This is a genomic window from Aliifodinibius sp. S!AR15-10 (genome assembly GCF_031569985.1).
Taxonomy (GTDB): Bacteria; Bacteroidota; Rhodothermia; order Balneolales; family Balneolaceae; genus JAMQKA01.
This window is the reverse complement of record NZ_JAMQKA010000003.1, coordinates 115,343-173,013: the sequence shown is the minus strand read 5'-3', so window position 1 is coordinate 173,013 and position 57,671 is coordinate 115,343. Positions and strand designations below refer to the sequence as shown.

46 protein-coding genes (2 of these 46 running past the window's edge) are annotated in these 57,671 nt (G+C 46.5%); 16 read left to right on the top strand and 30 right to left on the bottom strand.

Features of this window, described 5'->3' with window-relative positions; genetic code table 11:
• The 17 genes from NC796_RS03600 to NC796_RS03520 all read right to left on the bottom strand — a co-directional run.
• Positions 1–730, bottom strand: partial view of a glycoside hydrolase family 2 TIM barrel-domain containing protein gene (locus NC796_RS03600; protein WP_310682212.1) — the 5' portion only. It extends 476 nt beyond the left edge of the window; 730 of the gene's 1,206 nt are visible here — the first part of the coding sequence; its start codon is at positions 728–730; its stop codon lies off the left edge, out of view.
• Between the two features lie 16 nt (positions 731–746).
• Positions 747–908: a hypothetical protein gene (locus NC796_RS03595; protein ID WP_310682210.1), complete on the bottom strand. Its 162-nt coding sequence runs from the start codon at positions 906–908 to the stop codon at positions 747–749.
• A gap of 14 nt (positions 909–922) precedes the next feature.
• Positions 923–1,192 (bottom strand): sugar-binding domain-containing protein, encoded by a 270-nt coding sequence (locus NC796_RS03590; RefSeq protein ID WP_310682208.1) that lies wholly within the window; start codon positions 1,190–1,192, stop codon positions 923–925.
• A gap of 362 nt (positions 1,193–1,554) precedes the next feature.
• Positions 1,555–2,721 carry a cellulase family glycosylhydrolase gene (locus tag NC796_RS03585; protein ID WP_310682206.1) on the bottom strand — a complete coding sequence of 389 codons (1,167 nt, stop codon included), beginning with the start codon at positions 2,719–2,721 and terminating at the stop codon, positions 1,555–1,557.
• A 50-nt stretch (positions 2,722–2,771) separates the two neighbouring features.
• Positions 2,772–3,824, bottom strand: coding sequence for a glycoside hydrolase family 43 protein (locus tag NC796_RS03580; RefSeq protein ID WP_310682204.1), 1,053 nt, complete (start codon positions 3,822–3,824; stop codon positions 2,772–2,774).
• A gap of 11 nt (positions 3,825–3,835) precedes the next feature.
• Positions 3,836–4,924 (bottom strand): glycoside hydrolase family 43 protein, encoded by a 1,089-nt coding sequence (locus NC796_RS03575; RefSeq protein ID WP_310682203.1) that lies wholly within the window; start codon positions 4,922–4,924, stop codon positions 3,836–3,838.
• A 62-nt stretch (positions 4,925–4,986) separates the two neighbouring features.
• Positions 4,987–8,115, bottom strand: a complete 3,129-nt coding sequence (locus NC796_RS03570; RefSeq protein WP_310682202.1) for a PVC-type heme-binding CxxCH protein — start codon at positions 8,113–8,115, stop codon at positions 4,987–4,989.
• A 66-nt stretch (positions 8,116–8,181) separates the two neighbouring features.
• Positions 8,182–9,018: a phosphoenolpyruvate hydrolase family protein gene (locus NC796_RS03565; RefSeq protein ID WP_310682201.1), complete on the bottom strand. Its 837-nt coding sequence runs from the start codon at positions 9,016–9,018 to the stop codon at positions 8,182–8,184.
• A 38-nt stretch (positions 9,019–9,056) separates the two neighbouring features.
• Complete coding sequence (locus tag NC796_RS03560; protein ID WP_310682200.1) at positions 9,057–10,262, bottom strand: Tm-1-like ATP-binding domain-containing protein; 1,206 nt, start codon at positions 10,260–10,262, stop codon at positions 9,057–9,059.
• 101 nt (positions 10,263–10,363) lie between these two features.
• Entirely contained in the window at positions 10,364–10,771 is a 408-nt protein-coding gene (locus NC796_RS03555) for a cupin domain-containing protein (RefSeq protein WP_310682199.1), read from the bottom strand.
• 42 nt (positions 10,772–10,813) lie between these two features.
• Complete coding sequence (locus NC796_RS03550; protein WP_310682198.1) at positions 10,814–12,406, bottom strand: MFS transporter; 1,593 nt, start codon at positions 12,404–12,406, stop codon at positions 10,814–10,816.
• Between the two features lie 47 nt (positions 12,407–12,453).
• Complete coding sequence (locus NC796_RS03545) at positions 12,454–13,194, bottom strand: ThuA domain-containing protein (protein WP_310682197.1); 741 nt, start codon at positions 13,192–13,194, stop codon at positions 12,454–12,456.
• A gap of 273 nt (positions 13,195–13,467) precedes the next feature.
• Positions 13,468–14,175 carry a DUF3823 domain-containing protein gene (locus NC796_RS03540; protein WP_310682195.1) on the bottom strand — a complete coding sequence of 236 codons (708 nt, stop codon included), beginning with the start codon at positions 14,173–14,175 and terminating at the stop codon, positions 13,468–13,470.
• 32 nt (positions 14,176–14,207) lie between these two features.
• Positions 14,208–16,091: a RagB/SusD family nutrient uptake outer membrane protein gene (locus NC796_RS03535; protein ID WP_310682193.1), complete on the bottom strand. Its 1,884-nt coding sequence runs from the start codon at positions 16,089–16,091 to the stop codon at positions 14,208–14,210.
• A gap of 36 nt (positions 16,092–16,127) precedes the next feature.
• Positions 16,128–19,562: a SusC/RagA family TonB-linked outer membrane protein gene (locus NC796_RS03530; protein WP_310682192.1), complete on the bottom strand. Its 3,435-nt coding sequence runs from the start codon at positions 19,560–19,562 to the stop codon at positions 16,128–16,130.
• Positions 19,563–19,602: 40 nt separating this feature from the next.
• Entirely contained in the window at positions 19,603–20,682 is a 1,080-nt protein-coding gene (locus tag NC796_RS03525) for a FecR domain-containing protein (protein ID WP_310682191.1), read from the bottom strand.
• 353 nt (positions 20,683–21,035) lie between these two features.
• Positions 21,036–21,668, bottom strand: coding sequence for a sigma-70 family RNA polymerase sigma factor (locus tag NC796_RS03520; protein ID WP_310682189.1), 633 nt, complete (start codon positions 21,666–21,668; stop codon positions 21,036–21,038).
• Between the two features lie 477 nt (positions 21,669–22,145).
• Between NC796_RS03520 and NC796_RS03515 the strand changes: the two genes are divergently transcribed.
• The 4 genes from NC796_RS03515 to NC796_RS03505 all read left to right on the top strand — a co-directional run bounded on the left by NC796_RS03515 (position 22,146) and on the right by NC796_RS03505 (position 28,074).
• Positions 22,146–23,270, top strand: coding sequence for a glycoside hydrolase family 76 protein (locus NC796_RS03515; RefSeq protein ID WP_310682187.1), 1,125 nt, complete (start codon positions 22,146–22,148; stop codon positions 23,268–23,270).
• A 134-nt stretch (positions 23,271–23,404) separates the two neighbouring features.
• Positions 23,405–23,578, top strand: coding sequence for a hypothetical protein (locus tag NC796_RS26770; RefSeq protein WP_409070348.1), 174 nt, complete (start codon positions 23,405–23,407; stop codon positions 23,576–23,578).
• Positions 23,579–23,898: 320 nt separating this feature from the next.
• Positions 23,899–25,224 (top strand): 16S rRNA (cytosine(967)-C(5))-methyltransferase RsmB, encoded by a 1,326-nt coding sequence (gene rsmB, locus NC796_RS03510; protein WP_310682185.1) that lies wholly within the window; start codon positions 23,899–23,901, stop codon positions 25,222–25,224.
• A gap of 162 nt (positions 25,225–25,386) precedes the next feature.
• Positions 25,387–28,074 carry a valine--tRNA ligase gene (locus NC796_RS03505; protein WP_310682184.1) on the top strand — a complete coding sequence of 896 codons (2,688 nt, stop codon included), beginning with the start codon at positions 25,387–25,389 and terminating at the stop codon, positions 28,072–28,074.
• A 142-nt stretch (positions 28,075–28,216) separates the two neighbouring features.
• Here the strand turns inward: NC796_RS03505 and NC796_RS03500 are convergent, their stop codons facing one another.
• Together NC796_RS03500 and NC796_RS03495 are read right to left on the bottom strand one after the other, a co-directional pair.
• Entirely contained in the window at positions 28,217–29,746 is a 1,530-nt protein-coding gene (locus NC796_RS03500; RefSeq protein ID WP_310682183.1) for a sulfatase, read from the bottom strand.
• A 221-nt stretch (positions 29,747–29,967) separates the two neighbouring features.
• Entirely contained in the window at positions 29,968–31,383 is a 1,416-nt protein-coding gene (locus NC796_RS03495; RefSeq protein ID WP_310682182.1) for a glycosyl hydrolase family 28 protein, read from the bottom strand.
• Positions 31,384–31,702: 319 nt separating this feature from the next.
• On the opposite strand from NC796_RS03495, the gene NC796_RS03490 reads away from it, so the two are divergent.
• The 4 genes from NC796_RS03490 (at position 31,703) to NC796_RS03475 (ending at position 35,261) form a co-directional block, all read left to right on the top strand.
• On the top strand, positions 31,703–32,869 hold the full coding sequence (locus NC796_RS03490; protein ID WP_310682181.1) for a 5-(carboxyamino)imidazole ribonucleotide synthase: 1,167 nt from the start codon (positions 31,703–31,705) through the stop codon (positions 32,867–32,869).
• Positions 32,870–32,988: 119 nt separating this feature from the next.
• On the top strand, positions 32,989–33,483 hold the full coding sequence (gene purE / locus NC796_RS03485; protein WP_310682180.1) for a 5-(carboxyamino)imidazole ribonucleotide mutase: 495 nt from the start codon (positions 32,989–32,991) through the stop codon (positions 33,481–33,483).
• 27 nt (positions 33,484–33,510) lie between these two features.
• Complete coding sequence (locus tag NC796_RS03480) at positions 33,511–34,245, top strand: class I SAM-dependent methyltransferase (RefSeq protein WP_310682179.1); 735 nt, start codon at positions 33,511–33,513, stop codon at positions 34,243–34,245.
• Positions 34,246–34,331: 86 nt separating this feature from the next.
• A complete protein-coding gene (locus NC796_RS03475) occupies positions 34,332–35,261 on the top strand; it encodes a matrixin family metalloprotease (RefSeq protein WP_310682177.1) in 930 nt (309 codons plus the stop codon).
• Positions 35,262–35,351: 90 nt separating this feature from the next.
• On the opposite strand, the gene NC796_RS03470 is transcribed toward NC796_RS03475, so the two are convergent.
• Both NC796_RS03470 and NC796_RS03465 read right to left on the bottom strand, forming a co-directional pair.
• Positions 35,352–36,476, bottom strand: a complete 1,125-nt coding sequence (locus NC796_RS03470; RefSeq protein ID WP_310682175.1) for a glycoside hydrolase family 43 protein — start codon at positions 36,474–36,476, stop codon at positions 35,352–35,354.
• Between the two features lie 372 nt (positions 36,477–36,848).
• Positions 36,849–37,082: a hypothetical protein gene (locus NC796_RS03465; protein ID WP_310682173.1), complete on the bottom strand. Its 234-nt coding sequence runs from the start codon at positions 37,080–37,082 to the stop codon at positions 36,849–36,851.
• Positions 37,083–37,184: 102 nt separating this feature from the next.
• Here NC796_RS03465 and mgrA point away from each other — a divergent pair, with 102 nt between their 5' ends.
• Positions 37,185–38,180 (top strand): L-glyceraldehyde 3-phosphate reductase, encoded by a 996-nt coding sequence (mgrA, locus tag NC796_RS03460; RefSeq protein ID WP_310682172.1) that lies wholly within the window; start codon positions 37,185–37,187, stop codon positions 38,178–38,180.
• Positions 38,181–38,347: 167 nt separating this feature from the next.
• Positions 38,348–39,382: a hypothetical protein gene (locus NC796_RS03455; protein WP_310682171.1), complete on the top strand. Its 1,035-nt coding sequence runs from the start codon at positions 38,348–38,350 to the stop codon at positions 39,380–39,382.
• Positions 39,383–39,416: 34 nt separating this feature from the next.
• Here the strand turns inward: NC796_RS03455 and NC796_RS03450 are convergent, their stop codons facing one another.
• Positions 39,417–41,747, bottom strand: coding sequence for a TonB-dependent receptor (locus NC796_RS03450; RefSeq protein ID WP_310682170.1), 2,331 nt, complete (start codon positions 41,745–41,747; stop codon positions 39,417–39,419).
• Between the two features lie 219 nt (positions 41,748–41,966).
• On the opposite strand from NC796_RS03450, the gene NC796_RS03445 reads away from it, so the two are divergent.
• Entirely contained in the window at positions 41,967–42,209 is a 243-nt protein-coding gene (locus NC796_RS03445; RefSeq protein ID WP_310682169.1) for a hypothetical protein, read from the top strand.
• Between the two features lie 230 nt (positions 42,210–42,439).
• Positions 42,440–42,796, top strand: a complete 357-nt coding sequence (locus tag NC796_RS03440) for a hypothetical protein (protein ID WP_310682168.1) — start codon at positions 42,440–42,442, stop codon at positions 42,794–42,796.
• Positions 42,797–42,934: 138 nt separating this feature from the next.
• On the opposite strand, the gene NC796_RS03435 is transcribed toward NC796_RS03440, so the two are convergent.
• Together NC796_RS03435 and NC796_RS03430 are read right to left on the bottom strand one after the other, a co-directional pair.
• On the bottom strand, positions 42,935–44,473 hold the full coding sequence (locus NC796_RS03435; protein WP_310682167.1) for a SulP family inorganic anion transporter: 1,539 nt from the start codon (positions 44,471–44,473) through the stop codon (positions 42,935–42,937).
• 259 nt (positions 44,474–44,732) lie between these two features.
• Positions 44,733–45,107 carry a transmembrane 220 family protein gene (locus tag NC796_RS03430; RefSeq protein ID WP_310682166.1) on the bottom strand — a complete coding sequence of 125 codons (375 nt, stop codon included), beginning with the start codon at positions 45,105–45,107 and terminating at the stop codon, positions 44,733–44,735.
• 249 nt (positions 45,108–45,356) lie between these two features.
• Here NC796_RS03430 and NC796_RS03425 point away from each other — a divergent pair, with 249 nt between their 5' ends.
• The 3 genes from NC796_RS03425 to NC796_RS03415 all read left to right on the top strand — a co-directional run bounded on the left by NC796_RS03425 (position 45,357) and on the right by NC796_RS03415 (position 48,592).
• Positions 45,357–45,803: a DUF1801 domain-containing protein gene (locus tag NC796_RS03425; RefSeq protein ID WP_310682164.1), complete on the top strand. Its 447-nt coding sequence runs from the start codon at positions 45,357–45,359 to the stop codon at positions 45,801–45,803.
• 16 nt (positions 45,804–45,819) lie between these two features.
• Positions 45,820–48,057 carry a CRTAC1 family protein gene (locus NC796_RS03420; protein ID WP_310682162.1) on the top strand — a complete coding sequence of 746 codons (2,238 nt, stop codon included), beginning with the start codon at positions 45,820–45,822 and terminating at the stop codon, positions 48,055–48,057.
• 133 nt (positions 48,058–48,190) lie between these two features.
• A complete protein-coding gene (locus NC796_RS03415; RefSeq protein WP_310682160.1) occupies positions 48,191–48,592 on the top strand; it encodes a DUF2914 domain-containing protein in 402 nt (133 codons plus the stop codon).
• Between the two features lie 21 nt (positions 48,593–48,613).
• Here NC796_RS03415 and polA read toward each other — a convergent pair whose 3' ends face one another.
• A complete protein-coding gene (polA, locus tag NC796_RS03410; RefSeq protein WP_310682158.1) occupies positions 48,614–51,397 on the bottom strand; it encodes a DNA polymerase I in 2,784 nt (927 codons plus the stop codon).
• A gap of 209 nt (positions 51,398–51,606) precedes the next feature.
• Between polA and NC796_RS03405 the strand changes: the two genes are divergently transcribed.
• Positions 51,607–52,755, top strand: coding sequence for a PP2C family protein-serine/threonine phosphatase (locus tag NC796_RS03405; protein ID WP_310682156.1), 1,149 nt, complete (start codon positions 51,607–51,609; stop codon positions 52,753–52,755).
• A gap of 19 nt (positions 52,756–52,774) precedes the next feature.
• Here the strand turns inward: NC796_RS03405 and tkt are convergent, their stop codons facing one another.
• The 5 genes from tkt to NC796_RS03380 all read right to left on the bottom strand — a co-directional run.
• On the bottom strand, positions 52,775–54,787 hold the full coding sequence (gene tkt / locus NC796_RS03400; RefSeq protein WP_310682154.1) for a transketolase: 2,013 nt from the start codon (positions 54,785–54,787) through the stop codon (positions 52,775–52,777).
• 147 nt (positions 54,788–54,934) lie between these two features.
• The gene (locus NC796_RS03395; RefSeq protein WP_310682152.1) at positions 54,935–55,969 is read right to left on the bottom strand and encodes a tetratricopeptide repeat protein; all 1,035 of its coding nucleotides are present in this window, start codon (positions 55,967–55,969) and stop codon (positions 54,935–54,937) included.
• A gap of 194 nt (positions 55,970–56,163) precedes the next feature.
• Positions 56,164–56,877: a TIGR00730 family Rossman fold protein gene (locus NC796_RS03390; protein WP_310682151.1), complete on the bottom strand. Its 714-nt coding sequence runs from the start codon at positions 56,875–56,877 to the stop codon at positions 56,164–56,166.
• A gap of 11 nt (positions 56,878–56,888) precedes the next feature.
• Positions 56,889–57,632: a DUF5683 domain-containing protein gene (locus tag NC796_RS03385; protein ID WP_310682149.1), complete on the bottom strand. Its 744-nt coding sequence runs from the start codon at positions 57,630–57,632 to the stop codon at positions 56,889–56,891.
• On the bottom strand, positions 57,556–57,671 hold the final stretch of the coding sequence (locus NC796_RS03380) for a ParB/RepB/Spo0J family partition protein (protein ID WP_310682147.1). 823 nt of this gene lie beyond the right edge of the window; only the last 116 of its 939 coding nucleotides appear in the window; its start codon lies beyond the right edge, outside the window; its stop codon occupies positions 57,556–57,558. Before NC796_RS03380 ends, NC796_RS03385 begins: the two co-directional genes overlap by 77 nt.

Genomic DNA, 57,671 nt, shown 5'->3' with positions numbered 1-57,671 from the left:
ATTCTCCAACAGCCTTGGCCTGGGTATCCGTGTCTGGACTGGCGGGCGCAGGGTAACTGTGGATGTCCAGCACATCTCCTTGCCCAACATGATCCCACCCGCTGGCCTCATAGACTAGGCGCGATGAATCAAGCTGCTCAACCTCCTGTACGAGTTCTGCTGTCTTATGCTGTCCCTGTCCTTCATTAAAAATAACCCACATTATAATTGAAGGAGAATTCCAGTGGGTTCTGACCATTCGCTTCAATTCCCTTTCAAATGCCTCGGTTTCAACTGGTGGAGTGTTCGGAGTGTATGAATTGGGAGAAGGCATATCCTGCCACACCAGCAGCCCCAGCTTATCGGCCCAGTAGTACCATCGCTGTGGTTCAACTTTTAGATGCTTTCGCACCATGTTGAATCCCAGCTGCTTGGTGACTTCCAGGTCATACTTCAGGGCTTCATCCGTGGTAGCGGTATAAATCCCGTCGGGCCAATACCCCTGATCCAAAGGCCCCATCTGGAACAGGAATTCATTGTTCAGGAACAGCTTTTTCTGGCCATCTTCCTCCTCAACTGATATTTTTCGCATTCCAAAATAACTGGATACCTGATCTACCGTGGTGCCATTTTGCATCAATGAAATCTCTAGATCATAGAGGAACGGGTTATCCGGCGACCAAAGCTTTTGGTTGGGGATAGGGATCCTGAGTTCCGCGTTAGGCTCTCCCGAGGCACTCTGTATAGCCATATCTCCATCCTTAACCTCAGCCTGCACCGAATATCCTCCAGAAGGCCCTGAAGTATTTACTTGTAAGCTTGACCTCCGAGTTATCGATGTCCGGTGTTATATTAACGTCATCAATACTGGTTTGGGGAACCGGTTCCAGCCAGACTGTTTGCCAGATTCCTGTGGCCGGGGTATACATGATTCCGCCCGGGTTCAAGCTCTGTTTACCGCGTGGAAATCCCGCGTGGTCAGTGGGATCAAGACCCGAACCGTCACCTGCTGCTCACCACTGCCGGATAACTCGGATGTAATATCAAAGCTAAACGGGTTGTATCCCCCTTGGTGCGTACCTACATATTCTCCATTGATAAAGACTTCTGCTTCATAATCCACGGCGCCGAAATTCAACAACACCCTATCGCCCGCCCAATCATTGGGAACTGTGAATGTACGGCGATATAGAATGCACTCGTGATGCTCCATAATCCCTGAAACTGCCAAAGGCCGTTTAAATTAAGCCACTTTTCCCGCACCATCTGTGGGCGGGGATATTCGGGCAGTACATTTTCATGGTCCAGATCATCCGCAAAGACACTCATTAAGGGTGCCTGTTTAGGCTCCCATGTTTGTGAAAAAACTACGAGTGGTAGAAATAAAAAATAGGCTAAAAAGAGTAGTCTTTTGAAAGGTGTCATTGGTGATAGGGATAAATATTGATGCTTGATGAGACCCAAAGGATCAGGTCTTCAGGTCTCATGCAAGACTTCTTACATCATCGAAAATGAGGTTATTCTTATGCAAGCCTTCCTAATGAATTCTGAAATTGGCTTGTCTAATCAGATGACTTAGTTCTCTTCGTTAATTCTTTTTATCAGTTCAATTTCAGTGGTATCGAAGGCAGACCCGTCGCGACGAAAGATATCATGAAACCAAACATCCGGTTCTGAAGCTTTAAGATGATCTTCCCAAGGGTATACTTCTCGCACCTCTTCTCTCCACCGTTGATAAAATCCTTCACCGTAGCCTCTGGGAGAATCCCACGAATAGATGGTTTGCGTTTTCCCGCTAACCAGGCCCCAGTTGATGGCACCGATGTTCTGCTCGGCAAAATACGGGAAGTGCGTCTGGAACTTGCTGCCATTGGTGCGAGCCATGTACTCGGTACAGATCATCGGGCGATTATGCTCGCTTTGGAGGCGTTCAACGACCTCTTTGGTTTGATCGATCGGATTGTAGTCATGGAATGTGATGATATCGGAATTGGCGGCTGAAAATTCGTTGAGTTCATCAAAACTGTCATTCCAAATCCACATGCCAATCGTTAACGGTTGGGTAGGATTTACATCACGGGCCCACTGCGTGACATTCTTCAGCAACGGAAGTGAGCTTGCCGGTGGATTCTTTCCGTTCCCTGGTTCGTTATACAGATCCCACATCAGCACGCGATCATCACCGTCAAAGTGGCTGATCAGATCCTGTGTATATGCTTTAAGCACTGGATAGAGTGCCTCATCTAGCCGCTGATCATGCCCCGGGCTTTCTACCCATGCACTGTTATGCACCCCGGGAATAGGGTCAGGCTGTTCCCCCAGGTTTGGGTCGTTTCCCCATACGTCATCAAACAGCACAAACATAATTTTGATGCCGTGACTGTCGGCGATCTCCAGGAACTGCTCCATCCGGTTTTTAAGGCCCTCCGGGCTACGTGCCCACACCAGGTAATGCAGGTATACCCGCATAGTGTTGAAACCGATATCTTCTGCCCACCCTAGCTCACGGTCAATGGTTTCAGGATCAAAACTGAAATCCTGCCACATCTCAATCTGGTTGATCGAAGTACTGGGATTAAAATTGGCCCCGGAGATCCAGTCGTGTTGGGCATACCAATCATTGGCTTTCTCCACTGACCATACATCACCGATCACCTCTTGGGCCGAGGCTGTATTCAGTGAGTAAAACACCGGCACCATTAACAACAAGAATCCAATTTTCTTCATCTTTTGATAAAACATAGTGATTTGATAATGATTTGAGATTGATACCTTTGTTTATCCAGAAAATCTTATAGATCAGTAGCGGTAAATTCGCGATTCAGTGAGGCTGGAACTCCAAAATCCGGGAGCCCCTCCTTTGTCCAGGTAAATGGTTGAATCCGGGTACTTCTTCCCCTGCAGGCACCGTTTGCTTCCTTCTTCGCATGATACACAATCCAATCTGTACCCTTATCATTGGTCACAAAGCTGCAGTGGCCCGGACCATAAACGCTATTCTCTTCTGATGTCTGCAACACCGGCTCTGGAAGTTTACTCCATGAGGTAGGATCCATTAAATCGGAATCGCTGGAAGCCACCAACATTCCCAAAGCGTAGTAATCATCCCAGCAGGCGCTGGCAGAATATACAATCCCAAGTTTGCCCTGTTTTAATTCCAGGAACTGGGGAGCTTCACAGATCGCACGATCTTCATATTTTTCCCACTCATAGGTTGGACTTGCAATGATAGACTCTTCCCCTTCCAGGGTCCATGGATTTTTCATTTTAGATATATTCAGCACACTTTCTCCATCCTTATAAGCGGAATACAGGTAGTACCGAGTTCCTCCAAATTCAAATACCGATCCATCCAGCCCGCTGTATTCAGTTTCAATAGCACCTCTATCAATCCAATCGCCGGTCAGAGGGTTTGAGGAGTTGTTCTCTAGCACAAACACTTGCCTATTGGCATCGGTGGGAGCTTCTTTGTCCACTGCGGTGTAGTAGATATACCACTTGCCATCCAGGAAATGGATTTCTGGCGCCCAGATGTTACTGCTGTTTGGGCCGCTATCCGGCGGTGTCCAAACCGTTTTTTGCTCGCCGTCAGAAATCCCAGGCAGCGATTTTGAACGCCAAAGCGTCAACCGATCCCCACGCGTTGCCATATAGTAATAATAGCCGTCGGTGTGCTTGTATACCCATGGATCAGCCCCATTTTCCATAATCGGATTAGTAAAAGTGCTTTCGCTTTGGGTAGTGGCTGCGGATTTAGTTTCTTCCCGGGTAGACTTGCCACAACCGCCCATTGCCAGCCATAAACAAGCCAACGCCACGTAAAAAAGAATTTTCGGTTTATACATATCTGTCGAAATTATTCACACTGTCCTGATGGGACGGGAATAGGCGTGCCCGGCCTCACCGGTGTACCAAAATCAGGCGACCCGTCTTCATTCCACCCAAAAGGTTGCATGCGGATATCGCGATCCCATCCAGGTTCGGTCGATTTCTTAGAGTGGTATAATATCCAGTGTTCGGTGCCGTCAGGTGATGTTGTAAAACTGGCATGGCCGACTCCGTGGATATTCTCATTCCCTTGGAAGACCGGGCCTTTCTTAGTCCAGTTTTCAGGATTCATTGGGTCGGCATCCGGACCGCTAAGCCGCAACTGCCCCAGCCGGTAATACTCCAGCCATGATTCTCGCGTAGAATAGATCACAAATATAACATCTCCATTTTTCAACACTTCCGCCCCCTCGTTTATCCCGAACTCAACCTCATTACCAGTCTCCCACGGTTCCTCAGGTGATGAGATAAGTACACGGTTTGAGCTGACCGTCCAGGGATTTTCCATCTCAGCGATGTAGAGGTGCTGAGTTGTGGCGTCGTCATTTCGATTCTGCTTCCAGCCCGACCAAATCCCATATAATTGATCTCCCACTTGTAAAGGAGTCAAGTCAATCGACCAGGTATTATTAGCTTTTGATGTGATACGGTCGCCGGTATAAAGCTGCCCTTTATCAACGAAGGAATCTTGTGGATCCTGGCTCGTTCCCTGTAAAACACCCGAACGCTGATCAATAAAGGGTGGGCCGGTTTCTCCTGCGGTGTAATAGACATACCAATTGCCATTGAGGTAATGAAGCTCCGGGGCCCACAGGTGCGAGCTATTCCATCCCTCAGTAGGCTGTTGCCATACCAGCTGCCAGTTTTTGGGATCCGTGAGCTTCTCGGTCTTTGCAATATGAATTCCTCCATTGCGTGATTCGCAAAAGTAGTAGTACCCATCTTTTTTAATCACCCAGGGATCAGCCCCGTCCATAACGGGATTGGTAAAGGTGGAGTCACAAGTGACAAAAGCTTCCGTTTGTGTGTTATCGGACTCTCCTTCCTGTTTGGCCCCTGTACAACTACTTAGCAATAAAACTATGCTCGCAAAGAAGATTGAGAATAGTGAACTCATAAAATCATCTTTCAAAAATTGAAATACTTTCATAGACCTCCGTCCTGCACTTTCCATTTTGACTATGGCTCCACTATAAGCGTACCCTGCATGCTTCTCCAGTGACCCGGAATGGTGCAGACAAAACGATATTCTCCTGGTTCAGAAGGCACTTCGAAGACCAACTCTGCCGATTCACCAGGCTGAATGATCGCTGTACTTGCCACTACATCAGGGGAGTCAGGAACGTAGTTTTGATCTCGTCCCTGCGAGGAGGTCGTCATTTTATCGGCCATCGTTCCGATCTCCTGGAGCGAGCCCGGTGTGATGAACAACAGGTTGTGTTCCATATTCCCGGTATTGTTGAACGTGACCCGGATGGTCTGCCCCGCCTTGGCCCGCAACTCTTCTTTATCAAACTTAAGCACATTTGGAGTTACGCCGAGCTCCAACACCGCATCCACATCTTCTTCCGGCAATTCTTCTGATTGGCCGGAGCTGGCACTGGCCTGGAATCCGGGATTATCTTCAGCAACCAACTTGATGATGTTATTCAAGGTACTGGCCGGATCGACTTCTGCGTTATCTGACATAGCCTCAGAAAGCGTGCCTGCTTCATTTGCCGAGTTTAAAAAGCCATCACTATGGACCGATGCCGCCAAGGCTCCTGCTTCTCGCACCCAGCGGTCAGTTATATTGTCTTCTGAGCTCAACAGGTCATATATAGCTTCTCCTACTAATTCACTTTCCGGCATTTCGGAAAGAGCAATCAGGGCATCGCGCCGTACCTTTAGATCCTCATCGTCTAATACGCCACTATCCAGTATAACTTGCAGTGAAGACCCATTGGTTGGTAACACTTTAACAGCATTTTTACGAACACCGGCGGAGGGATGCGCCAGGGCATTTTCTATCGCGGAGAGTGCGTCCTGGTTACTGCCATCAAGTGCTCCCAGACCGTGCAACGTCCACATGGCGTGGATTGCACCGGGGCTCATCCCAATCCCATCCACAGATTCATCATTCACCAGTTCAATCAGTTGCGGGATAGCAGATGAATGATCACCATCAACCAGCAGGCGCTGGGCATGTTTGCGCCACAGCATGTTGTCATGACTCAGCGTCTGAACCAGCTTCTCTGGTGAAGCGTTGGCAAGGTTCAGGTTACCATCCGGAGCGCCCTCTTTATAAACGACCCGGTAAATTCGACCGTGTGTGCGATCTCGCAGCGGGTTCGCGTATGCGTTCCCCGGCGTAGGCTCCTGCCGGTCACTCTCGGCATTGTGCTGATTTATATAGTTGTACCAGTCAGCAATCCACACATTGCCATCCGGACCGACCTCGGCGGCTACCGGTGAAAACCATTCGTCATCACTGGCCACCAGGTTCCGTGGATTGCTGGCGGTGTAGCTGGATCCATTCTCTTCAAAAATAAATTCACCGACGGCCTGCATAGTTGCTTCAGTCACGAACGCCCGCTTATTCCAGTATTTTTGGGGATAGTTCCTAGCGGTATAAAATTCGTGGCCTGCTCCGGCGGTGTAGGCTCCAACCCAATCCACTTGACGGAAAAGGTTCGTCAATGTTACTATCCTTGCCGTATTCGTCAGGCGCTCAGTAAGAGGGTCATCGAGGCCTGAGAGTTTATCATAATGAACCTGCGAAAACGGGCTGTAGGTACTCGGGTTTCCATTTGCCGTAGAAGTAAATGCTTCACCCGATTCGGTAAAGCCAAAGCCCCAGGTATTGTTGTTGGTGCGATGTACAAAATCCAGTTCGGAGCCATCCTTTTTAAAACGGTAGGTGCCCATTCTGAATTCGTGCTTTTCTCCTCCGACCGTACCTTCAAAACCCGAGTATCCAAGTGTGCCCCAGATCCAGTTGTCGAGTCCGTAACTTAAATTGTTGGGCCCGGCATGCGTGTCGTACTGGCTCCAGCCTTCGAATAGCACTTTCCGCACATCGGCTTTGTCGTCGCCATCAGTATCTTTCAAGAAGAGGGTTTGCGGAGCCTGTTGTACAATGACGCCACCATTGGCAAACGTAAGGCTGGTAGGGATATTCATACTGTCGGCGAACTCAGTAAATTTATCCGCCTTGCCGTCATCATCAGTATCTTCGAGAATCATGATACGATCTTTACCACCACCATCAGGCCAAAAATCCCGTGGATACGGATACTCAATCGATTCAATCAGCCACAGGCGCCCCTGCTCATCCCAGTTCATGGCAATCGGGTTCACAATTTCAGGTTCCGAAGCGAACAGCTCTACATGGAAGCCGGGCGGTGTAATCATTCGCTTAATGACCGTATCAGGATGCACGGCTTTCTGCTGCTTGTAATACATCGGGTAGTTTGAGCCTCGATCCATGGGACCGACCTCCTCTTCGTATCGCACACGCTCCTCATGTGGAGGAGGAAACGGAACATCCAGCACCACATATTCGAACGGATTTTGGATCTTTCGCGAAGCCAATGCCTGTTGTACATCTTGCCCTGCAGCCCAGCGAATGCCGCGCTCCAACAGGTCGTGGAAGCCTTCATTGCGCCAAGTTCTGTTGTCATGTCCCCATGCGGTATAAAAGACCCGTCCCTCGCCCTGGGTTCGTACCCAGGTCCACGGCTCGTCATCCCGATAACTCAACACCGTCCTGTTTTCGGGATTATGCTTTTGATGGACATAGGTCTCATCCCAGCTTTCAAACCCTTCAAAACCCTGCATGACCGGGTGATCGGGCTCGGCAATGCGGGTGGTGAAAGTTCCAGTACCGTGACTCTCAAACGCGGCGCCGACCAGGTTTATAAAAGCTTCGGAGTTCCGGAAATTGCCGGAAGCCGAGTGAATGGGAATAAAGCCTCCGCCCTGTTCCACGTAGTTTACCAGCGCCTGTTCTTTATCTTTGGGGAGCTCTTGGTATGAAGGCGGATGGTAGTTGGCATACAGGAGAACGGCGTCGTACTTCTTCAGGTTTTCCAGCTCGAGCTCGTTGATATCTCCCGAATAAAAGATGTCGATGCCGCGATCAAGCATCGGCCGGGCGATATCCCGAAGCCGCTCGACCGGGTTGTGATGACCGTCATCCCCTAGAAATAGCACTTTGAGATGCGGGTCTCGTTCTGAAGTGTTCTCCTCTGTGGGTCCACACGCCGATAACACCAAAAGAAGTGCAACAAGCATACTGAGACCACTGCCTATTTTATGCTTCAACATATCTACCTGTGATTAATTGAGTTATAAACCTTCTGAAATTTTTAATACCAAGAGCCCCAAAAAAGACTACAGGCTCAACTCTTTAAATGTTCGGGCTTGTTTCTCGATAGCCGCTTCTGCCGCAAGCCGCTCAATACTAGATGCGCCAAAAAAGCCGGCAGTTCCTTCTGTGTGATCAAAGATATACTGGGCATCCTCCGGTTCAGCAATCGGTCCACCGTGGCAAAGGACAATAACGTCGTCGCGTACCTCTTTGGCGGCATCATGCATCTCCTGGATCCGTTTGGCTGACTCCTCGAGCGACGGCGCCACATCGGAACTCACCCCGATTGAACCTTTGACCGTAGTATTCATGTGAGTTACGATCATATCGGCCCCGGCTTCAGTCATTTTTACGGCCTGTTCCACATCAAAAACATAGGGACAGGTCAGCATTTCCATCTCGTGTGCAGTGCGTACCATCTCGATTTCCAGGTCAAAGCTCATCCCGGTTTCCTCCAATATCTGACGGAAATTGCCATCAATGACTCCAACGGTGGGGAAGTTCTGGATCCCGTCAAAGCCCATCTCTTTGAGCTCTTTCAGAAATACCGGCATCATGCGGAAGGGATCGGTTCCGTTTACACCGGCAAGTACGGGCGTATCTTCCACCACGGGAAGAACTTCGCCCGCCATGTCAACAACTATTTCATTGGCGTCGCCGTATGCAAGGATTCCGGCAGCACTTCCCCGGCCCGCCATGCGATAGCGACCAGAGTTGTAAATGATGATAATGTCAACGCCGCCTTTTTCAGCAAATTTGGCGGAGATTCCGGTTCCGGCTCCGGCACCGATGATCGGCTTATTCTGCTCTACCTGTGAGTGAAGGCGATTCAAACATTCTTCGTAAGGAATAAAGGGCATAATGTATGTGGATTTAGTGTAGTATTTCTTGGTTCAGTTTATTCTAAATATTTTAGTACCTGTTGTGCAACTGCGGCAGCAAAGTCCGTATCATTTATGTGCAGATCAAATTCTTTGATTGTGACGTTGGGTCCCGCATGCTTCTTAAGTGACTCAAACAACGCCTGGTCAGCTTCCAGATCATAAAACGGTTCACCTTCCTTGTCGATCTTGCTTACTCCTCTCAAAGGAAGCATCAACGCCGTTGGAGAGGAAGAAAGATTTAACTTTTCGGCAATCCGTTTTCCAATCTCCTTACATTCAGCGGGGTTCGTCCGCATTAACGTTACATTTGAAGTGTGATGGTGTAAATTCCGAGATCTGAACTTTTCCGGGACGGTATCGAGCGCGTGAAAATTGACCATATCGAGAGCGCCGCATGACACCACTTGCGGAATACCCATATCGGCCGCAGCTTCCAACCGATCGTCGCCTGCCGACAGGACGCCCCCCACAACTTCATCACACCATTCCGTTGTAGTTATATCAACCACACCACTAATATGTCCCTCTCGCACCATCGCTTCCAGGGTACGTCCACCGGTACCTGTCGCATGGAAAACAACAACTTCATACCCGGCCTTTTCCAACTGCTCACGAACCGCTGTGACACAGGGCGTGGTAACACCAAACATGGAGGCCGCAAGCAGAGGTTTATCCTCATCTGCGACTTTCTCCTGGTTTACCATTCCACAAACAGCACCGGCTGCATTGTTCAAAATCTTCCTTGAAATACGATTCAATCCCGAGATATCAGCCACTGAGTACATAAACGTGATGTCGCTGATATCCACATAGGAGCTGACGTCGCCTGAGGCTACCGATGAAACCATCACTTTGGGGACCCCAAGTGGGAGTTCCCGCATCGCTGCCGTAGCCATGGCCGTTCCGCTGCCGCCGCCGAGGCTCAGAACGCCATCAAATGCGCCCTCTTCATAAAGCCGGGGCGTCAGTTTTTGGATGCCGTTGCTCATCACCTCGAAACTTTCGGTGCGGTCGGCTGAAGCCCGGAGTTTTGAAAGGGAACTGCCGCCCGCTTTAGCCACTTCTTCAGCACCAATCTCAGGATCAAACGGGGGATCACCTAAAATGCCGATATCCATCATCAAAACGTCATGACCATTCGCCTCAATCAAATCGCGAACAAAGGCGAACTCCTCCGCCTTGGTGTCGAAAGTGCCAATAAGAAGAATTGTTGCCGACATTTTAAATCGGTTAAATTATTAAAATTATGTGCCTCATTTTTATAAGCTTGCGTTACGCAAAGAATACACAAAGGGTCTCAAAGTCCGTATCAACCAATCAGCTACCTCAGTTTGCACCATGGTTCTTCGTCGCTCACATCTACCATTCCTGATCCTTCCAGGTCTTTGGCCGGAGAAAGAATAGCAAGGAAAACCAGTGGCTCGTCCCCCGCATTAAAGGTCGCATGTACCATCTTTTTAGGAATAAAAACGGCCTCGTCCTTTTCAAGTATTTTCGATTCCTCTTCCAGCCACTGTTCCGCTTTTCCCGATAGGACATATATGATTTCATCCATATTCGGGTGGTGATGAAACGGGTGCCCGTTCCCTGCTTCCACCTCTACCCTGACGGTGAGGAGTTGGTCGCTGCCGGTGGTTTCCGGCGATGATAACCAGTGATGAATGCCCCTTGGTAGATTTTCAGTGGGCACTGTCTCCTTAGTCAAAAAGTGCTTTTCATTTTCTGCCATTTCTTTATCGCTATTTTAAACTATCCGATGTTTCTGATTTCGTTATTTAGTTTCTAATGGCTCTTCCACCTCTTGTTTTTCGAGTCGCACGGCTTGGTATCCACCTTTCTTTTTGTCATTGATAAATAAAATGAGGAATACAATCGCCACTAAAAAACCGACCGGTCCGATCCAGTAGAAAGACATCCTTCCGCCGTAATTATCAGCCGGACGCAAAACAGCTGAGGCGGTGGTAATCAGCTCTTCTTCCTGGCTGACGCCGCTGTCAACAATGGCCCGAAGCGCATTACCGGTACTAGTGCCGTCAAAAGCATTATTTCCGCGGTAATATTCTAACGCATTTTGCGTATGATTCAGGGCATTTTGTACATCAACAGCCCGGTATCCCAGATCTGCGAGAGCTTCCATATTCCCGGAAACTGCTTCCGCCTGTTCAACATAAGACGGATACCGCTGCTCAACCTGTTCCAATACTGAAATTGTTTGCTGCTTGTCAAGTCCATCGGGAAGATAGCTGTCGGCAATTTCCCCCATAATAGCGTTGGATCCACCCGCAGCCAGAAACCCCATCCCGATCATCAGCACGATTCCAAGCGAACCCGCTTTGGGGAAACGTTCGCTCATCAGGCCAACCATGGTGGGGAAATAAAACGCCACGCCACAGGCAAAGACGGTACCGGCCAGCATGAGTGGTACCAGTCCACTTTCGATGAAGGCAAACATGAGCAGTCCACTGCCTGTAAGGACAGAGGCACCGAGCAGCATGCCGGTAGGTGAAAATTTTTCGACAAACGGGGCTGCAAACATGCGGAGCACCATCATTAGTCCACTAATCCAAACAAATACCAGCATTCCGTGTACACCGGCCGCCTGGAGCACTTCCGGAATCCAGCGGCTTGGGCCCATTTCAATAGACAAAGTAACCATTTTAAGCAGAATTAAACCAATAACGAGCGGATGGGTGAATGTATATTTTACAACCTCCATAAATGGAATTCCAGCTTCCTCGGTCTCAGATTTGGGAAACTTTTCCGGTAAAATCATGGCCCCATAAGCGAAAATGGGTATATAGATGATCGCAATTTGCAGGGTCCAGTGCCCGATATTAACCGGTCCGATAACACCGATTTGCGTCATTACCCAGCCCAGGAGCCCACCAAACACCATACCGCCCGGGAAAAATGCGTGGAAGTGGTTTAGTTTTGTCGTTTTATTCTTGGGATACAGGGAAGTAACCATCGGATTTCCAGCAACTTCGATCATGCCATTTCCGGCACCGAAACCGATGGCTCCCAGGAACAGGATCCAAAATGCGTATGGCTCTCCGGCAAATGGATAGGCCGCCAGGAACAGGGTGACTCCTGCCAGGTGTCCCACAAACGCACCCTGTGTAGCTCGTTTAAATCCAATTTTTTCCAGGAATGGTCCGACTGTTAGTAGTGAGACCGCCATCCCCCAAAGTGCCGCACCACCAATGTAACCAACCTGGCCATTGGTAAGAATAAACTCTGTTTTAAGCTGATTTAGAATATTGCTAACCAATACAAAAGAAAAAGCCGTGGGAAGCAACGCCAGGCAGATTCCCCAAAAGAGACGTTCCCGGTTTACAGTGTTGGATGCATTACCTTCAGTCATTTATAGTTTCTACCCCCAATTTAATACTCAGTGAATTATCCCTGTGATTAGTTGTTGGCGTTGAGCCATTCAATGCTATTTTTCAAAATGGTACGATAAGCGTAGTGATAGTGCGCTTTTGCATCATGTCCCAGCGTAATCGCTACAATTCGCCCATCTCCATGCTTTAGTGTCCAGGCAATGGGATATTCTTCCCCATTTCCAGGCACAATACCCTTCGCCAGCACATTGATCTCTTTGGCGGAATCATCAGGCTGGAAATGGTACAGCTCATCTACAATGCTAAATGAACTAGGTACCGATTTCATGATGGGATGGTCAGTTGCTACGACCTCAACTTCAAATTCACCATATTCTTCATGACTCCTCGTACCACCTCCGACCAATTCCCGGTTGTATTCCGGCCAGTCGCTCCAATTGTACCAAGTAGGGGCGTGAACCAGCAACAATCCGTTACCCGATTCCACAAAATTAAACATCGAATTCCTAAATTCTTTCGTATTAGGAAGAGGTTGGTTGTTGCTCAAATAAAGTATATCGAGCTGAGGCAACAGCGGCCCGACATTCTCCGGTTGATCTGTATAGCGTACAAAAGCCCCTGTTTCTGCAATAATCTTGGAATCCTCGAGGTTAAACCAGCGGTCAAAATCGTGAGCACTGCCTCCTCCAACAATTAGCACATTACTTGTGGAGCTCGTTTGTCCCATTACTGGAATTGCTATAAATCCAATTATTACAATGGGCAGAACATATCTTTGAATCGGTTTGAGTATAGAATTAAATGACATTGTTACCCTTTTTTATAGTTGTATCATTGAAATATTGCACCCTTGAAATGTGTGGGTATCTATTTTATACATCATTTTTTATTGAAAGCCCAAATCGAAGTTGTAAATAACTGTTGGGCAAGAATAATAGTGGGGAATGATCATTCCCCACTATAGAAGGGGGAGGGTTCTATGCTTGGAGTCTATGTGACTCCAGCAAGCTCGTTAATAACTCGGAAAATCGTAATTCGATTGTAAATCTTGAATCTATCATTTCACCCGCCCCCAGGTATATTAATTTATCTGCATTTTCTGTATCTGTGAAAAGATCATGTCCTCCACGGCAGTGGTTTTTACCCCTACCCGAGCAAAAACATAATCCTGTGTCGGCGTCATAGCGGGCACATCCACACTCAGGTTGATGTCGCTCATATCGTTGATGTCTCCACTGTTCATGGTCGTTGTGCCGATACTGGTGCGCGTATCTACATAGTTTGTTTTGCTTACATAAAGTTGTACAAACTCAACATTTTGCGCATTTGCACCGGTTACGATTTGCTCGACGGCAAAGTTCGCTGACACAGTTCGACCCGAAGTAGAAAATTCTGGATTTCGAATCATAAAATAGGGTGTAATCTGGATATCCAGCTTTTGATCACCCTTCAATTGAACTTGCAGGGTATCGGACCCACCTTCTCCTATGCCACTACCGATGAAGGGACCCTGCCCCGGTGGAATCACCAGCCGGTATTCCCCATCGAACAGCACAGCTGAATAGGAACCGTTTTGGTCAACTGTAACGTTGATCGGCGATTCCGCGCCAAAGCCTCCCTGCCACAATTCAAATGTTACGTTGTTATAGCTCACCCGCACAGAATCTCCGTTATGGAGAAAAGCGCCTTCCAGTGTGGATTCCGGCTCGTCGTAGTTGTCGTAGTTATTGAGGCTACATGCCGTAAACAGAACCACCGGCAGTAACCATACTATGTGTTGAATCTTCATTGTTATCACCTTTGAGTTTTGCATGGAAATTCTTACTGATTAGGATTCTGGACTAATTCAGGATTGCTGGACAAAACACCGGCATTAATCCGCGAGTAGTAATTGCCCAATCTGAATGTGACCGGGTTTGTCACAACGCTGGGAACCCGTTCCACGAATACCCAATGGCCGTCGTCTGCTCCCCCGGGATCATGAATTTTGTACGGCCAGAGTCCAATAGGGCCAGCACTGGGTGCAGTGGCATCACCAGGAGTGTCAGCATCTATGTCAAGAGGAGCTCCATTCCATACCTGGTGGGCGATGCGCCAGCGTTTGTAGTCCCACAGCTGGTGACCTTCGAACGCGAGCTCTACCTTGCGTTCGTGCACAATCCTGTCAAAGGTGATTTCGCCGGGGTCCAGGTCGTCGGTAAATCCAGCTCGCTGGCGAACCTCATTGATGTAGTCGGCCGCCAGGTCGTTATCACCAAGCTCAAAGGCCGCTTCAGCAGCATTGAGGTAAATTTCACCGAGACGATAGTGAATCCACCATACATCGCTACCGGTACCGATACGTCCGGCTGCCGGTGCGGGATCGAGATACTTGCGAATATAGAAACCGGTCTGCGTACCCAGCTCCAGCTGATCAATAGGACCATCAAAGCCTACGACCTGCTCAGGTTCGGATTCGCCCGGCAGCATTTTCTGCTGGCCGAATTGGTCACCTGTGGTGATGGTTCCATCCGACTCCATGACACCAGCCCAGATGTCCAGGTCCTGGCCCTTGAACTGAGAACCGGGCAGCATCACCGTGCCGGCCAGACGCGCATCCCGGTTGGCAAATATTTCACTCTTGTCTTCGTACGCAATAAGATCACCATTGGAATCCCGGTTTGGCAAGGGAGCAAAAGTGTTATCGAGCAGTTCAAATTCTTGTACCAGGTTTAACGTCGGGTTAATGAAACCGGCAACAGCGCCCTCCTCGGTTAACGATTTGGGCTGACTGTTAACCGTGAACTGGTGAGTTTCACTTTGCAGCAAATAATCCTGGGCCCAGATCACTTCCGGGTTGTCCTGTTTGTCTTGGAACAGGTCGTTGAAATTAGCGGAAAGGTCATTGGGATTTCTCATATACAATGAATACCGGCCGCTTTCGATCAGTTCGGTTGCCGCATCCAGGGCCGTTTGGTAATATCCCTCTGCACGGCCTTCAGGAATGCCCACTACGCCATTGGATAAGGAAACCGACGGAGTGTTTGCACCATAACGGGCAATAGACCCGGCATAAAGTGCAGCCCGGGATTTAATAGCCAGTGCAGCTCCCCAAGTAGCCGTGGACTTAATCGTGGGATCTGTCGGCAGATCAGAAGCTATCGCATCTATTTCAGAGATAATGAAGTCGTAGACTTCTGCTTCTGCAGCCCTTGGGGTGTACAATGGTGCAGGATCTTCACCGACCTCGTAACTGAGCGTATCAGTTAAAAGCGGCACCCCACCCATACGTTTTACCATCTCAAAATAGACGTTGGCACGTAAAAACCTGGCCTCAGCAATGAATTGGCTCTTGTCCGCTGGATCCAGCTCATCGGCGTTCTCGGCACGTGTTAGGAAGAGATTGATGTTATGGACATAGCCATAATCCCAATATTCCCAGGCACCATAATCGTAGTTTTGTCTCCGCACTCTCCAGTAGTCTCCATTCCTGGAAGGGAATGCTTCATCAAAATCGGTAAAGTTCCAGTACTGCTCCAGCTCCTGATAATCAGGTTTGTTGTCATACAGGCTGGCAAGGTTCGACCGCACAAGGTCGGGATTGGACCATACCTGATCTTCAAGCAGTACATCTTGCGGGCTACGGCTCAAAAAGTTGTCATGATCACAACTGATGAGGCTCACAGCCAGTATCACACTCAATATTAAAATATTATACGTTTTCATGATCAGAAATCTTTAAGAATTACAAATTACGGTTGATCAAAAGGTCAGGTTGACACCGATGTTCAATGTTTTCATCTGTGGATATTGCAGACCGTTTTCATCGGCTACCTCGGGATCAAGGAAACTGGCCTTATTCTTCAGGTTATCAATGGAGAACAGGTTATAGGTATTGACATAGACCCTGGCCCGCTTCATGGCAAGTTTGTTGGCCCACTCTGTCGGCAAGTTGTATCCCAGTTGCAGCGTTCTCAGGCGAAGGTATCGTATATTGATCAACCAGTACGTAGAATTCTTGTTATAATTACTGTGGCCGGGTTGATTGTAGCGGAGTGCAGGATATTTACCTGAAATCCACTCACTGTTAGGATCAAACACATCGGCCCGGTGCCACGCGTCCTGGAAAGATTTCAGGAGGTTCCCGTTGTTCTGGAATGGCCAGCGGGCTTCCCAGTTTCGGTTGTAAGAGTACATACCGCCAAAGGAGAAGTTGGCTGTCAGGTCGAAGCCTTTCCAATTCGCTGAGAAACCAAACCCACCATACAATGAAGGAGGTTGACCTGTATTGTACCCTATCGGGCGTTCGTCGTATCCGTTAATTACGCCGTCTCCGTTGACATCTTTGTAGATAAAATCGCCGGGCAGCAGCGTAGTATTACCCTCTCCATCAATGTTAACATCGTAATTGTTAATCTGTTCTTGCGACTGGAACTGTCCCGTCACTTGATAGCCCCAGAATATGCCGCTCCACCGGTTTTCGCTGGCAGAACGATATTTATCCCAGGAGTTACCATAGCGGGGCCGGTATCGCTCCAGGGTCTTGTGCCGGGAGTAGTTTACATTCCCAAATATGCTGTAGTTTACTTCTCCGCTATTGCCATTGTATGTGAGTGCTAACTCGCCTCCCATTTGGGCATCGCTTTCAAGGTTTTCCGGGGGAATACCGTAGCCCAGCTCGGCGGGTAATAGCACATCATTTCGTGCGGCAAGCAATCCATCACGCTTGCGATAGAAATAATCCAAACTACCCTCAATGGTGCCGCCGAGAAATTCAAAATCAGCCCCGATATCGGTCATTTCACTTGTAAACCAAGTGATATTGGTAATAGGGAGTCCCCGGTCAGCGGAAGTGGTCACAGCTGAACCATCATTAATAAAGGTACCTGTAGCGTAATTATACCCTGCTACATAAGCATAATTACCGATAGCCACCTCGTCATCACCCAGCACCCCATAAGAGGCTCTGAACTTAAGATTGGTTAAGATATCCTCACCGACCAGATCCTGGAAGAATGGCTCTTCGGTAATTCTCCATCCCACTGAACCTGAAGGGAAAAAGCCCCATCGCTTATTGGGCGGCCATTTCCATGAGGCGTCATATCGACCGGCAAACTCCAGGTAATACTTATTATCATAATTATAGTTCAGGCGACCTACATACCCGATACGGGCCTCTTCATTTATCGAGTGGTCATATGTATCCATATCTTCATACTGGATGATATCCAGCTCATTAACGGGTGGGACGTTGTGTTCCCACGTAAGACTTTCATCCCGCTGGAACCACTCCGAGACTGCGGTAGCAGCAACATTATGATCTCCAAACGAATTATTATAATTCAGCTGAACCTGGACGTTATCCTCTGTAATCAGGTCCTGTCCGCGTTCCTGCCACGGGTTGGTACTTCCACCGGTACGATTATAGGTATCAGTACTGGGGTCATAAGTATATGCATCATAGGTGAACTCGTGATTGTTCAACAGGTTGGTAGCATAGTAGTACGAATAGTTTACGCGACCTTCCAACCCTTCAATCGGGAAATCATAATCGGCATGAACGTTGGCCTGCACCGCACGCCAGTCGTTCGACCATTTTCCGGAGGTCTCATAGTTCCAAAGACCAGCATTGGTCTGCGTGTGACCTATATCATTCAGGTAGTTCGGGTTGTCGTTCGCATAGGGTCCATAGGTGGGACGGTTGCGCATAACGGAAAACCGGGGCAACCAGTAATCATCAAAACCAGGGATCCCGGGTCGCCTCCGTGATTCAACCCGGCCGTTAATATCGAAACCAACTTGTAACCCCGCTCCTACACGTGTATCCACATTCGCCTGTAGGTTGGTGCGGTTGAAGTTGTATTGCTTGCAGACCGCATCCTGGTCAAAACGAGTGACAGAGAAATAGTAGTTGGTGTTTTCACTACCACCTGAAACATTGACATTGGCTTGGTACTTCGGGGCATAATCCCGGTAAATAATATCTGCCCAGTCATAGCTCTGGTAGCCATATTCCGTTCCCGCTTGCCACTTGTCGAGCTCTTCCTGGGTGATACTGGTATTGCCATAGCTGTTAATTTCGGCACGAGCTCTGGCACGATTATACTCAAATCCACTATCCAGCACATCATTCGGGAAACGCGTCATCCGCTGGAATCCGTAGTAGGTGTCCACACCTACCGTAGGAGCTGAGTTGAGGCTTCCCCGCTTTGTTTCCACTACAACCACGCCGTTTGCAGCACGTGACCCGTAGATAGCTGAAGCGGAGGCATCTTTTAATACGGAGATACTTTCAATATCGCTTGAAGAGAGGTTGTTGAACTGACCTTCATCCTTTACGATACCATCAATTACATAGAGCGGTGTCCCCATATTACGAATCTCGATATTAGCGCTTGACCCCGGGCGACCTTCCGCCTGCCGAAACGATAATCCTGAAACTTTGCCGGCCAGGGTAGTACTTACGGTTGCTCCCCCCTTTACCTTGCCAAGTTCTTCTGAACCCACACTTGAAATTGAACCGGTGATAGACCCTTTTTCCTGCGTACCGTATCCTACCACAACAAGCTCCTCACCAGCTATGGTCTGGGGTTGCAATGCAATATTCAGTTGTGTACGCCCATTGATCGGAACTTCTTGCGTCTGGAACCCAATAAAGGAGAAGACCAGCGTGTCCTGAAGCGAAGGAGCATTAATTTGGTAGGAACCATCGGCATTTGTGGATGTACCGGTAGTGGTCCCCTTAACGGCAATATTAACCCCAGGTAACGGTTCATCGCTACTCGCATCTGTCACCTGTCCAGAAACCTGTTCAATGGTAATCTTTTCCTTTTGAGGTGCTTGATTCTGTTCCCGGAAAATTCCATATGTTTTCGGATTCAGGTATTTGAACTTTAACCCCTGCCCTTCCAGCAACATGGTTAAAGCTTCTTCTATATTATTCTTTGGCAACTCTTGCCTGGCCGAAACCTTGTGGCCCTGCATGGCATCGGTTCTATACAAGAACACAACATTGAACCGCTGTTCCAGTAGCTTAAGTGCGTTGCTGAGTTCCGTTCCCTGCTCAATACTCAGCGTATTTTTCTCAGACGGGGTGTAAAGCGATCCCAATGTCTGTGCCTGCCCTACCCTGCTAAGCAGACAAATTCCGACAATGAGAAAGACATATTTAAGGTGATGCATTCTGAAGCTAATCATGATCGTATCCCTTTGTTCATTGGTTAATTTTATCCTGTTTTTAGTTCGTATTATGCATGTTACCGATATATACCGTCTCCCCATCCCCCGATTGATAGACTGGTATATTCGTGATGTCTGACACAGATCGTACCAGACCTTCCAACGACTTGAAATAAACTGCACCCTCAAGTGTTATCTCGGCCACCTCTTGATTTGAAATTTCTACATTCACCGAAAAACGGTTCTCAACATACTCGGCGAATGTGCTTATTTTGGTTTGATCAAATTCCATAGAACCTGTAGCCCACGAGGTATAAAAGGTGGAATTAACCGTTTCCTGGCGCACAATCCCTGTCTTACGAAACGCTACCATTTCATTCTTTTTAACCTGAAACTCTTTGCTCTTATCCCCCTCAACCGATTGGACCCTTACAATACCTTCCTGCAGAACAACGCGTGATTCTTCTGGCTGAACAGTGACAAGAAACTCAGTTCCCAGGTCTTCAATAACCCCATCCGGCGTAGTCACTGAAAAGGCAGGTTGCTCGCTCGAAAATCCTTTTTCCACATCGAAGAAAGCCTCTCCCTTTAGCGTAACCTGAATCGGTTGGTCATGAATCAATCCCATACTATAGGTGATGGAAGAATTGCTGTTGAGCACAATCTTGGCCACCCGGGAATTACTGGTAAAGGTGAGTGCTTTCTGTTGGTCCGGGCCGGTTTTGACCGTTTCCTTTTGGGTGATCTGCTCCAACTGGGTACCAGTAGAACTATTACCCGACTGCAAGTAAAGGGACCATACTACAGTTCCAGCTAATAAAATCATTGCTGCAATCCTGTAGACCCATCGAATGGTGGAATCTTTGCGATCTGTTCTTAACGTATCGCCTTTACTCTTTCCCATCGTTTTGTGAAACAACTTCTCCCACTCCTCATCAGAATCAGGTACATCAGCCTGGCGAAAACCAAATCCTGCAATTTCAGACAATGCTTTTTTTGCCTTCTCCCTGTTTTGGTCAGATGCCTCCATCCACTGCGACCACACCTCGATCTCATCAGGTTTTGCCGTGCCATTTGCCATTCTCCTGAATGATGGATTGTGTATCAGTTCTTCAACTGTATAGTTTCGTTGTTCCACTAGTTCACTGCTTTATTCTTGGGTGAAATCTTAAAAATTCACTGAAGGAGAGTGGCGATCACATCGAGCGTACTCAATTTTTTTTGGAAAAAATCAGACGATGTACTTGACAGGCAATAAAATGTGAAAATATGGAGCCATACGGTGATAAGAACACTTATCCCATTAGTAAACAGGTAGTACGGGATTTGGCAGGCGATCTATTGACAGTAATACAAAGAAAGCAAGTATTTTACTGGGAGACGATTCAGCAGGAGAATAGCATTGAGCTAATATTACAGTGGGTATTAAAAATTATCTCAAAGTATTCTGTTGTTGGTTTTGAGGGGTAGATTCTCAAAGCCAATCTACAACTATAGGAAGAGGGATATTGAAAACTGGAACGTAACCAAGAGAGAAATGACCAACTTCATAATTTCATTATCCAACAACTCACGGAGCGTTTGCATCCCCCGGTACATATGGTTTCTGACTGATTGCCGTTTTATGGAAAGTATGTCCTGTATTTCACCGTAGCTCATACCATTGTAGTAGTGGAGATAGATCACCTCTTTTTGCCGATCCGATAACCGGTTGAGGGCCTCCTTCAATTCTCTCTTATTACTATGTTTAACCTCATCGGTGATTATTATTTCTTCAATACTAAAACTGGTAAAAGAGTCTTCATTGACTTCAGATAGGTCTCCATTAGCTTTATTTTCTCGCTTGACTGCTTTTAAAATTTTTCGGCGAAGCGAGACAAACAGGTATACATTCGGGGAGTCGATATGGTCAAGATCATCTCGCCGTTCCCACACCGCTTTAAAGAGGTCCTGAATAGCATCTTTTACAATGGAGGGCCTGTTGCACAGCTTAATCCCATACCCGTACATCTCTTCAAAATAGCTTTCGAAAAGTGGTTTAAAACAGTGATAATTTCCGTTAACAAATTCATCCCAAATATCCTCCCTGTCCAAGGATACCCATTCATCGTTTTTTCTGTGCATAAACCATTTGTGATTAACCAGGCCTTCAACCCGGATATTTCCCTATGCTAATTCCCCTCAAGTAACGAAAAGTGATAAATGTGCAACCCATTTTTAGAGCAACAATATAACTCACGAATGTTAACGATAACATATAGAAAGATAATAATCAACCCTTTTATTGCAATAATTAAACCCCACAGGCGATTGACTTCTAATTCAAAGAATTGTTATATAAAAGTTGTTTTTAAAAAAAGGGTAAATTACTAGTATTTACTTTAGGATTAGCCAGCTGTTTTTACAGAAAATACATCTAAAAAATTTGGACAGAAAATCGAATACAATCATGGGCTTTGCACACTGGCTAATAAAAAAACAGAGCCATATTTTTTTATGACGGAATGTTAACGATAACAGGTTTAGTTGCAGCTCAGCCTGATGCCAGCCCTATTCAAAGTCGGTCAACCCTGAACAAATTGAGACACATAATCAGACAAAATGAATTATAAACTCTCTTCCCTGCTATTAGCTTTCATTGGAATCGTACTCTTTGTCGGTGCTCACAGCCCCGATAACAATCCCTTTCCCGATTCAGAATTGAAACCAAATGTCACATACACCTCATCCGATGCAACCAAAGCATTTGAAGCCTTTAATGAACATTTCTACAGTCAGGAGGCCAACCTTTATTACAGCACTACTGAGCACAAAGAGCTGGGTTCCATATGGACACAGGCCATTTTCTGGGATATTGTCATGGATGCCTACCAGCGAACTGGTGACCCCGGGTACGAGGAAATGATCCACGATATTCACAAGGGTGGATTCAATGAATATGCCGGTTACAACTGGGAGAACAAGGAGGAATGGTTCATCTACGATGACATCATGTGGTGGGTTATCGCCCTGGCCCGGGCACACACCATTACAGGCAAAGATAAATATCTCAAGCAATCCATATCAGGATTTGCCAGGGTTTGGCGCGATTCCTATGATCCCAAAAATGGTGGCATGTACTGGTCGCTCGATCATAATGGCAAAAATGCCTGCATCAACTACCCGACTGTTATTGCGGCTATGCGCCTCCATCATATCACCGGCGATAAGTCCTATCTTGAAAAGGCGAAAAAGATCTACGGCTGGGCTCGGGCTAATCTATTTAATACCGATAACGGCAGAGTGGCAGATCACAAGGTTGGTGATGATCCTCCCGGCTATGAAGACTACACCTACAACCAGGGAACAGCCATCGGTGCCGCAGTAATGCTTTACAAGGAAACCGGCAACAAGAAATACCTGGATGACGCACTCGCATCTGCCAGCTATACCAAAAATGTAATGTCTGACGAGAACGGTATTCTCCCGGCCGAAGGTGACTGGAATGAACAGGGGGTTTTAAAAGTAATTTTTGTGCGCTACATGGATATGCTTATCGAAGAAACCGGCCAGGATCAATACCTCCCCTGGCTACAGAAAAATGCTGAATCAGCCTGGCAAAACAGGGATCGAGAACGAAACATCATGTTCCGGGATTACTCGATTCCAGCTCCAAAAGGCAAAATTCAATCCTATGAGGCCAGCAGCGCGGTTGGTTTTATGCAGGTGCTACCGCCAACTAACTAACTGAGGTTATTCTACAGATGAACCCGACCAAGACCTAACTAATTAAACAGATGCTGGCGAAATGTCGGCCTGCTACGTGTTTTATTGCGATGGAATTCTGGGCCCCGAGGACCTCGATCTAACAGAAGTACAACTTGATATGGGACAATATGCTTGGATTGAACGTGCTACTTGACGAGATAAATCAAACTGAGGTGGAATACTATCCGGCTCAGCAAAATGGAACAACCCCGTTAAGTCATCTTAACGAATACTGTCTCGGCAGACCTCGTAACTGGACATGGCTGCATGAGATTTCACTGAGATAAGCGCTGGTGACAATATTCGGGGTCGCGCTACGTACATTAACTTTACGAACACCGGTATCTATATGCTTTGTAAAATTTGGGAAAGTTATCCCTTGCGTTCGAACTCTCGTAAATTTTAAAATTCAATGCTAATTAGTCCCATATCGATTAGCAACTCCACCAGCAATGCTGTATTTTCGATTGTCGATATTACCCGATAGATTCAATTAGCAAATTGAATCATTTTGCAGTATCAGGTGGAACCATGAATGCCGAACTAAACAAGCGGCATTTTCTTTTGTAATAGATGATAAAGTTAACCCTTAAAATCAGCGACTATCTTGGAAACTGAAGCAACTGCACGATCTGTCAGCATTGATATACTAAATGAATTTGATGAAACTGATTACCTGGATTACTCTTCTGCTGATGATCTTGATCAGCGCGACCGTGCCGAAGTACGTGAATATGTGCAAAACATCCTGCGCAGACGCTCCTATCTCGACTTTTTGATTAGCCAATTTGCCAATGTTAGTCTTGATGAAATGAAGACGCAACTGAAGAACATCCTGCGTCTCGGGGTCTATGATATGGTCTTCATGGACAGTACCCCGGATTATGCTGCCATTAATGAATCTGTTGAAATTGCCAAATATTCACTTGGATCACGCACAGGAGACTTGGTAAACGCCATCCTGAGAAACCTGCAGCGAGAGAAAGAGAAAGATCAGCTACCCAAACCAAACTTTAAAGACCGTACCAAGCTGATTGCCACCACCTTTTCGCATCCCAAATGGATGGTAGAACGATGGGTGAAACGGTTCGGCGAACGAGAAGCTTTTCAGCTGATGCAGGCCAATAACAAGCCCCCGGCCAACTATGTTCGCGTAAATACACTGCGAACCAAAGCCGAATATTTTAAGCTCAGGATGGAAAAGAATGATGTCGCTTTCAGGGAGAGTGACTGGCTGCCGGGATATTACGAAGTTGACAGTGTAGCACCGTTCATTAATAAAGGGTGGATTAAAAAAGGTTTTTGCTGGATTCAGGACATTGCAGCTGGATTTGCACCGACTGCTTTAAATCCAAACCCCAATGAGTCGGTATACGACTTTTGTGCTGCCCCGGGTACCAAAACCGTCCTCCTGTCTGGACTGATGAATGGTGAAGGTGAAATTCTGGCTGTTGATATCTCTGGTGACCGGCTGGAAAAACTGGCAGAGAATGCCCTCGCATTCCAGGCTGAAAACATCAAAGTACGACGCGCCGACGTACGAGAACTCGAGCTCCCGGAAACCGATGCCATTCTGCTGGACGCTCCCTGTACCGGAACGGGTGTACTCAGCAAAAGAGCCGATCTTCGCTGGCGCCGCGATCTCGAGGGATTGCAAAACGCCGTTGAACTGCAAAAAGAACTGCTGGATTCCTCTGCAAAAATGGTTAAACCGGGCGGGCGACTGGTATACAGCACCTGTTCCCTGGAAGAAGAGGAGAACTGGGGGCAGGTAACCAACTTCCTCGAACGACATGATAATTTTGAACTCGAAAGCCTGGAAGGATACCTGCCGGACGAGGTTCTTGTTGAAGAAACCAAAGCTTATCAAACGTTCCCGCACAAGCACAATTGCGATGGGCATTTTGGCGTGCGATTAAAAAGAGTAAACTAATTCCGAGCCACAGATTTACACACTTTAAATAGCAGTGTAAATCTGTGGCCTTTTATTACACCCTTCTCTCCTTTTTGTTATCTTTTCCGTTTTGAAATAAGGAAAATCAACCGGGGAATTACCGGTTTTCCAATTAATCAGTAAATAGAAAACGAACAAATTTTGAGTACTTCACCAGCATTGCAGGACATTCCCAAAAAATATGATCCTTCGAAAGCGGAGGACAAATGGTATAAATTTTGGAATGACTCGGGTTTTTTCCATTCCGAGCCCGACGAACGCGAATCCTACACCATCGTGATTCCCCCGCCCAATGTGACGGGTGTCCTGCACATGGGCCACATGCTTAACAATACGATCCAGGATGTGCTGGTACGGCGGGCCCGTATGCAGGGCTACAACGCCTGCTGGGTGCCCGGGACTGATCACGCTTCAATAGCAACTGAGGCCAAGGTGGTGAATAAACTCCGGGAAGAAGGCATCACCAAAGCCGACCTGACCCGCGAGGAATTTCTTGAGCACGCCTGGGACTGGACCCATGAGCATGGGGGTATCATCTTGGAACAACTGAAAAAGCTGGGCGCTTCCTGTGACTGGGAACGAACCCGGTTTACACTTGAAGATGACCTGTATGAGTCGGTCATTGATTGTTTTATTGAACTGTATGAACGCGGCTATATCTACCGCGGGAAACGGATGATTAACTGGGATCCCGAGGCTCAGACCGCGCTCTCGGATGAAGAGGTCATTCACCGTGAGAAGCAGTCCAAGCTCTATCACGTCAAATACGATATTGCGGGTGAGGATGCGAACGTCGTAATTGCCACAACCCGTCCAGAAACGATCCTGGCTGATACCGCAGTCTGTGTAAATCCAGATGATGAGCGATACCAGGATCTGATTGGAAAACAGGCGATCATTCCCATGGTAGAGCGAAAAGTGCCTATTATAGCCGATGAATACGTCGACCCGGAATATGGAACCGGCTGCCTGAAAATTACGCCTGCCCACGACGAAAATGACTATCAGATCGGACAAAAGCATGAGCTGGAGATCATTGACATGCTGAACAGGGACGGCACACTAAACGAAGATGCCCGGTTTTACGTGGGGCAAGATCGCTTCGAAGCCCGTAAGAGCATCCTGAAGGATCTCGAACAGCAGGAGCGGATCGTCAAGGTTGAGGAGATGAGCAACAAAATCGGGTATTCTGAGCGGACTGATACCGTTATTGAACCGCGGCTCTCCCTGCAGTGGTTCTGTAGCATGGACAAGATGGCCAAACCTGCGCTCGAAAATGTAATGAATGATAATGTCCAGTTTCACCCGGCCAAGTTTAAGAACTCCTACCGCCACTGGATGGAGAATATCCGCGACTGGTGCATCTCTCGACAGCTCTGGTGGGGCCAGCGGATACCCGCTTGGTATTTTGGGGAAGGCGCTGAAGAATATGTCATTGCCAAAACTGAGGATGAAGCTCTCGAAAAGGCTCGCGAAAAATCAGGGCGAGATCTTACTAAAGAAGATATCCACCAAGATGTAGATGTGCTGGATACCTGGTTTTCCTCCTGGCTCTGGCCTATCACCGTGTTTGATGGCATTCGGAATCCCGACAATGAAGAAATAAACTACTACTACCCGACCAACGATCTTGTCACCGCGCCGGAAATCATGTTTTTCTGGGTGGCTCGGATGATTATGTCGGGATATGAATTTCGCGGAGAAAAGCCGTTTAGCAATGTCTACTACACCGGCATCGTTCGCGACAGCCAGCGACGCAAGATGTCCAAATCGCTCGGCAATTCCCCTGATCCACTGGATCTGATCGACCAATATGGTGCCGATGGGGTCCGGGTGGGTATGCTGTTCACCTCTCCTGCGGGGAACGACCTCTTGTTCGAGGAAAATCTGTGTGAGCAGGGGCGAAATTTTGCCAATAAAATCTGGAACGCCTTCCGGTTTCTGGCGATGAATATGGAGGAAAGTCAAGATTACAGCACAAAGCTTAAGATTGATGAAGACAACCTGGTTGACCGCTGGATGCTGGCCAAAGTTCACAGCACGATAAAAGGTATTGAGGAGGACTTCAGAAAATTCCGGATAAACGAGGCTCTCAAAAAGATCTACTCCCTGATCTGGGATGACTTTTGCGACTGGTACATCGAGCTGATAAAATCTGATGAACAGGGAGCAAACATACCTAAAGAACGACTGGAACGTGGGCTCAGCATCTTTGAGGTCCTCCTCAAGCTGCTGCATCCTTTTATGCCATTTCTCACCGAAGAGATCTGGCAGCTAATGCGAGAACGCAAACAGGACGAGGCGATCATCGTTGCTCAGTGGCCGGCAGCTAATGAAGAGCTTATCAAGGATGAGGATATCGCCCTTTTCGCTAGCATTCAGAGCATGATTTCATCAATTCGTAACATTCGTGCCGAATTTAATGTGCCTCAACGGGCCGACATTGCCCTGCTCATCAAAGCCAAGAATGAAGATTTGGTTGACAGTTTTCAACAGAATGAGTGGATCTTCCGAAAGCTACAGGATATTGGGTCATTTGAAGTGGCTGTTGACCTGGAGCAGCCGGAAGCATCGGCTTCTGCCGTCGTTGAAGGATCCGAAATCTTCGTGCCGCTTGAAGGCTTGATTGACCTGGAAAAAGAACGCGAGCGTATTGAGAAGGAGATCAACCGACTGGAAGGATTCCTGAAATCGGTTAATGGAAAGCTGAATAATGAGCAATTTGTTGAGAATGCACCGGAAGATGTGGTTCAGCGTGAAAGGGACAAAAAGGAGGATACGGAAACTAATCTCGACAAACTTCGGGGTATTTTGGGTGAGCTGAGTTAGGGCTTGGGAGTCCTTTTTAAATCCCGCGTAAGGTTTGAGCTGTGAGTGCAATAAGCTCTTCTGTTTGAATTGGTTTTGAATATATCTTAACGGGCTGAAAAGCAAGGCAAGGAGAAGTTTCCCAATCGATATCCATCTTAACTCAAAAGTCAAAATTATACGCCCCCCGCTCATTAAACCCGGGAAAATTACGCATCGGACTGTATCGGGGGTAGCTTTCGAAAATCTGGAAGCCGAATGCGCGGGGATCATTTTGGGCGGTCAGAATACTGTCCAGCTTAGTACTTAGCTCGGTTTGAACCGCAGCATGTCTCGGTAGACCAGCTAAATTATTCAGGCAGGCCGAATCCTTTTGAATGTTGTACAGCTCTTCAGCAGGACGTTTTTCAAATGCCAAATGAAAAAGTCGTTTTGCATCCGGCTCTTCCCGGTTTTCAAGCATCCAGGTTTTGGTGGGAGACCCATCGATATCGGCATAACCCCGGCCAAACGATTTGAAGTCACCTGTTGTCATATCGTCCCTGTTTTCCGGCCTTGGGTTCCCGGCGGGCCAGCGATCGGGCCTGAAATTCCTGATATACAGGTATTCCTGGGTACGGATTGAACGGGATGGATATCCCAGGTTATCGGGTCTTGCGTGTGTGTGGCGCTCTCTTCCAGTCAGCACTACATCTCTTTTACTGTCAACAATACCTTCCTCGTCCGATAAAAGTATCTGCAGCAGACTTCTACCCGATACTTGCTTTGGTATCTCTGTGCCAACGATGTCCATGAATGTTGGGAAAAAATCTATGGAACTTACGAGGTCTTCCACTACACGTCCGCCTGGAATTTGGGAGGGCCATCGGATAGCCAGCGGTATGTGGGTACCAAACTCATATAGATTTGCTTTGGCTCTCGGGAACGGCATGCCATTATCTGAAGTGACGACCACAAGGGTGTGATCCAGTTGACTATTTTTTTCCAGCAGACTTAACATCCGTCCCAACTGTTCATCGAACCACTCAATTTCCAAATAATAATCCAACAGGTCACTTCGGATGCCGGGAGTATCCGGGAGAAATGGTGGCACCTCTACATTCCCGGGATTTTTCCCGGCTGCAATACCCGCTCCCTCCTCATAAGTTCTATGGGGCTCATAGGCACCAACCCAGAAAAAGAACGGCTTTCCTTTGTCTCGATTCGCCAGGAAATCCTGGAAATTAGCGGAATAGTCTACATCGCTCACTGATGAAAAGGGCTTTCGACTTATTGTTTTATCACTGTATTCGTTTCCCACGGGATTACGTTGCCAGCCATTAAACTCCCAGTTACCCGGTCCCCATCCCTTGCCTGTATATCCTACTTGGTACCCTGCCTTTTCCAGAAGATCAGGGAAAACCTGGAACTTTTTGGGGAAATTGCTGGCATGGGTTCCCGCCTCCTCCAACTGCCAAATATTTCTTCCAGTGAGGATCGCCGCCCTGTTGGGACTACATTGTGGGGCCGCAGCGAATGCATTGGAAAACAAAACCCCGTCTTTGGCGACACGGTCAAAGGCAGGCGTGGCTATTTCTCTGGGCCCGTAAGCCCCCGCGTGAGGCCAGGATTGGTCATCAGAAATGACGAAAAGAATGTTGGGCCGTGTTTCAAGAGCTTCTACCTGGCCACTACCGGTAGTTGGATTCAACATCAATAAACATACGAAAAGACAACAAATTGACACTTGGACAGGCTGATCAAAACATTCCTTAAAAAACATGCACTTTCTTATTGTTTGATTACTTGATTTAGCACAGAAGTTATTTTCCAGCTGAGGATAACTTTAACCAGATTCAAAACCCGGCAAACACGTTTACAAGTAAAAGATATTGCAGCTAAATCTCAGGAATATATCCATCCGGGAGGAATTCTTTATTTCAAAACCACCGGGTCATAGTGTTGGGGATGTGCGGCATCACCTTCAAAACCGGAAACTTTGAGCCCGGTAACACTTTCTGCCAGGATAGCATGTGTGTAATACTTGCGTGGATTTTGAGCCCATTGAATACTGCAATCGCTCAATGTAATATTATCGACATATCGAAGACTGTAGCCGGGGATATCACACGTCTCTATTTCATCATACAGCTGTGTCGGACGATTATCAAATCTGCCCCCCTTGTATTTGGTATGCCGTTTCATCTGGATATCAACGTCATTCAGCAGAATATCCTTAATCCTGCTATCAGGGCAGCCATTCACTCGTATACTGTTTTCTGCCAAACCTTTTATGTTTATCAACCTGACGTTTTGTATACCGCCCACATCACTGCTATAAGACCGTGGAAATGAGGTTATCGATATCCCCTCACCCAATCCCCACCAACTGGAAGGGACTTGCCTAATGGTAAAATCTATATCTCTGAATTCAATGTTATAAACTGCTCCCTCATCTCGCGATTGAATGGTACAAGCGCGATTGCTGTCTCGAATCTGGCAGCGCTCAAACAGGATGTCATAGATATCATCGGTCGTTTCGGTCCCAATTTTTATACCGGAGGATTGTGACTGAAGACGACAGTCATAAACATGGATATGTGCAGACGGTCCATAGTCCACCCGCTGCCGGGTTGTTTTAATGACAATGTTATCATCCCCTGCCCGAATGTCACAGTTTTTTATCTCTACATTCCGGCAGTGATCGGGATTGATGCCGTCGGAGTTTGGCACTTCCAGGTGATTTCGTATCGTTAAATTATCAATTAGCACATCTTCACACCCCACCATGTGCAGTCCCCAGAATGGAGCATTACCAAACGATATATTTTCTATTTCCAGTCCTCGGCAAGTGTTTAACTGGAACATGCGAGGACGCCACTTTCCCGGTTTCCATCGCCGGGCTTCTTCTTCATAATTGGCCATAAACTTTAGCGCCCGCCCATTGATATTCCCGGTACCGGAAATTTTAAGGTTTCGGGTGTTCTGGCAGGTAAGGACAGCGTCTCTTTCATAATCATTTTCATCGGTACTTATCACAATCTCCGCATCATCAGCAAGGTGAAAATCGATATTGCTTTTCAACATTATCGTGCCCGTGGTAAAGCGATATCCTCCGGGAAATATCACTCGTGCTCCGCCCCCTGTAGCAGCTGCTTTATCTATCGCCATCTGTATCGCCCGGGTATCCAGCGTTGTCCCATCGCCAGCCGCCCCGAAATCTATCACACAAAATTCCTGCCTCGATCGCCGTAACGCGTTGGCGGATATAATTGAGGGGAAGAACGGAAAGCCCAAGGCAACTTTCGCACCTACTCCCAAGACCTCTCGTCGGGTTAACTTTTTCTTCATAGAATTCGTTGTGTTTACCAATTTACGCTTAAAGGAGAAAGGGTAGGATGATGAAATACCATAATAATCGAAACGCAAGGGTTCTACCGGTTATGTTGCGATATTTCAGTATAAATAACAAGCTATAATTAAATTTATAACAAGCACTTATCCCTAATATTATCTAATCACCCTTCTAGTCATTGCGTATTGGTCCAGCTTTTTTGTAATTCGTTTAAACTTTGCTGCTTATCTGCCCGCTTGATTATTACTTTTGTAAACTATATCTGAAACTTCTTATACTCATCTCGAAATAAAACCGCTAATCAATTGCTCTATCGTGTCCGAATCAAAAAATCCCCTCTCAGCAAACTACCGAATAGGATTTTTGGGTGCCGGTCAGCTAGCCCGGATGTCTGCCCAGCAAGCCTTTCGATATGGTATCCAAGTCGGTGTTTTTTCTGATCGTCCTGAAAATGAACCAGTTCAGTTCATGACCCCCTATTCTACCAGCGGATCGTTTGATAGCGTGGATGATATGGCTACTTTTGCGGAAGACTGTAACGTGATCACGCTGGAAAATGAATTTATCAGTTCAGAAATTCTGCAACAAGTTCAGGAGGAAAGCAGCACCCCGATCTGGCCTGCCCCCTCCTCTTTTGCACTCATCGAAAACAAACTGATTGAAAAGCAGACCTTTGAAAAGGCGGGAATCCCGGTAACGCCCTACGCTCTTATTGAATCTGAAGAGGATCTCGATGCCTTTGGAGAAGAGCACGGATGGCCTTACCTGCTTAAATCATCCAAGGGGGGATATGATGGGTATGGCAATGAAACCGTGAAAAACCTGGACGAGGCAAAGACGGCATTTGACTCGCTGGGTGGTTCAAAAGGACACGATATTATTGCAGAAGCTTTTGTGGATTTCACCCATGAGCTGGCAGTGCAAGTAGCAAGCAATGAAACGGGCACAGAAGTATATCCCTGTTGTGAGACGGTACAAAAAGATCACATCTGTGTGGCCGTTCTGTCTCCCGCCCCAGTGGACGAGGTGATCCAGGAGAAAGCACAAGAATTGGCGGTACGGGCTACTGAGGCGATCAAGGGCAAGGGTATTTTTGCCTACGAATTTTTCCTGAAAAAAGATGGGGAACTGCTGCTGAATGAATCAGCTCCGCGTCCTCATAATTCTGGACACTATACCATTGAGGGTTGCGTTACTTCCCAATTCGAGAACCATGTTCGGGCCGTGCTGGGATTGCCGTTGGGCAGTACTGAATTGCGAGCCCCTGCAGTGGCCATGATCAACCTTCTGGGGACCCATAAGCGCGATGCCAGGGTAGACTTCGTGCTTAATGCTCTGGAAGCGAGTGACGGCCACCTGCATGTCTATGGTAAACTGGAGAGCCGGCCTGGTAGAAAGATGGGCCACTACACCCTTCTTGGCAATTCATTGAAGCCGACCTACCAACAAGCCCAAAGACTGACGCAGAGCATTAAAATATAACATTATCCCGAGTATGACCTCATTTCGTTCGTAGGCAGTAATGACCTTGTTACTCACGACACTTTTCTACATTTTCAGTTGGAACTAATGTTAGTCTTAAACTCACTCCAAATCTGAATATGAGTACTTCAACAACCCCGGCTGTAGGCGTGATAATGGGTAGTGACAGCGATTGGCCCACCATGAAGGAAGCGTGCGAAATTCTTGATGAATTTGATATACCGTATGAAAAGAAAGTCGTTTCTGCTCATCGTACTCCTGATATGATGGCTGAATACGGCAAAACAGCCCGAGAACGGGGGCTCAAGGTAATCATTGCTGGTGCAGGGGGGGCTGCCCACCTACCGGGGATGACGGCCGCCTACACCACCCTTCCCGTCATCGGTGTGCCGGTAAAAACCAGCACACTCAGTGGCCTGGACAGCCTCTATTCCATCGTACAGATGCCCAACGGAGTGCCTGTTGCAACAGTGGCTATCGGAAAAGCAAAAAATGCGGGGCTGCTGGCTATTCGAATGCTTAGCAGCACCAACCAGAAGTTGGGCGAAACGCTGCAGCAATACCACCAGCAGATGGCGGAGGCCTCTGAGAAGAAAACACAGAACCTCACTTGATATTCCTCCGGTTAATGATTCAAAACCATGGAAAGCCGTTTTTCCAAACAGTCCAAACTGTATGCAAAATATCGGCCGGATTACCCCGCCGAGTTATATGACTTTATTTTCAGTCATTTGAATGCATGGGATACGGCCTGGGATTGCGCAACGGGTTCAGGGCAGGTGGCAAAAATATTGGCCAACCATTTTAAACAGGTTTATGCCAGTGATATCAGCGATGAGCAGATGGCACATGCTCCCCGCGAGTCCAATATCCAGTATTTCAATGTACCGGCCGAGAATAGCGATTTTCCATCCGCTTTGTTTGACCTGATCACGGTTGCACAGGCAATCCACTGGTTCGATTTTGAAAAGTTTTATGAAGAAGTACGTCGGACAGCTAAGCATGGAGCCCTGCTGGCTGTTGCCGGCTATGGCCGGGTTACAGTCGATCCCAAACTAGATAAGCTGATAGACCCGTTCTATGACCAGATGTTCGGTCAGTACTTCGATAAAAATCGAACCTATCTAGAGCAAAAATATCGCTCGATTCCCTTCCCCTTTTATGAGATCTCCACTCCTGCTTTTTCGCGAACTTTAGACTGGACGCCCAGTGATTTGGAGGGCTATCTTAATTCCTGGTCGGCCGTCCAACAATACATACAGGATCACAAGAGCAATCCCGTAGATCTGCTACTGGAAAAGGTACACGCAGTGTGGCAGCCGGATGAATATCGAGAGGTGACATTCCCGGTCTTCCTTCGACTTGGCAGAATATAACTTAGCCCTTGAAAAATGCTCGAAAACGAGTAGTTTTTAAGTACAGACGGTATCTTTAAAAGACGGCGATCAATACGGGTTAAATCATGTTGAATTTCCACAAAATAGTTCTTGCCAGTTTGGGTATTATGGTGGCCGTTGCTGTTGTGCTGATCGAGTCCAGCAGCAGCCAGCCCGCTGAGCATGCTGCAATGCCCTGTAACGCACCCCTGACCTACAGGATAGGCGATGTGGATCCCCGTTTTGGTATTGATAAAAGAACCATCAAAAAACTAATGTCAGACGCTGCTACAGCTTGGTCGAAAGCCGCAGGAAAAGAAATTGTCAGGTTCAGCGATAGCGGTAAGGTGGCGATCCATTTCATTTATTCTGAAGATCAACAATACACGCGAAATGAGCAGCAACTTTCCCAGAGGATACGCCGACAGGAAACGGAGTATGACGCCCTTCAGAGTGAGTATCAAAAGCTGTCAGCTAGATACCAACAAGAAGTTGAGCAGTACAAAGCGAGTTCACAAGAGTTTAAAGAACAGGTCAACAAATATAATGCGGATATCGCCAAATTGAGCATGGTATCTCAAAGCCAGAAAAAAAGCCTCGATAAGAAGCAGAAAAAGATCCTGCAAATACAACGGGAACTGGATCGCGACAGGAAACAACTGAACAACCTGAAAGACGATGTTAACCACGTCGCTGATAAACTCAACAATATGGCTGACCAAATAAATGCGCTTGTGTACCACTACAACGAACGGTATAGCAACAGGAAGGAGTTTGATCAGGGTACTTACATACAGGTTGGAGACACCAGGAAAATCAACATCTATCAATATGATAACCCTGATAACCTGAGGCTAGCCCTCGCACACGAAATTGGTCATGCACTGGGTCTTAATCATGTGGACAATCCCAAATCAGTAATGTACTACCTGATGGAAAAACAGGATGAGACCAAGCTGCAGTTCACCCCAGAGGATATCGAAGAGCTGGAGTGGGTGTGCGGGGATTATTTGTAAGCGATTCGATTCATTTCTTATAATTTAAAAAGGCTATCGGCAATTACTGCCGATAGCCTTTTGTAATTCAAAAGTTCATCCTCACACAAACTAATAGCGATAGGGATCGATAGTCTCAATGGTTCCGTCGGGATTATGCGTGAGTTCGGTCATTTTAATATTTCGGAGATGTGTCTGTCCACCGGAAAGCTCGGTATCATGGTAAAACAGGTACCACTGTCCGTTAAATTCTGCAATGGAATGGTGATTTGTCCACCCGATCACCGGCTCCAGGATGATGCCCTGGTAGGTAAAGGGACCGTAGGGATTGTCGCCTGTAGCATAGGCAATATAGTGCGTATCTCCGGTTGAATAGGACAGGTAATATGTCCCCTCGTATTTGTGGACCCACGCAGCCTCGAAGAAGCGCCGTTCGTTGTCCCCTGCCGTAATGGGGTTGCCTTCTTTATCCAGAATCTGAACATCCTTGGGTTCCTCGGCAAAACTGAGCATATCTTCACTCATGCGCGCAATTTTGGGACTTAATGCGGGTTCATCATCCGCGGGATAAGTGTCTTCCTCCACATATTCGCCGGTTGTCCAACGCTGAAGTTGGCCACCCCAAATTCCGCCAAAATACATGTAGTAGGTACCGTCGGTATCCTCGTACACAGCGGGATCGATACTATAACTGCCTTCGATAGGCTCGGGTTGTGGCTTAAACGGTCCGGTTGGAGAATCACCGGTAGCTACGCCAATGCGAAATACATCATTCTCATCTTTGGCTGGAAAATAGAAATAATAGGAATCTCCTTTCTTCGCGGCATCGGGTGCCCACATTTGACGGCTTGCCCAGGGAACATCATCGACATGGAGTGCTACGCCATGATCGGTAACTTCTCCGCCCACCTTTTCCATTGAGAATACGTGGTAGTCTCTCATATCAAAATGGCTGCCCATATCATCCTGTGGAATACCGGATTCAACATCATGTGATGGATAGATATACAATGTACCATCGAATACATGTGCCGAAGGATCGGCTGTATACATATGGTCCACCAGTGGTTCAGAAATAGCGTCAAGTGTATCACTCATCTCTGAGGTCAGTGTGGTATCTGCTACACTTCCGGAAGTTTCTGATCCGTTTTCAGAACTCTTTTGACATGCCACAGGCAACATCAATATACCGACTACAAGTATGAGTATAGATTTAAAATATTCGGTTTCAAACATGACTAATCAGTTTTTAGTTTTTATGAAGATTTAAAGTTTCCCTGGAGACAGTCCCTTGACAATATTTGAGTTACTAAATAAAAAAACAATGGAAACGATTGCACAAAACAAAAAATATTTTGGATTCCCACTATCCAAAAACGTTACAAGCATGCATATGAGATGACGATTTTGGGTTCAAAAATTACTATTTTATGCTCGTTGGTTGCTTCAGAGGATTGAAGGGGCTCTTGCAGTCCATACAATGTATAAATCTGGGCTTTGCACAGAGCTTCAGATAAATATCCCTTGCACCAACAGTTTATTAATTCGCCAATAACAATTTAAAGATAGGTTAGATCTATGCCTAAGTGTGAAATTTATAAGGACCAATTAGACGAATGGAGATGGAGATTGAAGCAAAAGGGAGAAATAAAAGAACACTCCAAGCGCGGCTTCGAAACGCGAGAAGATTGCGAAAAAAATGGTAAGGAAGAAGGCCCCTGCTCCAGTTATAAACGAGTCTGATATCCTTATGTAAAGAACATAAAAACGGGGAAGCAGATCAATTCCAACAGATATTGATCCTTCCCCATTTTTCTTTTCCCTCCTCTTCCCTTTTTTCAAAAGCGATTCATTTCAACCTTTCCACTTGCGGTTCGCTACACCAGTTTTTATTTAGGGACTGCCTGAAAGAAACCATCACTCAAATTTAGGAACCGATTGCCCATGAGTTATTTACCTTCAGAGAACCGGTATGACCAGATGCAGTATAACCGATGTGGAAACAGCGGTATCAAACTGCCCCTTATTTCGCTGGGATTGTGGCATAATTTCGGGGGTGTAGATACACTGGAAAACGCCCGAAAAATGATCCACCGTGCCTTTGACCTCGGCATTACCCATTTCGACCTGGCCAATAATTACGGTCCCCCACCAGGTTCTGCGGAAGAAAACTTTGGTCGGATTCTCAACCAGGATTTGAGCTCATATCGGGACGAGCTGATTATTTCCAGCAAGGCGGGATACCTGATGTGGCCCGGACCGTATGGTAACTGGGGTTCGCGTAAGTACTTGATTGCCAGCCTCGATCAAAGCCTGGAGCGGATAGGGCTCGACTACGTCGATATCTTTTACAGCCACCGACCCGACCCGGATACCCCACTGGAGGAGACCATGAGAGCCCTCGATTTTGCCGTGCGTAGCGGTCGGGCCCTGTACGTCGGAATCTCCAACTATAGCACTGAACGCACGAAAAAAGCCGCTAAAATTTTGCACGATCTGGGTACGCCGTTTCTGATTCACCAGCCCCGATACAGCATGTTCGACCGCTGGGTGGAGGAGGATAACCTCCTGGAGACTCTCGATGAAGAGGGAATCGGCAGCATCGTCTTTTCCCCGCTTGACCAGGGAATTCTTACCAACAAGTATATCAGTGGCATTCCCGAAGGATCACGTGCTGCACGGGAAAGTGGATTCCTGCAGAAAGAGGGCGTGACGCAAGAAAAGATCGAAAAGGTAAAAAAGCTGAATAAAATAGCAGAAGAACGTGGCCAAACTATGGCCCAACTGGCACTCACCTGGGTACTGCGCAAGCCACAGGTGACCACCGCCCTGATTGGGGCCAGTAAAGTCAGTCATATCGAAGATGCGGTTGGCATCCAGGATAATCTTGAGCTCAGCAGTGAAGAAGAGGAGCGGATTGAGGAAATTCTGTCGGACTAACTTCATTCATCTTCATTGAATACCTTTGTTTCATGTAGATGCCTGCACATAATAGCTTCTTTTGTTTCAAATCTTATTCTATCGTTGAACAATTTAAATTTTGTTCTAAATTGAATTTTAATGTGGAATGGGACAAATAAATAAGTTTAAATAATTGAAGGCATCACATGAATACGTATGCAGGCTCAATTTTAATTTTTCTACTGGTTTTCGTTTCAACTGCTGGAAGTGCTCAAAACCTTGAGAATCGGTCACCCATTGATGATCTCCCATCGTATATTACACGTATAACCCATTTTGGTCAACGAGCCGACTGGTCTCATGATGGGCAACGGATTCTATTTATTGAAAAAACATTTGGCGATGTTTTCGAAGTAAATGTTGAAACAGGTGTTATCCGCCCGATGACTCATTATTATTTCCATGAAGGGTATACTCGGGCATTATATCTTAGTAATGGTGATATCCTGCTGTCAGGATCTCGCACATTTGATTCTTCCAATCCCTGGGAAAGTCGTGACGAAGAGCAAGCCGAACTTTGGGTTCTTGATAAAGATCTGACAAGTCCACCAGTGCCCCTGGGGGAACACTGCTCAGAAGGACCTGCGGTATCAAGATCTAACCTTAAAATAGCTTGGGTTCGTAATAATGCCATCTTCATGGCAAACATAAGTTACGAAGGTGACAAACCATCCATTCGTAATAAAGAAATGATATTGAATTCGGATAATCTTGACTTTAAGGCGTATCTGGAAACCCAAAACTTCCGTCCACCTGAAGAGAATGAGATTATATTCAGTGCCTATGAATACCAGGGAACAGAAGTTATGGGGGTAAACATTGAAACCGGCGAAATTACCAATTACTCTCACCAAGATAACCAGTATGACGAGCCGGAAGGAATCTATCCAAGCGGTAAGTATACACTTGTAGAAAGTGATCGGCATAAATCGAAGGGGAAAGAGTTCCAAGGCATTCAGTCTGTTGATATTCACCGTTTGGTGCTGGATGGAAGCGGAAACTACCACAGAATCACTTACTTCAATGATCACAAAGGATATAAATCCAGTAATCCGGTAGTCAGTGATGATGGTAATTATATTGCTTTCCAAGTTGCACATGTCGGCGATGCTGCCGGCGTAGGACGTGGAATTTTTATTTTAGACATACAAAAGTGGGAAAAAGCAGGTATGGAAGAATAATAGCAAAATTACCAAATGCTTTATTCCTGGTCTGCTAAAACTCAATTTTATAACTCAGCAGTGGCAATGGACTCCCCTCTTGAATTAAGTCCACGCTGTTCTTCTTCAAATTGTAGTCAAACGACGGATCTTTTTCCAACAACAAATTTTTCACCTGCAGTGCCCATACCGATGAATGACCCGGGCGGTTAATACGATAGGTGATCGTTAAATCCACAATAAAACGGTTGTCAAACTGCTGGCTGAAAGCGTTTTCCTGGTCATATACCACTTCTTCCCGAGCTTGTGATTCGACATGATCTACAGGACTGTGACGCTCTCCCCCCAAATAACTGAACCGGGTATTTACGCCCAGCACATTTCGGCCGTCGTTGAGCATGAACTCCCTCCCAAAAAGAGCGTTGGCGGCAAACCCCTGGTCGAATCGTGTATTCCGCCATTGTCCGTCCCCGCCCTTGTAGCGCGAGTTGTACAACGTACCGGTAAAGAGATAATAGTATCCATCTCCCAAAAAGCGTTCCAGGGTCAACTCGACTCCGTAATTTTGTCCCACTCCACTATTGACCAGCGATTCATTAAAATCCCACTGCTGTACAAAATTTAGCATGGAGTATGAGCTGTCGGGGATCACCGGCACATCGTAGAGTTCCTGGCCAAACAGCTCCACTTTCAGGCGACTGTTTTCTCCCAGGCTGCGGTTGTATCCCAACACGAAATGATGAGCCTTCGCAAACTGAAGCGATCTGTTCTGCAGTTCGTTTTGTGAGCGAACAAAATAGATACGCAGGTCTTCCATTTGGCTGTGTAATCCATACCCCAAGCTTATCCCGGATTTTCCTGTAAGATTCCACTCCAGGCCCGCCCGTGGCTCAACGGTTAGCTCATCCGTCAATGTAAACCACTGTATATGAATGCCGCCATGCATCGTAAGGGAGGGAGAAATCGAGAACCTGGACTGGGTGTATGCTTCGATAAGCTGACTGCTACCATTGCCTTTAGAGTAGGCAACCAGCGGCGGCTCATCATTCGGTGCAACCTGGACCTGAAGGTCATAAAAAAGGTGATGCACCTTTAACCCGGTACGGTTTACATGTTGCCGTCCAAACTGGTGATTGAGATAACTGCCTGCAACAAGGCTACCCGATCGGTTGTCAATCCTCAGGTTTGGTTGAAGCTCTACCTGCTCATCCAGTCGATTTTGATCTAGATAAGTGTCATTCACGGTCCCGGCAAGCGTCGAATTCAGATAGGTACCTTCCCCAAGCAAAATCCGATGGGAAAGTCCGACAGCACCTACTCCCAGATTCATTTCAGACCTTATGCGGTCCCAAGCCTCGTATTCCCATTCCTCTTTATCACGATTGGGCATCATCTCCTGTCCGTCAAGACCGCCCAATCCCCAAAATTCAAAGCGCCCTGCATTTTCTGTCTGAAGGTCTAGCTTGAATGAAAGATCCTGGTAGCGAATGCCCCCTTCAGTGGGCAGCAGTGGCATCAACAGGGACAGTGTAGAATAGCGATAGTTAAAAAGGTATGTAGCCTCATTAAAGGGGCCTTCAGAGGCAATTTCAAGCCCGTTAACGCCAATCTGTGCCGCATGTTCTCGCTCTATGGGGTTGCCGGATCTAAAATTGATATCAAAAACACCCGAAAGGGCATTTCCATATTGCGCCGGGAACGCTCCGGTCATAAAGTCGGAATTGGAAACTACTTGCCCGCTGAAAAGGGTAAGGCCGCCGCCCCCGGCAACCGATAGACCAGCAAAGTGGTTGGGATTGGAAATTTCAACTCCCTCCAGCCGCCACTGTACACTTTTAGGGGTATTGCCACGAATGACCAGCGCATTATCCTGAACCCCGCCTGCCGATGTCACTCCTGCAAAAGCGGTAGCCATTCTGCCAGGATCATCCAGTCCTCCGGCATAACGCCGCGTTTCCTCAACTGTGAATGAGCGGGAGCTGGCAAACGCCATATCGTTGAGCGGTTTGTCTTTTTCCAGCTCCGGCGTTACCACCACTTCACCAGAGCTGAAAACCTGTTCATGCAGTTCAATGTTTAACACCGTCTGATTCCCGGTGGTCACGAGGACGGCTGACTTTATCGCTGGTTGATAGCCGAGAAAAGTGATCTTTACATCATGCCGCCCGAGGGGTACCTTTGCCAACTGAAATTTACCTTGGCTGTCGGTGGAGGTCCCTATCAAAGGGTCAGAATCTGCAATGACCACGTTGGCCCCGGGCAGTGGCTCTTGCGTCACTGCATCCACCACTGTTCCCATTACGGTCTGAGTTGGGACTGACTGCTGAGCAAATGAAATAGATGTTAATAAACTCCAAATTACAATACCTGTAAATATACTCTTCATGTTTTGTTTTGGGATTAAAACGGGAATGAAAATTTTATCCCCAAAATATGCGTGTGAGAAGACTGAGTCGTCTTTGCCAGTGGGATCGGACGTCTTTTTAGAACAATTTCCACCAATAATGTGATTGCTCGTAGCCTCTCTTGCGGTTTCAACAAATATTCAAAATTTAGGATTTTCAAGAGCGAACGGATTGCTTCAACCTTAACCAAATATTTTATTATGGAAGAGCATAATGATCTTATCAGAGACGTAATCCAAAATGAGCTATCACGCAACCAGTTCTTCTTTTCTTACCAAGAGAAACCGTTGATTAAGCAGGGAGAATTCAAAGAAGTGGCCGTGGGGCAATTACAAAAAATAAGGTCCTATTCATGGATAGCACTGACCTTCATTCTGATATTTTCCAGCCTGGGATTATACCAGTTTATTGAATTTACCCAGACGCAAAGCATTTTTCCCTAAATACTTGGAATAACCACTGGGATGATGCTTCTATTCCTTACCTATCTTTTTACCAAAGAAATTATTGACAGAAAACGTACACTGTAGATAATACTCTCCCTACTTGAAAGCCAACGCCTTCTGGAATAAATCCCCTCTAACAAGTGACTTTATTCAAAAATTGAAATTGCTAATAAAAGAGGATCTTCTATATTTTATTAAATAGAAAACAATAATTAAAAGGGAGGCATGTGAAAGGGGTACTAGTTCTTATTATTGTGGCTTTACTACCTACCACTTTGCTTGCACAAAATTATGAAGTTAAAAAACGCTGTAAAGGAAATGGCACCAATGCCATGGTAGTAGAGCACAAAGACCAATACTTTGTAGTTAAGACACCACGATATTTTCAACACGGCTGGATGATACGACGACTAGTGGGGATCAACGGTGGAGGATATCGCACCCTCGATTACCTCAATAGCAGTGGAGATAGCTATCAAATGGAGGTACAAGTCCTTTCCAGGATGCAGTGGAATTACTCAGGATATGCTGCTGCAAGAACTGTTTGTAGAAAAATAACACAGGCCGGATATCGTGACATTTAAGTTTTAGCAATAATTGATCTACGTTCAGGTAGAACGAAACAAGTAACAATACCGATCTATTGAAATCCAGCTGATCCATACTACTCAAGACCAGCTGGACTGAATGTATTAAGGCGATTGACTTAACCAACGAATAATTTACGCCAGCTCATCAGAAACGAGTTTGTATTTCGGATCTTCCCAATAGTTTACATCGATGATGGCGGAGGCATTATCCAGCATATTTCGGCAGTCAGCACTCAGATGTTTCAGATGCACTTTCTTACCCACTTTGGCGTAACGTTCGGTCACTTTGTTTAACGCCTCAATAGCTGAGTGGTCCACCACCCGTGATTCTTCAAAATCAATAATCACTTCATCTGGATCTTCATGCACCTTGAATTTCTCCTGGAAGAGACCGACAGAACCAAAAAACAGCGGCCCGTAAATCTCATAGTGCTTGACGCCGTTTTCATCAAAGCGCTTGCGGGCACGAATGCGCAGGGCGTTTTCCCAGGCAAATTTCAGAGCCGAGATAATCACCCCGATCAGTACCGCAATCGCCAGGTTGTGGAAAAAGATCGTCACCAGCGCTACGGTGATCATAACCATAAAGTCGGTATGCGGCACATTCCTGAACATGCGCAGGCTGGCCCACTCAAAGGTCCCGATCGCCACCATAAACATCAGCCCGACAAGTGCGGCCATCGGTACCTGCTCAATCAGGCTTGCCCCGATTAACACGAACAACAGCAGTGCCACAGCAGCTACAATGCCCGAAATACGGTTCCGTCCACCCGAACTTACGTTGATGATGCTCTGCCCGATCATGGCACAACCACCCATTCCGCCAAAGAATCCGCACACAAAATTTGCCACACCCTGGGCGATACTTTCTTTGTTCCCACGGCCCCGCGTTTCGGTCATCTCGTCTACCACTGCGAGCGTTAGCAAACTCTCGATGAGTCCAACCAGCGCCATGATCAGCGAATAGGGAAACACGATCATCAGCGTCTCAAGATTAAACGGGATGTCCGGGATATGGAATGAGGGAAGTCCACCAGAAATTGAGGCGATATCTCCCACTGTTTTTGTGGGAATATCAAAACCGATGATGATTGCTGAAACTACGACAATTGCGGCCAGTGATGCCGGTACTGCCTTGGTGAGTTTGGGCAAAAAGTGGATAATAGCCATGGTAAGCACTACGAAACCGAGCATAATCATCATGGGCATACCCGTTAACCAGTGGAGCGTGCCATCGCTGCCCATTACTTTAAACTGATCGAGCTGTGCAAGAAAAATCACAGCAGCCAGTCCGTTGACAAATCCATACATCACGGCGTGCGGCACCAGGCGTATGAATTTACCGAGCCTGAGCGCCCCGATTACCATTTGAATCACTCCCATTAATACGACGGCGGCAAAAAGATACTCAACACCGTGTCGTGCTACCAAGCTTATGATGACAACGGCAATAGCACCAGTAGCGCCCGATATCATGCCGGGCCGACCGCCCAAAATTGCTGTGATCAAGCCGAGAAAAAAAGCAGAGTAGAGTCCAATTAACGGGGTTACACCGGCAATAAGTGAAAAAGCCACTGCTTCGGGGACCAGCGCCAGCGAGACTGTCAACCCGGACAGGATTTCGTTCTTGAGATTGAATTCTTTGTTTTTAAGCTGTTCGATGAAAACCATTCGTATTCTATTCTAAATCTATTGGGTGAAAAATGAATATTCCGATGCCATTAAATTTTATTGCCGCGGAAGGGCAAGAATCAGCAGATGGAAATGTTAATGGTTGCTAAATAAGTCTAATGGCTTAAAAAGATTAGATTTTAAGGCGGGCAAAGATAGGCATCATTTTGGGGAAACCCTATTACAAAACAGAAAAAAATTGGGCTGGATTTGACTAATAATCTACACGGACCCTACGCTCACTTTTAAGCTGATCTCATCACTCTCTCGAAGCAGGTGGAAAAATCAGTGTCAATGCCATCCAGAGGGATATAATCACCAATCCTCCAAATTCGCGTGCTGTTTCGAACTCCATATTTGTCATTTTCACCGAGCTGAACGTGCGGAAACTAAAACTTTCGCCCTCGAAGAACTCTGGAAATATAAGTGCGGCCCAAGTCAAGGCGGCAACCAACACCACGGCGGAAACTATCTTTTTATAATTTCCGGTTGCATACAACAGGCTCGCAGCCGCCGCTGCGCCATACATGGCAATCCAGCCCACCATATCAGGATCGTTGTACTGCATAACTGCCGCAAAAATGAAAACTGATCCCATCACATAGTTCAACACAATCATCACTTTATGCTTCATTTCCACCATGTTCCTTTTATATCTTTATTAAAAAATTGACCTTTGTTTTACCCCAAAAATCTTCGGTTTGAATTGCCTTCTTTAATACGGCATTTATCCAAGGATTTCAATACCTGGGGCTGCATTAAATTAGTTTGTGATAAAAACCGTAAAATCTTAAGCGAAAAATATAACTAGAAAAGCTATACCTTTTTACTTTCCTGTTTTTCTTCTACTTTGAAATTAGATCTAATGAAAAGGGATGGCTCAATGGTAAAAAGTAAAGCGACAAGCGTGGAGAAGTATCTTAGAGAACTACCGGATGAACGGGAACAGGTGATCTCAGAAGTACGTGGTTTAATCCAAGAGCACCTGCCCGGTGGGTACAGGGAATCGATGAGCTGGGGGATGATAAGCTATGAAATTCCGCTGGAGCGATATCCCAACACCTATAATGGGAAACCGTTGGTTTACCTTTCGCTGGCGGCACAGAAAAATCATTATGCGCTATACCTGATGAATGTATATCAAAACCCGGGGCTAGAGGAATACTTAAAAAATGCTTATGAAAAGGAAGGGAAAAAATTGGATATGGGTAAATCATGCCTGCGCTTCCAAAAGCTGGAAGATCTCCACAAAGAGGCGATAGCAAAAATCATTTCCAGCACACCGCCCGAGGAATTTATCGCCCGCTACGAAGAGGCTCGAAAAACATAATCTTACCGACCTGTTTATGTCGAACTATTTTTACTACTTCTCAATTTTAATTGGATTGGTTTCTTTGATCACCATCTCTGCCTGCAGTAATGACACGCGGCTGCAAGATGGAACGCGTGCCATGGTAGCACGACTGGACAGTATTGAGCAAAATATTAATCCCCAGGCAAATGAATATGCTAACAATGCCCGGCTGGAATACTATAAAAAAGTGCCTCCGCGCTTCCGTATTGATAAACAGATTAACTATCATCACTCATTTGCTCAAGAGTTGCTTAGAGCCGGTCAAACTGAAAAAGCTATCGAGCGATTCAATGTAGTGTTAGAATTACTTGACAAGCTCGAACCCAAGCAACAAGAGGAATCTGCTTCTTTCAGAACACAGGTTGAAGAATCAATTGCCCTATCTTATTTACGGCTGGGAGAACAGCAAAACTGCCTTCTCAACCATTCTGCGTCATCCTGCCTGTTTCCTATCAAGGGTCAAGGCATCCATACCATCACTGAAGGCTCTGAAAAAGCGATCCAAAAATATCAGCAGATTCTTAGGAAACGGGGTTCTGATGACATGATTTCGCGATGGCTGCTGAACATCGCCTATATGACGCTGGGCAAACATCCGTATGAAGTACCGCAACAATGGCTGGTCCCCGCCGAAGCTTTTGAGTCGGATTATGACATCAAAAAGTTCCCCGAGATAGCGATGTCCATCGGTCTAGCGGAAAACGGGCTTTCCGGTGGCAGCATTACCGAGGATTTCAATAACGATGGATTTATCGATGTGGTAGCCTCTTCATGGGGACTAGATGACCAAGTGCACTATTTTGAGAACAATGGTAATGGTTCGTTCATAAAGAAAACAAAAGAGGCTGGAATAACCGGTATCGAAGGGGGGCTCAACCTGCGTCACGCCGACTTCAATAATGATGGGTTTGCGGATATATTTGTACTGCGAGGGGCTTGGCTGCAGGAGGCCGGAAAGCATCCCAACTCCCTGCTTCAAAATAATGGAGACGGCACATTCTCTGATGTTACTGAGAGTGCCGGTTTGCTTAGTTTTCATCCCACACAAACAGCCGAGTGGGCCGATTTTAACAACGATGGCTGGCTGGATCTGTTTATCGGAAATGAATCTACGAAATCAGCTATTAATCCAACAGAACTTTATCTCAATCAACGAGACGGTACTTTTAAAAATGTTGCAGAACAGGCCGGTGTGGATATTGCAGGATATTTTAAGGGTATTTCCGTAGGCGATTATAATAATGACGGACTACAAGATCTTTATCTCTCCCGGCTCGACGGTCCCAACATACTGTTCAAGAATGACGGGCTGAATGAACAGAATATCCCTGTGTTTACTGATATGACCAAGAATGCTGGTGTTGCAGAGCCTCTTACCAGTTTTCCTACTTGGTTTTGGGATTATAACAATGATGGCTGGCTGGATCTTTTTGTATCTGCATATTATGCCACACCCGGAGATATAGCGCGAGAATACCTTGGTTTGCAGACGGAGGCTGAGATGCCGAGATTATACAGGAATAATGGTGACGGCACATTCACCAATGTAGCACCTGAGACTGGGCTGAACAAGGTATTGTATACGATGGGATCCAATTTTGGCGACCTTGACAACGATGGCTGGCTCGACTTCTACGTGGGCACCGGCGATCCCGACTTTCGCTCCATTATGCCCAACCGGATGTTCCGAAATAACGAAGGAAAACAGTTCCAAGAGGTAACAGGCTCGGGGGGCTTTGGGCACCTGCAGAAAGGCCACGGCGTATCATTTGCCGACCTGGATAATGACGGGGATCAAGATATTTTCACGGTTATCGGGGGAGCATTTGAGGGAGACCTGTATATGAATGCCCTGTTCGAAAATCCCGGGCATCAAAATAATTGGATCACTTTGAGCTTCAATGGCGAAGAAAGCAACCGAATGGGCATTGGCAACCGGATCAGTGTTGAGGTTGAAACTCCAACTGGAACCCGTACCATCCACAATACCGTGACCACCGGCAGCAGCTTTGGTTCAAATGTGCTTCGCCAGGAGATAGGGCTGGGCGATGCAGAAAAAATTATCCGAATAGAAGTCCAGTGGCCCACCAGCGGCAAAACACAGGTTTTTAAAAATGTAGAGATGAACCGATTTTACCGCATATCTGAAATAGAAGAACAAATAGTACCCCTCGATCAAAAAAAGATACAGCTTGGGAGGAATAACACCTCGACAGCCCACTCTCATTGATCTTCGTAGGTAGCAGAATAGAGACGGGTATTGTTCCGTGACCCTTAGAAAAGAGAGGAACAAAATTTTGAATTTCCTATTTAACCCTTGTAGAGGTACGACATCACTTTTAAATAACTATCGGGAGTTAAATATGAAATCAATAGTTTGTACATTTCTGATCCTATTCTTTTCCATTACCCTACTCCAAGCCCAGAACCTGTCGGTTTCCACCATCGAGTTTGGCACTGATATTGAAGATCGCAACATCGTAAATGTTGATTCGGTTTTTACAAGTTCTGTTGAACGGGTTTATTGCTTTACACAGGTTGACGGTGCTGAAAAAACCACCACGATTACCCATGTATGGTACTACGGAAATGAAGAGAAAGCACGTGTTGAACTGCCGGTAAATGGCCCAAATTGGCGTACCTGGAGTTCAAAGTTTATCCTGGAAAACTGGTTAGGTGAATGGAGCGTGGACATTCTCGATTCAAGCGGAGAAGTCTTGGCCACCAAAACTTTTCGTATTGGTGGCCCGGTAGCTGACCAGTAACAAGCAGGGAACAGTTAAAAATCAGTGTGCGTCCAGCCAGTTGTCTGCCAGGCCCATATCCACTTTGAGCGGTACGGCCAGTTCATAGGCCGTTTCCATAAGCTCTTTTAGCTTGGCAGGTACGGTCTCCTGTTCCTCTTCAGGAACCTCGAATATGAGCTCATCGTGCACCTGCAGCAGCATCCGTGTTTTGAGGTCATTTTCTTCCAGGTACTCCTGGATGTTAATCATCGCCAGTTTGATGATATCAGCGGCCGTTCCCTGGATTGGGGTGTTAATGGCTGTGCGCTCTGCAAATGAACGGCGATTCCAATTGCTGGCGTTGATATCCGGGATGTATCGTCGACGACCCAGCAGTGTTTTTACGTATCCATTTTCTTTGGCAAATTGTTTGGTTTCATTGATATATCTGAGAATACCAGGAAAACGCTCAAAGTACTGGTCGATCATCTCCTTCCCTTCCGAGTTCTCGATACCCAACCGGTTTGCCAGCCCATAACTGCTCACACCGTACGGGATACCAAAATTCACCTCCTTGGCCTTTCGGCGCTGGTTGCCGGTCACATTATCCAACGACTCCAAGTCAAACACCTCTTTGGCCGTTCGGGCGTGGATATCCTCGTTATTTTTAAACGCCTCAATCATATTTTCATCTTCAGATATTGAGGCGATTACCCGCAATTCCACCTGTGAATAGTCCGCTGACAGAAGCTTAAATCCTTTATCCGCAATGAACGCCTTGCGAATTTCGCGGCCCCGCTTGGTTCGTATCGGGATGTTCTGGAGATTCGGATTGGAGGATGAAAGTCGACCGGTGGCTGCCACATGCTGGTTAAAGTCGGTGTGGATCCGCCCCGTTTCCTCATTGATCAATTTTGGCAGAGCATCCACGTAGGTGGATCGGAGCTTGCTGAGCGCACGATATTCCAGGATGAGCCCCGGCATCTCGTATTCAGCTTCCAACTTGGAGAGGACCGATTCGGATGTAGAATACTGCCCGGTTTTGGTCTTTTTACCGGCAGGTAGTCCCATCTTGTCAAAAAGTACTTCTCCCAGTTGCTGTGGAGAATTGATGTTAAATTCCATTTCTGCCTTTTCAAACACCTGCTGTTCCAAGTCCTGAAGATCCTGTCGAAGTGTCTCGGAAAATTCGTTCAGCATCTCCACATCCAGGCGTATACCGTACATCTCCATTTTTGCCAATACCTCCATGAGTGGAAATTCCAGCGTCTCGGCTATCTCTTCAAGCTCATCTCTCTCAAGGATTTCTTTCAGAACTTTATGCAATTGCCACGTGATATCCGCATCTTCGCAGGCATATACCTTAATTTTTTCAGAGGGCAACTCATCCATGCTCTTCTGCTTGCGCCCTTTGCCGATAAGCTCTTCAATAGGTATTGTTTCGTATTTCAGATATTTTTTTGCCAAGGCATCCATCTTGAGCTTTTGGCTGGCATCGATCAGGTAGGCGGCAATCATCGTGTCAAAAGCCGGGCCCTCAATCTCCAATCCCGCCCTGTTTAATATCATGTAGTCGAACTTAAAATTGTGGGCTATTTTCAGAGACTTCTCATTGCCAAACAAGGGTTGTAAAAGCTTGAGTCCCTTTTCTAGAGAGATACCATCCTCTACGCCAACGGGCACATAGTAGCCCTCTCCTGCCGATGTGCTAAGAGAAACGCCGACCAACCTGTCCTTCATCGGGTCGGTGCCACTGGTCTCAGTATCAAAACAAAGTGATTCTTTATCGATCAGTTTATCGACCAGGTTTTCGAGCTCCTCTTCCTGGCTCACCATCTGGTAGGATACCTTATCTTCCGTATAACTGGCAAACTCCGAATCGCCTTCACTTTCCACCTCATGCGGAACAAAAAGATCGCCCTGGTTTTTGTTCTTGTCAGACACATCGCGATCAACCCAGCGCTTGACCTCTTCACCCAGGTACTTTTTTGTCAGTGAGCGAAACTCCATCCGCTTAAAAAACTTACCAAGTGTCTCGGTGTCAGGACCATCCCAGTTCAGAACTTCCCAATCCACAATATCGGGTACGTCCGTCTTGATGGTAACCATCTTTTTGGCATGCAGGGCCTGCTCTGCCTGCTCGTCCAGTGCATTGCCGTAGCGGGTCGATTTGATATCAGGCGCCACCTCTATCGCTTTTTCAAGCGAACCGTAATTCCTGATAATCTTGGGCGCCCCTTTCTTGCCGATGCCACGTACGCCGGGAATGTTGTCAGAAGTGTCTCCCAACATTGCTAAAACGTCAACCACATTTTCCGGGTATACCCCGAAATACTCTTTGACCCCTTCGCGGTCGATGATATTGAATCCACCATTCTGGTTGTCTGGTTTCATCATTTTAATATGGTCATGGACCAGCTGCATAAAATCCTTGTCCGGTGTAACTAAGAACACATCCACATCCTCGGCATTCGCGCGATCGGCAATCGTGCCGATAATATCATCGGCCTCATATCCGTCCTGCTCTATATTCTTGATCCCGTAGCCATCTATCATCTCCTTTATCAGTGGTATTCCAACGGTAAGCTCTTCGGGTTGCGGCGGACGATTGGCCTTGTACTCCTCATCCATCTCATGCCGGAATGTTGGTGCATCGGTATCCCAAACCACTGCAATATGCGAGGGCTGCTGCTCTTCGAGCATTTTTTCGAGCGTATTGGCAAAACCTAAAATTGGTCCTGTGGGAATCCCCTCTCCATTTCTTAGATTACTGTTAATAAATGCGAAATGAGAACGATAGGCTAGAGCCATACCGTCAAGCAAAAACAGGAGACTTTTAGACATGATAAATCAGTGAATTCAGTTATATTCAACTTTGAGAATTTGTAATGATCAGTCGGAAAAAATGGATAAATCCAGCGATGCGATTGCCGAAGAATTGGCACCACAATTTAAAATTTTTCACTGCTGATTGATTATTGCAACGGGAAGGTAAACTTTTTAATTCAGAATTCGAATACACAGTCGATATCAATCTGAACAAACTGTTATAAATGGGTTTAAAAAACGAAGCACAATCTGCTTTACAAAGCACAAAATCTTTCTACAGGGAATATGTGTCGGGGATGACCCGGGAACGGCTTGGAAAAGAGTTTTATGAGGATACGGATCGGCTCAAACAGCTTTATCAAGAGGCCATTGGTGAAGAGGAAGAAAAAGAGAAAGGACGTCAGCTCCCTGGCCATCTGAAATTTTTGCGCCTTTTTTCATCACTCACTCAGCGATTGAACCCCACACGCCGCCTTGCTTTTGGGCTCTCCACCATCTCTTTTGTCCTCTACTACTTTGCTGGATTTATAGGAATCTCGAATTTCATCCTGTTTTATGACCTCCTGCTTCCCTTCTCGTTTGGCACTATTCTGCTGTTGCTGCTTGTAGAACTGCTGGAAAAATCCGACGTAAAGCGGGAGATCGACCTGGCGCGAGAAATTCAACTGAGCCTGCTCCCTCCTACCGAACTGAAAAAAGAAAATCTCGAAATCTACTCCTTTGCCAATACCGCTAAAGAGGTAGGCGGTGATTACGTGGATATGATTGAAACAGAAAAGGGCACTTATATTGTCATCGCCGATGTCTCTGGCAAGGGGCTGACCGCTGCCCTCTATATGGTACGGATGCAGGCACTTGTTCATTTATTAATTGAAAAAGAACAGCCCTCCCCCAAAGAGTTATTGGTTGAGCTGAATGATTATGTAAAATCAGATGCGGCAGATAAAACATTTGTAACAGCGTGTGCGGCCTTTTTTCCACATGGGGAGGATCGTTTCACCTTCGCACGCGCCGGACACAACGCACCGATATTTTATAATAAAGAACGCGATGCCACCTTTGATCTTCGTTCTGATGGATTTGCACTTGGTATGACTTCAACACCAAACCTCCAAAGCTTTTTGCAGGAGAAGAAATTTCATTTCAAAAAGGGAGACAGCGTGCTCTTCTTTACGGATGGGCTTACAGAAGCACGAAATGAATATGGCGAGCAGTATGGGGAAGACCGCGTGGACTCCCTTATGAGTATCTATGGATCGCTTCATGCCAAAACAATTGTCAAGAAAATCCATGCCTCACTGGAGGGTTTTATTGGTAAAGAAAAACCCCCGGATGATATCACATTTACCTGTGTGCATCACCCGGAGGATTAAATTAAAAACTGCCTGGAATCTATTTTTGTTTACTTACCTTCAACAGTTTTTTGGCTTCTTTGACCATTCGATCGGAAGTCAAACCGAACTCTTCGTAGATGGTCTCGTAAGGCGCAGAGGCTCCAAAATGTTCAATACCAATGGCTTTACCTTCGGAACCGACCCACTGATGCCATCCGTGCGTAGAACCTGCCTCAATTGAAACCCGGGCCTTCACATCAGAAGGCAACACTTCTTCTATATATTCTTCGCCCTGCTGCTCAAAAAGCTCCCATGACGGCATACTAACCACGCGGGCCGCAATGCCATCTTCGGCCAGTTGCTTCTGTGCCTCCATCGCGTACTGCACCTCAGAGCCACTACCCATCAGGATAACATCCGGCTTACCGTCACTGTCGGACAGGATATAGGCCCCTTTCAGTGTATTCTCTGCAGGGCCGCACACTTCGCGATCTACCGTGGGCAGATTTTGACGGGTAAGCACCAACATCGATGGCCCTTCATCATGTTCAAGGGCAGCCTTCCATGCGTAGGAGACCTCGTTGGCGTCAGCAGGTCGCAGTACTAACAGATTGGGCATAGCTCGCAAGGAAGAGAGGTGCTCTATCGGTTGATGTGTGGGACCATCTTCTCCCAGCCCGATGCTGTCATGCGTCATAACGAAGATCGAGGGAATTTCGGAAAGCGCCGCAATTCTGATTGCAGGACGGCAGTAATCGGAAAAGATCAGGAATGTGCCGCCATAAGGGATAACACCCCCGTGCAGTGCTATGCCGTTCATTGCAGCTCCCATGGCATGTTCCCGCACCCCATAGTGCATATTTCTGGCAGAGTAGTTCTCTGCACTGAACGCACCAGAGGAGTCGATCCATGTTTTGTTACTTCCATGCAGGTCGGCCGATCCACCCAGTAGGGCCGGTACCTTTCCTTCTATGGCATTCAATACTTTACCAGAGGATGCCCTTGTGGCCAAGCCTTTTTCATCGGCTGGGAAAACAGGGAAACTTTCCTCCAGGTCGGCCGGAAACTCTCGATTAAGGCGAGCGACAAACTCAGCACCCTTCTCCGGGTTCGCAGATTTATAATCTTCAACGAGTTGGTTCCATTCGCTGGACAACTTTTTACCTTTTTCAACTGCCGATCGGAAATTCTGCTTAACCTCGTCAGGGATATAGAATTTTTCGTCAGAATCCCAACCCAGGTTTTCTTTGGTTAATGCAACTTCTTCTTCACCAAGGGGAGCACCATGTGATGCTTCACTGTCCTGTTTGTTGGGACTACCGAACCCAATATGCGTGTTGCAAACAATTATTGAGGGCTTGCTCGCCTTCTGTGCATGCTTAATCGCATTTTCAACCGCTTGATGGTCGTGACCATTAATCTCCTGCACATGCCAGTTGTATGCCTTGAATCGTTTATTTACATCCTCAGTAAATGCAAGGTCAGTGCTACCATCAATTGAAATATTATTTGAATCGTACAGGTAGATAATTTTGCCCAGCTGCAAATGACCAGCAAGAGATGCTGCTTCATGAGAGATGCCCTCCATCAGGTCACCGTCACTGACAATACCATATACATAATGATCCGTAAGTTTGAAATCTTCTGTATTGTATAAGGAGCTCATATGGGCCTCGGCAATCGCCATACCCACACCGGTCGCAAAACCCTGTCCCAATGGACCTGTAGTAGTCTCAACACCGGGCGTCAACCCATATTCCGGGTGTCCGGGAGTTAGGCTGCCCCATTGCCTGAAATTTTTCAGTTCATCAAGTGGCAGGTCATAACCGGTCAAATGTAGCAGGCTGTAGAGCAACATAGACCCATGGCCTGCTGAGAGAACAAATCGATCCCGGTCATACCAATCGGGATTTTGGGGATTATGGCGTAAAAATTTATTCCACAAAACATACGCCGCATCGGCCATTCCCATCGGCATTCCAGGGTGCCCAGATTCGGCCGCCTGAACGGCATCCATTGATAGCGTGCGAATCGTATTTACACAAAGTTCATCAAGTGATTTAGTTGACATGCGATAAAATTATGGCTCGGTTTACATTAAATTGGTTTTTGCGCAATGAAAATAGGTAATGCGGCGAATACTTGAAACTTAAATTGACATAAAAAAAGCCTCTCGGGTAAGAGAGGCTTTTTAAGAATAATTTTCAACAGGAATATACTAACGGGTACTGCTCTCACATTTCAGCTCAAACTCCATCTGGTGTTCAGCCGGAGATTGGAATGAACCAAACGCAGCATTCTTAAAAGCTGAGCAAGCTTCTGATACCTTGCCCTGAGCTTTTAGAGCAGTGCCCAATTCAAAGTAGATCTTAGCTAACTCAGTTTTAGCGTTAGTTTCATATTCAAGAGCTTGCCGTGCATGCGAAATAGCCTGATCCCAGTTAGTTTGTTTATTGTGGACTTCAGCCAGTCGGTAATGAGCGGCAGCAGATTCAGAATTATACTCCAGAGCTCGGTTTAACATTTCAACAGCCTGGTCAAAGTTCTTTTGGTCCATTTGCTGTTTACCGCGGTAAACTAGGTTATCATGCGCAGCAGTCGTTGCCTGGCGCACAATCTGTTGATCATTGCCTGCACCACTGCCTACCTCAATCGCCTTATCAAACATTTCCAGCGCCTGGTCCAGGTTCTGGTCATTTTTATTCTTAATAACGATGCCTTTTTGATAATACGCCTTGGCATAGTTTGAATTACGCTCTATCACCTGGTCAAGAGTTGCTATCGCATCATCAAACTGCTGAGACTTGAACTGGATGATAGATTTCGTATATAGCAATTGAGTAACAATTCCAGTCGCTTTCTGGGCTATCTGTCCATTTCCATACTCCTCAGAAATATCAGCTGCCTCTTGGAAAGAATTAATTGTTTCATCAAGATTGGCCATATTCTGGTTTTTCTGGAAGTTTTTGTACTTGCTCGCCGCCATCTGAAAATAGATGGAAGGCAGCTGATTTTGTGAGCGATCAACAATTTCAGGGGCTTTTTCATTATCTGATTCTTCAGCTAATGAAATAGCCTGGTTATACATGTTAATAGCATTCTCAAATTCATTTGCTTTCGCATGTTCCAATGCTTTGTTGAAAGCTGAAATCGCATTTGCATAGTTATCATCCTGTGCAAATACCTGTGAAGAAGCTCCTATCGAAAGGATACCAACCAGTAAAAGTGTTACACTGTATTTTAAAAAATTCATGTTCTCAAATTTTTAGATTGAACGTTCAGGGCGATGAAAAGTAATGAATAAAAAAATTTATTTAAACGTAAAACTCAACTACTTTTAAAATATTGTAATGTATCTACTTGTAAAAAGCTGAAAGCCGGATACCTTTCGTGTATATATTAACACATTTCAACCATCTCACCGGCCAATTGTTCCTGCCATGATGTCTAGAAATTCGGGCTGACCGAATGTTTCTGGTAAAATGAACAGATGATATCAACAGCTTCCAGGTGATCATCCGTCACGTGAAACAGATCGGTATCTTCGGGTGAAATTGTCCCCTCTGACACCATGGTATTTTTAATCCAGTCAACCAGGCCCTTCCAGTATTCTGTGCCTATAAGCACAACGGGAAACCGGGTAATCTTATTGGTTTGAATAAGTGTCATCGCTTCGAAAAACTCATCCAGCGTACCGAATCCACCGGGAAAAACGATAAATCCCTGTGCATATTTCACGAACATCACCTTTCGTGCAAAAAAGTAGTGAAACATGATGGTGTAATCCGGATCTACGAATTCATTAACTCCCTGCTCAAAGGGCAGGTCAATGCCCAGGCCGACAGATTTCGCTTTCTGCTCGCTGGCACCTTTATTGGCTGCTTCCATAATGCCCGGTCCACCACCGGTAATCACACCAAAGCCCTTTTTGGTCATTTCACGCGCTGTTTCCACTGCCTGCATATAATATTTGTCACCGGGGTCGGTTCGTGCGGAGCCAAAAATAGAAACACAGGGTCCAATCCTGAATAGCTTGTCATACCCATCAACAAATTCTCCCATGATTTTAAATACACTCCACAGGTCAGTGTCCCGTTCTTGGTCAAATTGCCTGGGAACCAGACGGGCCTCAGATGAGCTTTTCTTATTATTCTTTCCCATAAAAAATAATCTTATTTTGATTGATTAAATAGCTTTACTGAAATAGTGATCCCCGGGGATGATTCTGCCATTAATGCCGGTTTCAATTCTGTTTTTGCACTGAGATTTTCCGAGACGTCGAATGAGCGCATGTGAGCAAAAATATAGGCATCAAGGACATTCAATCCATAGGCCAATACTATTCCAAGATAACTCAAATCCCTCCTGTTTCGTAACCGGTTCCGGGTATTTAATAACTGGTCTGCATTTACACTTGACGGAATATAATCAGGGGTAGGTCCAAATTTCATATCACTGTGGTTTCTATTGTAGTAGGCCGCCCGGTAATCCCTGTACCGCTGTGTCAGATAGAGGTTATAACCGATTGCACCGCCTATCAGGCCATAAACAATGGGAATTTTCCATGCCTGTTTGTTGACCAGTTGTCCCCAGCCCGGGATAATCATCGACTTATACAACACACTTTTGGGCTCAGGAAAATCCTCGGCAGATTGCTGTTGTGCGGGCTGGGTGGTATCGGACTGAACCGAACTCAGAGGAGATGAAATATCATAGGAATACGGTGAAAAGAGCTGTCGATTTCTGAGATTCTGCAGATAATCCGTATTCTGCGTAGCAGGCTTTGTTTGTGCTGATACCTGACGGACGGGTATCAGTAGGCAAAAGAGAAAAAAGAGACTACATAGATTCGAAAAGCTCGAGAAGCCGGTCCAGATCTTCGTCCGTATAATATTCGATGCGAATTTCTCCGCCATCCTTTTTGGGTTTTATATTTACTTTCGTACTAAACTTAC

Bases quoted from the DNA above. Each gene is read 5' to 3' on its own strand.
- NC796_RS03595 (WP_310682210.1), bottom strand. From the start codon at position 908: ATGTATACCCCGGCCACAGGAATCTGGCAAACAGTCTGGCTGGAACCG.
- NC796_RS03590 (WP_310682208.1), bottom strand. From the start codon at position 1,192: ATGGAGCATCACGAGTGCATTCTATATCGCCGTACATTCACAGTTCCC.
- NC796_RS03585 (WP_310682206.1), bottom strand. From the start codon at position 2,721: ATGTTTTATCAAAAGATGAAGAAAATTGGATTCTTGTTGTTAATGGTG.
- NC796_RS03580 (WP_310682204.1), bottom strand. From the start codon at position 3,824: ATGTATAAACCGAAAATTCTTTTTTACGTGGCGTTGGCTTGTTTATGG.
- NC796_RS03575 (WP_310682203.1), bottom strand. From the start codon at position 4,924: ATGAGTTCACTATTCTCAATCTTCTTTGCGAGCATAGTTTTATTGCTA.
- NC796_RS03570 (WP_310682202.1), bottom strand. From the start codon at position 8,115: ATGTTGAAGCATAAAATAGGCAGTGGTCTCAGTATGCTTGTTGCACTT.
- NC796_RS03565 (WP_310682201.1), bottom strand. From the start codon at position 9,018: ATGCCCTTTATTCCTTACGAAGAATGTTTGAATCGCCTTCACTCACAG.
- NC796_RS03560 (WP_310682200.1), bottom strand. From the start codon at position 10,262: ATGTCGGCAACAATTCTTCTTATTGGCACTTTCGACACCAAGGCGGAG.
- NC796_RS03555 (WP_310682199.1), bottom strand. From the start codon at position 10,771: ATGGCAGAAAATGAAAAGCACTTTTTGACTAAGGAGACAGTGCCCACT.
- NC796_RS03550 (WP_310682198.1), bottom strand. From the start codon at position 12,406: ATGACTGAAGGTAATGCATCCAACACTGTAAACCGGGAACGTCTCTTT.
- NC796_RS03545 (WP_310682197.1), bottom strand. From the start codon at position 13,194: ATGTCATTTAATTCTATACTCAAACCGATTCAAAGATATGTTCTGCCC.
- NC796_RS03540 (WP_310682195.1), bottom strand. From the start codon at position 14,175: ATGAAGATTCAACACATAGTATGGTTACTGCCGGTGGTTCTGTTTACG.
- NC796_RS03535 (WP_310682193.1), bottom strand. From the start codon at position 16,091: ATGAAAACGTATAATATTTTAATATTGAGTGTGATACTGGCTGTGAGC.
- NC796_RS03530 (WP_310682192.1), bottom strand. From the start codon at position 19,562: ATGATTAGCTTCAGAATGCATCACCTTAAATATGTCTTTCTCATTGTC.
- NC796_RS03520 (WP_310682189.1), bottom strand. From the start codon at position 21,668: ATGCACAGAAAAAACGATGAATGGGTATCCTTGGACAGGGAGGATATT.
- NC796_RS03515 (WP_310682187.1), top strand. From the start codon at position 22,146: ATGAATTATAAACTCTCTTCCCTGCTATTAGCTTTCATTGGAATCGTA.
- NC796_RS03500 (WP_310682183.1), bottom strand. From the start codon at position 29,746: ATGTTGAATCCAACTACCGGTAGTGGCCAGGTAGAAGCTCTTGAAACA.
- NC796_RS03495 (WP_310682182.1), bottom strand. From the start codon at position 31,383: ATGAAGAAAAAGTTAACCCGACGAGAGGTCTTGGGAGTAGGTGCGAAA.
- purE (WP_310682180.1), top strand. From the start codon at position 32,989: ATGAGTACTTCAACAACCCCGGCTGTAGGCGTGATAATGGGTAGTGAC.
- NC796_RS03480 (WP_310682179.1), top strand. From the start codon at position 33,511: ATGGAAAGCCGTTTTTCCAAACAGTCCAAACTGTATGCAAAATATCGG.
- NC796_RS03475 (WP_310682177.1), top strand. From the start codon at position 34,332: ATGTTGAATTTCCACAAAATAGTTCTTGCCAGTTTGGGTATTATGGTG.
- NC796_RS03470 (WP_310682175.1), bottom strand. From the start codon at position 36,476: ATGTTTGAAACCGAATATTTTAAATCTATACTCATACTTGTAGTCGGT.
- mgrA (WP_310682172.1), top strand. From the start codon at position 37,185: ATGAGTTATTTACCTTCAGAGAACCGGTATGACCAGATGCAGTATAAC.
- NC796_RS03455 (WP_310682171.1), top strand. From the start codon at position 38,348: ATGAATACGTATGCAGGCTCAATTTTAATTTTTCTACTGGTTTTCGTT.
- NC796_RS03450 (WP_310682170.1), bottom strand. From the start codon at position 41,747: ATGAAGAGTATATTTACAGGTATTGTAATTTGGAGTTTATTAACATCT.
- NC796_RS03445 (WP_310682169.1), top strand. From the start codon at position 41,967: ATGGAAGAGCATAATGATCTTATCAGAGACGTAATCCAAAATGAGCTA.
- NC796_RS03435 (WP_310682167.1), bottom strand. From the start codon at position 44,473: ATGGTTTTCATCGAACAGCTTAAAAACAAAGAATTCAATCTCAAGAAC.
- NC796_RS03430 (WP_310682166.1), bottom strand. From the start codon at position 45,107: ATGAAGCATAAAGTGATGATTGTGTTGAACTATGTGATGGGATCAGTT.
- NC796_RS03425 (WP_310682164.1), top strand. From the start codon at position 45,357: ATGGTAAAAAGTAAAGCGACAAGCGTGGAGAAGTATCTTAGAGAACTA.
- NC796_RS03420 (WP_310682162.1), top strand. From the start codon at position 45,820: ATGTCGAACTATTTTTACTACTTCTCAATTTTAATTGGATTGGTTTCT.
- NC796_RS03415 (WP_310682160.1), top strand. From the start codon at position 48,191: ATGAAATCAATAGTTTGTACATTTCTGATCCTATTCTTTTCCATTACC.
- polA (WP_310682158.1), bottom strand. From the start codon at position 51,397: ATGTCTAAAAGTCTCCTGTTTTTGCTTGACGGTATGGCTCTAGCCTAT.
- NC796_RS03405 (WP_310682156.1), top strand. From the start codon at position 51,607: ATGGGTTTAAAAAACGAAGCACAATCTGCTTTACAAAGCACAAAATCT.
- tkt (WP_310682154.1), bottom strand. From the start codon at position 54,787: ATGTCAACTAAATCACTTGATGAACTTTGTGTAAATACGATTCGCACG.
- NC796_RS03395 (WP_310682152.1), bottom strand. From the start codon at position 55,969: ATGAATTTTTTAAAATACAGTGTAACACTTTTACTGGTTGGTATCCTT.
- NC796_RS03390 (WP_310682151.1), bottom strand. From the start codon at position 56,877: ATGGGAAAGAATAATAAGAAAAGCTCATCTGAGGCCCGTCTGGTTCCC.
- NC796_RS03385 (WP_310682149.1), bottom strand. From the start codon at position 57,632: ATGGCGGAGAAATTCGCATCGAATATTATACGGACGAAGATCTGGACC.